Here is a 56,157-nt window from a genome sequence, read left to right on the forward strand (position 1 = left end):
GCGCTGACCGACAGCGTGCCGCTGCTGCAGCGCAACCCTGACAGCCTGAATGTGTTTATTGACAGCGGGCGTATCGTGTCAACGCTCGCCACCTCGCTGTCGTTTGAATATCAGTACCGGCTGAACATGGTGATCACCGACTACACAGGCGATATCGATCTGCTGGTTGTCCCGATGCTGGAATGGTTGCGCGTGAATGAACCCGACATCATGGCGACCAAAGAAAAGCAACAGACCGGCTTCACATTTAAGGCCGATGTTATCAGCGACACGGCCAGCGATATCAGTATTGACCTGCAACTGAGCGAGCGGGTGATCGTTAAGCGCGTGGGTGAAGAACTGCACGTTAAACATGTTGGCGAAAATCCATTAGCTGAGAACGATGCGCGGCCCTTCCAGCTCTATGCTGGCGGTGATCTGGTTAGCGAGTGGCGACAATGAGCGACTTAAAACTGGTTAACGACCGCCTCAATGCGCTGATCGGCAACCTGTCTGCGCAGTCACGCAAAGAAATGGCCCGCAACATCGCGAAGAAGCTGCGCGCCAGTCAGCAGCAGAATATCAAGCGCCAGCAGGCACCAGACGGCACGCCGTTTAAGCCGCGCAAGCCGCAGCCTATACGCAGCAAAAAGGGCCGGGTTAAGCGCGAGATGTTTGCCAAACTCCGCACCGCGAAATACATGAAAGCGCAGGCAACCTCAAATGAAGCGGTAGTTGAGTTTACTGGGCGCGTGCAGCGCATGGTGCGGGTGCATCATTATGGCTTGAGGGACAGGCCATCGCGGAACGGCAAAGAGGTGCAGTACGAATCACGACCGCTGCTGGGCATCGGTGAGAGCGACATGATAGTTATTGAACAAGAGATTATTATAAGACTCTCGAAATAAGAGCCTTGTAATGAAAGATTGTATTAGATTTATGGGAATTGATGTGGTTGCATTATCTGGTCTGCAATTCCCTTGTACCCTGGGAAGATTTTTTCAGAACCATATCCATGAGACTCAAGATATTTGTATGCTTGTAGTGCAGAGTGGCGGGGAAATGTAATGTGTTTTAGTGGGTGAATGCCTTTAAGTAATTTTTCCATTGGAAATTTTTCTTCCATGTACTCATCAAGTGGTCTGCTTTCGTATTTCGCGTTCACAATTCCCATCTCTTTTTCCACTGTGGGGATTAATGTAAAAAGTCCTTTCTGTGCATTTAAGTTAGGATTGTTAAAATAAGGTGGCGTAATAATCCTTAGGGGAAAGTCAGGGTTGTTCATGCTCACAACCCTGACTAAGTTTGTATCTAAACACCAGATGCTTAAATTACCTTCAGCTTGCCATGAGTCCTTCAATGCAAAGTAAAGTGCTATGAATGGGTCATAAGACCAATCTAACAGGCGAGTTGGAATTCCGTAATGTTGTGCCAAACCAGCCAACTCATCAAGAGTTCTGGGAGGCCATTCCTGTTGATTGGCTAGATACTCTAATGCATTTGCTCCAATGAAATCACGGGGTGAGTTTCTTAAAATGTAATCATTGGGGACCTTCAAACCTTGTAGGTCTGCGCGAATGAAAAATTTTTGCAGGTAATTAAATTCATATGCAGCCTGAATAAACTCAGTTTCCTTTATGTCTTCAGGGAAATGCCCGTATAACGTTTTATATAAGGGCCTGTCTCGTTCGCTAATGCGTAATGATGTTGGGGTGAGTTTCCAAGATTCATCGTTATGCCCCCTAAACACGATGCCATTAAAATTGTTTTGCCAACTCAAAAAATAATTAAGTAACTCCTTTGGCTCATTTATTTCAATCTTAGAAACAATCATCTTTGCCTCTGCTTGGTGTTTGTTCGTTCATGACAGGACCATTGTTGATTGTTCCACTTGTCAGGTGAAAGCACAATTCAGATATGAACGAACAACTTACAGAAATTCTGCGCCTGCTGCGCAACTTAATCCGTATTGGCACCGTGTCCGCCGTAAAACTTGACGACGGGTTATGCCGCGTGGATACAGGAAACAACACAACCGGCTGGCTTCACTGGCTGTCTGCGCGTGCGGGTAAAACCCGTTCGTGGAATGCACCGTCAGTAGGTGAGCAGGTGCTCGTTTTATGCCTCGGCGGCGAACTCGATACCGGGTTTGTGCTGCCGGGCATCTTCTCGGATGACAACCCCGCCCCATCCGCATCTGCTGATGCGTTGCACTGGTCATTCCCTGACGGCGCAGTAATTGAGTACGAGCCGGAAACCGGTGCACTCAAAGCAACAGGCATACAGACCGCAACCATTGAGGCGGCGGTAAAAATCCTGCTGAGTACGCCAGAGGTTGAATGTTCTGCGCACCTAAAAGCCAAAACGTTTGAGTTTTCAGAGGGTGGCAAGATGACCGGCAACGTTGAGCACAGCGGCGGGAAATTCGACTCGAACGGCGTTGTTGTAGATGACCACGATCACGGTGGCGTGCAGCGCGGCGGAAGCAGAACGGATGGCCCTGAATGACGGCAGCAAAATATATCGGCATGAACCGGGAGACCGGCGAGGCGCTTAACGACCTCGACCATATCCGCCAGTCAGTGCGCGACATTCTGTTAACGCCGCTCGGCTCCAGGGTGATGCGGCGCAAATATGGATCGCTGCTGTCGGCGCTGATTGACCAGCCGCAAAACGAATCGCTACGCCTGCAGATTATGTCCGCTTGCTATATGGCGATCCTGCAGTGGGAGCCGCGCGTCAAACTCACCGCCATTAACTTTGAATCGGATTACAACGGCGGCATGGTGGTCGAGCTAACCGGCAACCGCACCGACACGACGCAACCTTTTTCCTTAACCGTTCCTGTGAGCTGAGAACATGGCAACAATCGACCTGAGCCAGCTACCTGCGCCCGACGTGGTGGAAACGCTGGACTATGAAATCCTGCTGGCCGAGCGCAAAGCCACGCTGATTTCGCTCTACCCGGAAGAACAGCAGGCCGCTGTCGCCCGCACGTTGGCGCTTGAATCTGAACCCATCGTGAAGCTGCTGCAGGAAAATGCCTATCGCGAAGTGATTCTGCGCCAGCGTATCAATGAAGCGGCTAAGGCCGTGATGGTGGCTTACGCGCTTGACGACGACCTCGACCAGCTCGGTGCGAATAACGGCGTTGAGCGCCTGACCATTTCAGCGGCAGACGAAACGACCATCCCGCCCACGGCGGCGGTGATGGAAAGTAATGATGATTTTCGCGCCCGTATCGCCGCTGCATTCGAAGGCTTAAGCGTTGCCGGGCCGACTGGCGCATATGAGTACCACGCCCGAAGCGCCGACGGCAGAGTGGCGGACGCGTCCGCCATCAGTCCATCGCCTGCCGTTGTTACGGTAACTGTGCTGGCGCGCGAGGGTAATGGCACCGCTGCCGACGACCTGCTGGCGGTGGTGGATGCAGCGCTAAACGATGAGAACGTGCGCCCGGTGGCTGACCGCGTAGGTGTGCAGTCGGCGCAGATCGTTGAATACGCTATCGAAGCTGAGCTTTATCTCTATCCGGGGCCGGAGGCTGAACCTATTCGCGCGGCATCAGAGGCAAAACTCGCGGCCTATGTCACGGCACAGAAACGGCTGGGCCGCGACATTCGCCTGTCTGCACTGTATGCGGCTATCCACGTTGAGGGCGTACAGCGCGTTAACCTGATTCAGCCTGTCGCAGATGTGGTGCTGGACAAGACGCAGGCGGCATATTGCACCGGCTACACGCTGACCGTGGGAGGCTCGGATGAGTGATCGCCTGCTGCCTACTGGCTCGTCGTCACTGGAAGTCGCCGCCGCTGAAGCGCTGGCGACTCTCAGCACGATGAATGTGCCGCTGCGCCAGCTCTGGAACCCGCAAACCTGCCCGGTGCAGTTGCTGCCCTATCTGGCGTGGGCATGGTCGGTTGACCGCTGGGATTCTGGCTGGAGTGAATCAACCAAGCGCGCCGTTGTTACTGCAGCGCGGTATGTGCACCGCCATAAAGGAACCATCGGCGCTATCCGTCGTGTGGTTGAGCCGCTGGGCTATCTGATCCGCGTTATCGAATGGTGGAAGACTAACGAAACGCCAGGCACGTTCCGGCTTGATGTGGGTGTGCTTGATACAGGCATCACCGAGGAAATGTACAACGAGCTGGAACGGTTAATTGCGGATGCTAAGCCGTGCAGCCGCCATCTGATCGGGCTGTCCATCAATCTCGATGCAAACGGCGCAATCCCGGTTGCTGTCGCCAGCTACAGCGGCGACGAGCTGACCGTTTATCCCTACACCCCTGAATTAATCAGCGTCGGCGGGCCGGTCTATTCCGGTGCGGCGGTGCATCTTATCGACCTGACGGAAGTGAGCGCATGACGACAAAATATTTTGCCCTGCTGACCAATCAGGGCGCGGCCTTGCTGGCTAACGCCGCCGCGCTCGGCACAAAAGTTAACATCACATCAATGGCGGTCGGTGACGGCGGCGGCACGTTGCCCACGCCTGATCCAGCGCAGACGAAACTCATCGGAGAGAAGCGCCGCGCGCAGCTTAATTCACTGACTATTGACGACGCCAACAGCAGCCAGATCGTTGCCGAGCAGATTATCCCGGAGGGTGAAGGCGGTTTCTGGATACGTGAAATTGGTCTGTATGACGAAGGCGGCATTTTGATTGCCGTTGCTAACTGTGCCGAGACCTACAAGCCGCTACTGGCTGAAGGCAGCGGGCGAACGCAGACTGTCCGCATGATTATCATCGTCAACAGCACGACAGCAGTGACGCTAAAAATCGATCCAGCCGTTGTGCTGGCGACCCGGCAGTATGTTGATAATGCCGTGATCGAGGTGAAAGCATACTCAGATAATCTCATGGCGCAGCACATTGCTGACGCTGATCCGCACAAGCAATATGCGCCTAAAGCCAGCCCGACACTGACCGGGATACCAAAAGCGCCCACACCGGCAGTAACAAAAAATGATACTCAGATTGCGACAACGGCATTTGTGCAGGCTGCATTCAAGGCGCTCCTGAGCAGCGACACCGACAGCAATAGCGAGGTGCTTGCAGCAACGCCGAAGGCCGTAAGTGATGCCATTGCTTTGATTAAAGGTCTGATGGGAACAGCCGCAGGTCGGGCAGTCGGTACCGGCGCAAATCAAATCCCTGATATGTCATCGTTTGCAGCTACGATGAACGGCTCAAACTTTTACGTTGAGTTTCCAAACGGATTTACCGTGCAGGGGGGAACTCTTTCACTGACGCCGGTAGGGGCTTTCAACCCGCAGGCGCTTGGCGGGCAGACGTATTACACGCATTACTATCGGGTGCCTTTCATTAAGGCATTTAAAACAGCACAGGTGACAACGCTTGCCGCCCTGACGAGTCCATCTTATGACACGCAAGGCTCTATGGCCGGGCGCTCGCTTGCCGTGCACCGCGATCAGGATCCGGGTGTATCTGGCGTCGCAAAAACACGTTTTTCTCTGGCAGTTACGCACCCGGTTACGGGTGAAACGCCGACTGTACATTGGGTGGCTTATGGTTACTGATACCGAAATGAAAGTTTTCAGCCCTGCAACGCTGGGATTTTATGACAACACTGATGAATCCCCGGATGACGCCGTGAAAGTGTCTGAAGAGGTAGAGGCATTTCTGAGAACTGCCATTATATGGGGGGCAAACCATTTTGACGTTAAGGAAAACGCAGCATCGGTCACTTACCCTGACTGGATGAAAGACTATGCGGAAGAGAACAGCGCACCGACGCAATGGCCTAACTGAAACACCTCCGGGCGTTTGCCCGGATTCTGTCTGCCTGTTCATGAGCAAACCGCAATCGCATGCACCGCCCCGCCTGAACTGCCACCCTGAGCACACCTTTAACCAGGAGTGCAACAGATGGCAGATTATCATCACGGTGTCCGCGTCGTCGAAATCAACGACGGCACGCGCACCATCTCCACCGTATCAACCGCAATTGTCGGCATGGTCTGCACCGCGCAGGATGCGGATGCGGCAACGTTTCCGCTTAATACGCCGGTACTGATCACCAACGTGCAGGGCGCAGTTGGCAAGGCTGGCGTGAAAGGCACGCTCTCAGCCTCGCTACAGGCAATCGCTGACCAGTCAAAGCCCGTCACCGTCGTGGTGCGCGTGGCAGAAGGCGCGGACGAAGCTGAAACCATTTCCAATATCATCGGCGGCACTGACCAAAACGGCCAGTACACTGGCATGAAAGCGCTGCTTGCCGCACAGACGCAGCTCGACGTTAAGCCTCGTATTCTCGGCGTGCCGGGACTCGACTCACTGGAAGTCGCCACCGCACTTGCCAGCATCGCACAGCAGCTTCGCGCCTTCGCCTACGTGTCAGCGTGGGAGTGCAAAACCATTTCCGAAGCCCGCCTGTATCGCGACAACTTCAGCCAGCGTGAGCTAATGGTGATCTGGCCGGATTTCCTCGCATGGAACACTACCGCGAATAAGTCAGACGTTGCTTACGCCACCGCCCGCGCGCTGGGCCTGCGCGCCAAAATCGACAACGATACCGGCTGGCATAAAACCCTGTCGAACGTTGGTGTTAACGGCGTGACCGGTATTTCGGCGTCAGTGTTCTGGGATTTGCAGCAAGTAGGAACTGACGCAGACCTGCTCAACGAGGCCGACGTCACCACGCTAATTCGCAAAGATGGTTTCCGCTTCTGGGGCAACCGCACCTGCAGTGACGATCCGCTGTTCCAGTTTGAGAACTACACCCGCACCGCGCAGGTGCTGGCGGACACCATCGCCGAGGCGCACATGTGGGCGGTTGACAAACCGCTAACGCCGATTCTCGTTAAGGAAATTATTGCGGGCATTAATGCCAAGTTCCGTGAGCTGGTAAACGCCGGTTATCTGCTCGGTGCGTCCGCCTGGTATGACGAGAGCGCCAACGACAAAGACACGCTCAAAGCGGGCAAGCTCTTTATCGACTACGACTACACGCCGGTACCGCCGCTGGAAGATCTCACCTTCCGCCAGCGCATTACCGACAGCTATCTGGCGACCTTCGCCGCATCCGTTAACAGCTGAGGAGCCGGATAAATGGCACTGCCACGCAAACTAAAGGCGATGAACCTTTTCAACGATGCAAACAGCTATCAGGGTGTCGTTACCGCCGTCACGCTGCCGAAACTGGCGCGCAAGCTCGATCCGTACCGTGCAGGCGGCATGAGCGGCGCGGCACACATCGACAATGGTCTGGAAGATGACGCGCTCGATGTGGAATGGAGCATTGGCGGCATAGATGAACTGGTGCTGACGCAGTGGGGCGCATCTGCCGTGCCGCTGCGTTTCACCGGTTCTTATCAGCGCGACGATACCGGCGAAGAGATCGCGGTAGAGGTTGAGGTGCGCGGGAAGCACCAGAGCTTTGACTTTGGCGAAGCCAAGCAGGGCGAAGACACCGAAACCAAAATCACCTCGAAGTGCACCTATTACAAACTGATGTGGAACGGCAAAGAGCTGATCGAAATCGACACCATCAACATGGTGGAGAAGGTTAACGGCGTTGACCGCCTCGAACAGCGCCGCAAAAACATCGGCCTGGTGTAAACCCAATACCAGCGCCAGACCGGCGCTGGCTTTCCCTGACTACAGTGAATAGAGATAGCTACTATGAACAACGAAAACACCGTGGTATTTGAAACACCACTCAAACGCGGCGACACCGAGATTAAACAGGTCGAGCTGATTAAACCGACTGCCGGAAGCCTGCGCGGTGTGCGCCTTTCAGACCTTGCAGGTTCGGATGTGGACTCACTAATTATCGTGCTGCCGCGCATCACTGCGCCGTCGCTGACTAAAGCGGAATGCAATAACCTTGATCCGGCTGATTTGATTGCGCTAGCGGGTAAGGTGATCGGTTTTTTATCGTCGAAGTCGGACGAATAGATTGGCCGCCCGGCCTGACGGTTAATGATCTAATGGCCGATGTTGCCACTATATTCCACTGGCCCCCCTCTGAAATGTATGACATGCCGTTGGCTGAATTGATGGGCTGGCGGCACAAAGCCTTTATCCGTAGCGGAGCAACACCGGATGAGCAATAACCTCAAAGTGCAGGTACTGCTGAACGCGGTAGACAAAGCCTCTCGCCCATTTAAAGCCGTTGAGAAAGCGACCAAAGGGCTTGCCTCGGAGATTAGCCAGACGCAAGCCAACATCAAGGAGCTGGATGCGCAGGCGGGTAAGATTGAAGGCTTCCGTAAAGCCAGCGCACAACTGGCCGTCACGCAACAAAGCCTGAAAAATGCCAAAGCTGAAGCGGCTGCTTTGGCCGTGGCTTTTAGAAACACAGAGCGACCAACAGCACAGCAGGCGCGCGCGCTTGAAAAGGCGCGGCAGGCTGCAGCAGAGTTACAAACCAAATCGAACTCTTTGCGCCTGTCAGTACAACAGCAGCGTGAGGCGCTTAAGGCTGCTGGAATTTCAACACGCAACCTTAGCAGTGAGCAGCAGCGGCTGAAATCCGCCTCAGCAATGGCAACGCTTAGCCTTAGTCGTCAGAAGCAGGAACTGCAGCGGTTGAACGCACAGCAGGAGAGGCTAAACCGAACCAGCGAGCGTTATCGGCGCGGGCAGGAACTGTCGGCAAAAGTGCGTAATATCGGGGCTGCTGGAATCGGTGCGGCAACGGTGGGTGCAATGGCAACAAAAACGCTGCTTACACCGGGCTTTGATTTTGCACAGAAAAACTCTGAGCTACAGGCTGTGCTAGGGCTATCCAAAGATTCGGCAGAAATGAAAGCGCTGCGAGCACAGGCAAGGCAGCTCGGCGATACCACGGCGGCTTCCTCTGATGATGCGGCAGGCGCGCAGATTATCATCGCCAAAGGTGGCGGAGATGCTGCAGCAATTAAGGCAGTAACGCCGGTTACTCTCAACATGGCATTGGCAAACAAGCGCACGATGGAAGAAAACGCCGGACTGCTAATGGGGATGAAATCAGCTTTCCAGCTCTCCAATGACAAGGTTGCGCATATTGGCGATGTGCTGTCGATGACCATGAATAAAACAGCCGCGGATTTTGATGGGTTGAGTGATGCGCTCACCTATGCTGCGCCGGTTGCTAAAAATGCCGGTGTCAGTATTGAGCAGGCAGCGGCAATGGTAGGTGCACTTCATGATGCCAAGATTACCGGCTCAATGGCGGGGACAGGAAGCCGCGCGGTATTGAGTCGCCTGCAGGCACCTACCGGACAGGCGTATAAAGCGATATCAGAGTTAGGAATTAAAACCGCCGACAAGAAAGGTAACACCCGCCCAATCTTTACCATCCTGAAAGAGATGCAAGCCAGCTTTGACCGAAACAAGCTGGGAACCGGGCAGCGCGCGGAGTACATGAAAACCATCTTCGGTGAGGAGGCAAGCTCCTCGGCGGCGGTTCTTATGGCTGCGGCATCTTCCGGCAAGCTTGATCAGCTGACAGCCAGCTTTAAGGCTTCAGACGGCAAAACGGCAGAGCTGGTCGAGGTAATGCAGGACAACCTCGGTGGTGATCTTAAACAGCTTCAGTCGGCCTATGAAGCAATCGGTACAGATTTATTCGACCAGCAAGATAGCGGCCTTCGCAAGCTCACACAGGGAACGGCTGAATATCTATTGAAAATTGATAACTGGATTAAAGCTAACCCTGAAGTGGCAAGTGGGTTAGGGAAAGTTGCAGGTGCTGGTCTGATCATTGTCGGCGTGCTGGGTGCAATTGGTCTGGTTGCATGGCCGGTAATAGCGGGCGTTAATTTGTTGATTGCCGGTGCTGGCTTGCTTGGCACAGCATTTAGCATTACGGGCGGTTCGATAGCGGCTGCATTGGGCACTATTACATTGCCTGTTATCGCTGTGGCGGCGGCAATCGCGGCCGGTGCTTTACTGGTGCGAAAATACTGGGAGCCCATCAGCGCATTTATTTCGGGAATGGCTGAGGGATTCACTGCAGCGATGGGGCCGATAGGTGATTCATTCGGTACGCTTACGCCAATTTTTGCAGCCGTGGGTGACAAAATTAAATGGCTATGGGACTGGTTTGGAAAGCTGCTGGAGCCGGTTAAGTCCACCCAATCAGAACTGGCCTCTGCCGGTGAGATGGGCAAAAAGTTCGGCAACATGCTAGCCGAGGCTTTGAAGATTCCGAGCCATGCACTCGATCAGCTCCGTAACGGCATTGATTGGGTGCTGGAAAAACTCGGCATCATCGACACGAAATCCGACGGTCTCAAAGATAAGGTGCCTTCACCTGATCCGATGGCGACCGGCGGCGCTGGCGTTAATACGGGCGGGTTGCAATACAGTTTGGCAACAGGTGGCGCACCTTATCGGCCTGTCTCCGCACCTTCAGCTGCAGGCGGTTACACCGACAGCAGTCAGAACAGTTATCAGTACGATATTCACATGCATCCGGGCATGACCAAAGATGATGCGCTGGCACTTATGGCGCAGCATCAGGCGCGTGAGCAGCGTAATCAGCAGGCTAAAAACCGCAGTAAAATGGGCTGGGAGGATTAAACGATGATGATGATTTACGGCATGATGCCGTTTATGCGCCAGACGTTGCCCTATGGCGAACTGCAGCAGAACATTGATTATCGCTGGCCGACTAACAGCCGCTTTGGTCAGCGCCCGGCAGCTCAATTTATCGGGCCGGGCGATGAAAAAATTACGTTGTCGGGCGAGCTTCGCCCGGAAATTACCGGCGGCGCTGTATCACTGATGACCGTCCGACTACTTGCCGATCAGGGAATGGCATGGCCTTTGATTGGTGGCAGCGGCATGATTTACGGCATGTATGTAATTGAGAGCATTTCCAATACGCACAGCGAATTTTTCCCCAACGGTGCCGCCAGTAAAATCATGTTCACCCTTAGCCTTCTGCGAGTGGATGAATCCCTCACCTCGATGTTTGGTGATCTGAAAAAGCAGGCTGACGGACTTATTAGCGGGGTGGGAAATCTGCCAGGGCAGATTACATCGGCTATCGGTAGCGTCCAGTCAGCGGCCGGCAGTCTGATTTCACAGGCGGGAGGGCTAATCGGATGACGGGTATTAGTGGCTTGCCGGTGCAGATGGGCGCGCAGTTAACCCCAGACTTCATGCTCAAGGTTAATTCGAAGGATGTAACCACGAACATCCGGGATCGCCTGATATCTCTCACGCTTACCGATAACCGAGGTTTTGAAGCTGACCAGCTCGACATCGAACTTGACGACGCAGACGGTCAAGTGGCAATGCCGGTGCGGGGCGCAGTCGTGACGCTGTTCCTTGGCTGGGTAGGGCAGGCGCTAATCGGCAAGGGAAGCTTTACCGTGGATGAGGTGGAGCACCACGGCGCACCGGACACCATGACCATTCGCGCACGCAGCGCAGACTTTCGCGGTTCGCTAAATTCCCGGCGTGAAGCGTCCTATCATGAAACCACCCTAGGCGACATCGTTACGCAGATTGCCGGGCGCAATAACCTGAAACCGATGCTGGCAGATGGTTTCGCAGGAATCGCTGTTGCCCACATTGACCAGACGCAGGAAACCGATGCTAAGTTTCTGACACGCCTCGCCACACTTTATGGCGCGGTGGCAGCAGTTAAGGCCGGGCGGTTGTTATTCATCCGACCGGGTAACGGCGTCACTATCGGTGGCAAGCCCATTCCCCAGATGATCATCACGCGCAAAGATGGCGACCGGCATAGTTTCAGTATTGCTGATCGCGGCGCTTATACCGGTGTTTCTGCTAGTTGGTTGCACACAAAAGACCCCAAACCAAAAAAAGTAAAGTTGCAGCGAAAGCCTAAAGTACAGCACCTGCGCGCGCTCCAGCATCCCGCCGCGAAAAAGGCGAAGGCGAAAGCAGTCAAGACACCAGAGGCAAAAGATGGGGATTACCTAGCCGGGAACGAAGATAATGTATTTACGCTGACGACGGTCTACTCCAGCAAGGCAACTGCGATGCGCGCTGCTAAAGCGAAATGGGAAAAGCTGCAACGCGGTGTCGCTGAATTCTCGCTTACGCTGGCTATGGGGCGTGCTGATCTCTACCCAGAAACGCCGGTAAGAGTAAACGGGTTTAAATCGGTGATCGATGCACAGCCTTGGATTATCAGCAAGGTGACACATAACTTGAGCAATAGCGGGTACACAACACAGCTTGAATTCGAGGTGCTACTTTCCGATGTAGAGTTCGAGGCAGAATCGGATAATGATGATTCACAATAAGTGAATTTTGTTGCTCTTTTTGTGAATGTAGAGTATTAAACCTACGAGCCAACAGGGAGACGATACCGATGATGCATTGCCCGCTATGCCAGACCGCCGCACACGCTAAAAGCAGCAGATACATATCGAAAGAAACTAAAGAACGTTACCACCAGTGCCAAAACATCAATTGCAGTTGTTCGTTTAAAACGCATGAGACACTGGCAATGATTATCGTTAGTCCGGGGCAAGTAAATAGAGTGCCTGTTTTCGCAAGCAACGGCGGACATACAAGCCAACCATCATTGCTTCACTAAATGTGAATTCAAACTTAGAACCCCGTTTACACGGGGTTTTTTATTACCAGTTACTTACCGTTGTAAGTGTGGGTGTTGCCGAGCATCAATGCTGCAGCGGGCTTTTCCATCAAGTTCCCCATTTCTTTACAGACGTTAAGCGGATTTTCGAAAGAGAAACCAATAGTCTTAAATTTATTGGTCACGTTGATTTGCTTAATATCTTTCAGATAGCTCGAAGGCACATCTTTTGTCCAGATTGGTGTACATACTCCGCCGGAAATAATCGCACTGTAAATCTCTGAATTGATATCTGCACTCGGTGTAACCACTGTGATTTGTTCACCGCTGACCGTGATCTCTGAAGGTTGCCAAGGTTTGAGTTTACTTTTCAGAACGGTGGCGTCTGTTTCATTTGCCGTAACAGATGAGGCAAACAGTAAAGCCGTGCTAATCAAAACGACGTTCAAGCATTTCATCTAGAGTCCCTCTAAATCAGTTGCAGCCCGGCCTCGATTGCTGGACTGAGAGTGCTAGCAGTAAATTTCCATCGCCATTTCATCGCCACTTTGAAATGAGGAAACAAAAAAGCCACCGCTAAGGGTGGCTTAAATATATGATTTTAATCACTAAATTTGGTGGCCCCTGCTGGGTTTGAACCAGCGACCAAGCGATTATGAGTCGCCTGCTCTAACCACTGAGCTAAGGGGCCAGCGGAGCGGGGATTATAGAGTATCTTGTTGGGGTGATCCAGAGTTCACCATTTGGATGGTGAAAATTAAAGCAATAGCTGACTCTTTGATCTCAAAAAGAAAAATCTACTATCCCATGCTTTATCGCTTATTAAGCGCCCAATCATCAGCGTTTTTTGAGACCAGGCTCATTCGAAAGTTTGTCGATACTACAAATAGCGCGTTGCAGGCTTGTTGAGCGAGATGAAGGGCAATATGGCGATGCGTGCATCCTCGTAATTCTGCCAAAGCTGCACATCTTCCACGGATGGGATCGTCACTAGCTCGCCGGCATCAAGTCCACGCAGCGCTGCCGAGACTAAATCATCCACTTCCATCAGCATCTCAGCGGGAAGATCGTTAATGGATTTTCCTGCGCGCTCAAAGATCTCAGTGCGCGTTAAGCCTGGCAACACAGCCTGCATACGCACACCGCTTTCGGCTAATTCTCGATGAAGATTACGAGTCAGGGAAAGTACATACGCTTTGCTGGCGTTGTATGCACCATTAGCTGATTCACTCACCAGCGCTAGCACCGAAGCAATATTCACAATTGTGCCATTGCGACGTGCACGAAATGCCTGTGCAGCACTGTGGGCCAGCTGAGTCAGCGCAACGATATTTAACGTCAGCATCGTTTGTATTTTCGCGATATCACCGTCAATGAATTCGCCTTCGACAGTCATACCAGCATTGTTTACCAGCAGCGTAATCGCTTTGTTTTGCTGGATTTCGCGATCAACTCTTAGCAAATCATCGTGGTTGGTGAGGTCGGCAGCCAGCACGCTGACTTCAACGCTATGCGCTTCACGCAGCGATTGCGCCAACAGATTGAGCCTGGCTTCATCGCGTGCCACCAGAATCAGGTTTGTGCCGCGTGCTGCCAGTTGTTTTGCATAGGTCGCGCCAATTCCGCTTGATGCGCCGGTGATTAAAGCCAGTTGTTGTGACATGGTGTGTTCCTCTAAATGATGGTTATCATATTTACGAGATTTAATATGACGATCATAATATTTGTCGTCAAGCTAGAATATGATGGTTGTAATAATTACACTGATTGCCATCAACGATGTCGGAGTCAATGAAGATGGAAAAGCTGAGCCATAAAGCGCGTACACGACAGCGCATTCTGGATGAAGCCTCGGTGGTGATGCGCGAGAACGGCACTGAAAGCATTGGCGTAGCGGCGTTGATGAAGCGCGTCGGTCTAACGCACGGCGGCTTTTATGCCCACTTCGCCTCCCGCGAAGATCTGGTGCAAGCGGTGATTGCTGAGATGTTTGCCGATTCGGCGCGACGCTTTGCGGATATCACCTCAATTAAAGATCCCACTGAACGACTAAATCAGCTGATTGATAGCTATTTATCCGAGCAGCATTGCAACACGCCGGGGGAAGGTTGTCCAATGCCTGCGCTGGTGAGTGAGATGGCGCATTTACCCGTCGAGGCGCGTACGTTGTTTTCACAGCGACGTGAAGCGATGCGGCAGCGTTTGGCGTTGACGCTACGCGAGCTTAATCATCCGCATGCGGATGACGCGGCGACCACCATGTTGGCTGAGATGGTTGGTGCGTTGGCAATAGCTCGCGCTTGTCCCGATGATGAGGAAGCGCGCACCATGCTGGCGAGTAGTCGTCGATCGGTAAAACAACGCGCCGGACTGGAGATTGCATGAGCGAGCACGATATCCGCGACATCATTGCGCCTGATTTACAGGTGCTGTTTTGCGGCATCAATCCGGGCAAGTCGTCGGCGCACACTGGATTTCACTTCGCCCATCCCGGCAATCGTTTCTGGAAGGTGATTTATCAGGCCGGCTTTACGCATGAGTTACTCAAGCCCGAGCAGGAGCAGCGGCTGCTGGAAACTGGCTGTGGCATCACCATGCTGGTGGAGCGTCCAACGGTGCAGGCTAACGAGTTGGACGGCGATGAATTACGCGACGGTGGTTCACGCTTGCAGCAAAAGATTTTGCACTATCAACCGCGTGCGTTGGCGGTGTTGGGCAAAGATGCCTTCCAGAAAGCATTTCGTCAGCGCAAAGTTGAGTGGGGCGAGCAGCCGCAAACGCTGGGTGAAACGCGTTTGTGGGTGCTGCCTAATCCGAGCGGGTTAAATCGTGCGACGCTGGAAGAGATGGCCGCATCCTATCGTCAACTGCATGATTGGCTGCAAAGTAATGCTTGATAGAGTGACTCTTCAGGCAATAAAAAACCCCGGCAAGCCGGGGTTTTTTCGTCTCGACAACGATTAATCGTCAAGGAAGCTACGCAGTACTTCTGAGCGGCTTGGGTGACGCAGTTTACGCAGCGCCTTGGCTTCGATCTGACGAATACGCTCACGTGTTACGTCAAACTGTTTGCCAACCTCTTCCAGCGTGTGGTCGGTGTTCATATCGATACCGAAACGCATACGCAGAACTTTAGCTTCACGCGCGGTTAGGCCAGCCAGCACGTCGTGAGTCGCTGAGCGCAGGCTTTCCGAGGTAGCGGAATCCAGCGGCAGTTCCAGCGTGGTGTCTTCGATAAAATCGCCCAGATGCGAATCTTCATCATCACCAATCGGCGTCTCCATAGAGATTGGCTCTTTAGCGATTTTCAGCACCTTGCGGATCTTATCTTCAGGCATCAGCATACGTTCAGCCAGCTCTTCCGGCGTCGGTTCGCGACCCATTTCCTGCAGCATCTGACGCGAAATACGGTTGAGTTTGTTGATGGTCTCAATCATATGCACCGGAATACGGATGGTGCGCGCCTGGTCAGCGATAGAGCGGGTGATAGCCTGACGAATCCACCATGTGGCGTAAGTTGAGAACTTATAACCACGACGGTATTCAAACTTATCAACGGCTTTCATCAGACCGATGTTGCCTTCCTGAATCAGATCGAGGAACTGCAGACCACGGTTGGTGTATTTCTTGGCGATAGAGATAACAAGACGTAAGTTTGCTTCAACCATCTCTTTCTTCGCACGACGCGCTTTGGCTTCGCCGATAGACATGCGACGGTTGATGTCCTTCACCTGCTCGATGGTCAAGCCGGTTTCTTCTTCGATCTGCTGCAGTTTGTACAGCGAACGATTCACATCATCTTCAACTTCCAGCAGCTTCTCAGACCACGGCTTGTTCATCGCCAGCGCGGCTTTGAACCAGCTTGGGTTGGTTTCGTTGCCGGTAAACAGCGTGATGAAGTTTTTCTTCGGCATTTTGCACAGTTCAATACACAGCTTCATGATCAGGCGCTCTTGCGTACGCACGCGCTCCATCATTTCACGCATATTGTTTACCAGGTAGTCGAACTGCTTCGGTACCAGGCGGAACTGCTTGAACACTTCAGAGAGGTTCTGGATTTCGGCAACGGCGTCAGCATGGCTGCGGCCTTTGGCTTTGATGACGGTACGCGTGGTTTCGTACTGCGTGCGCAGGTCGCCAAACTTCTCGCGAGCCAGTTCTGGATCGATTGAGTTATCGTCATCAGAGCTGTCGTCATCGTCTTCATCTTCTTCTTCGTCGTCATCACGGTCTTCCTGTGATAACTCAGAACCGACGTTGGTGGCGGTCGGCGCGATATCTTCTTCTGCGTTCGGATCGATGAAACCGATGATCAAGTCAGACAGACGAGCATCGCCCGCTTCTACGCGATCGTACTGATCGAGCAGATAGGTGATCGCTTCCGGATATTCGGCTACAGAGCATTGGACCTGGTTGATACCGTCTTCGATGCGCTTAGCGATGTCAATTTCGCCTTCACGCGTCAGCAGTTCAACGGTACCCATTTCGCGCATGTACATGCGCACCGGGTCGGTGGTACGGCCAATTTCAGATTCAACACTGGATAAAACCTGAGCGGCGGCTTCTGCGGCATCTTCGTCAGTATCGGAGCTGTTTTCATTCAGTATCAGATCATCAGCATCAGGCGCTTCTTCAACAACCTGAATACCCATGTCGTTAATCATCTGGATGATGTCTTCGATCTGATCGGAGTCGACGATATCTTCCGGCAGATGGTCATTGACCTCAGCATAGGTCAAATAGCCTTGCTCCTTACCACGGGTGACAAGTAGCTTAAGCTGTGACTGCGGGTTTTGCTCCATAAGACGGTATCCACACTTCTGTTAATTAGATTGGTGTCGGTCGGCGGCGAAAGCCAACAATAACAGTGAAGGCGTTGTGTTTTTGCCGCTGCCTACATCGCGGCCAGGGCCTTTGCCCTTCTATAATCGGCACTTAAGCCGCTTGAATTCTGTTCGGACCTGGCTCACTCGTCATTTTCGTCCCCGGCAGTGCTCGCAATCCTCACGTACTTCAGTACGCTCCGGTTGCTGCGCGCTGGCGGTAACGAAACTGACTTCGACGCCTACGGTCCTTTTTCCGGTTTCGCTTATATACAAGCCTTGTCCGGAGAATGAGTCAGAAAAGGAGCTTAAAGAGCGCTAACTGATCTAACCAAGTAAAAATCTTATTTTTTCGCTAATGCCTGGCTTAGAGCCCAGAACTCGCGGCGTTCGATGGCACTTAAGCCTTCCGTTCGCTCGCGTGCGATAAGCGCTTCAAGGCGCTGTTCGAGAGCGGAATCGTAAATACTTGCCAGTGAATCCTGGAATACTTCTTCCGCCTCTTCATCCACTATCATGTGGTTCCAGGTGGCCAATGTTTCAAGGGGCTGGCTAAAATTTGTTCCGCGATATAACTCTAGTAGCTGTCCGGTGGTCAGGCCAGGATTCTCTGTACAACGACTGACTAACTCCACAAATAGCGGTAAACCCGCCATTTTTGACTGCTCCAGTCCATCCAGTGTAGGCACGATGGAGGCAAATTGCGGATTCTGCACTAATAACGCGATCAATACGCGCATGGTGGTGCGCTTCAACGGTGGGGCAGTTGGCAGCACTCCGCTTTCCGCCAGCTTCGGCATCAGCTTGTCTAACTGGTTATCGTCAAGAATCCCGAGTTTATTACCCAACGTTTGACGCATGTAAATGCGCAGCGTTTCACCGGGAATCTGACTGATCAGCGGTAACGCCAGTGTCGCCAGCTTGGTTTTGCCATCGCGTGTACTCAAATCCACTTGCGGCATCAGGCTGTCAAACAGAAACGTGGAGAGCGGTGTAGCCTGCTCCATCCGCGCTTCAAAGGCTTCTTTGCCCTCTTTGCGTACCAGCGTGTCCGGATCCTCGCCATCGGGCAAAAACATAAAGCGTAGCTGACGGCCATCATTCATGTAAGGCAATGCGGTTTCGAGCGTACGCCATGCCGCTTCACGTCCGGCGCGGTCGCCGTCGTAACAGCAAATCACGGTATCCGTTGAGCGGTAAAGCAGCTGAACGTGTTCAGCAGTGGTCGAGGTGCCCAGCGATGCAACGGCATAATCGATGCCAAATTGCGCCAGCGCCACCACGTCCATATAACCTTCGACAACCAGCAAACGCGTGGGTTGCGGATGATTTTTCTGCGCTTCATAAAGTCCGTATAACTGGCGGCCTTTATGGAAAATCGGCGTTTCAGGCGAGTTCAGATACTTCGGCGTATCGTTGCCCAGCACGCGGCCACCAAAACCAATCACGCGGCCACGCTTATCGCGAATAGGGAACATCACGCGATCGCGGAAGCGATCGTAGGTGCGGCCTGAGTCATTGCTGACCAACATGCCCGCTTCCATCAGTGATTCGCGATCGTCTTTCTGCTGCCCAAAGCGCTTCAGAGCATTATCCCAACCGGCAGGCGCATAGCCGATAGCGAAGTGATCGATCACTTCCTGACTAAGACCACGCGTGGCGAGATAATTCTGTGCAGATTGCGCTTGTGGATTACGCAGGCTCTGTTGATAGAAGCCGTTCAGGCCATCCAGCAACTGATAAAGACTTTGACGTTGATGGCGCTCCATCTGGCTAGGACCATTGCCCGCTTCATACGGCACTTCTAAGCCATGAAGCGTGGCCAGTTCCTCAACGCTCTCAACAAATTCCAGACGATCGTGATTCATCAGGAAGTCGATGGCGTTACCTTTGGCGCCACAGCCGAAGCAGTAATAAAACTGCTTTTCACCGCTTACGGTGAAAGAGGGGGTTTTCTCGTTATGGAAAGGACAGCACGCGTGATAGTTCTTACCCTGCTTTTTCAGCTTAACGCGGGCATCGATAATATCCACGATGTCCGTGCGGGCAAGTAAGTCGTTGATAAATATGCGTGGAATTCGTCCAGCCATAAGCCCCGATTTTTCAGCTCATAAACGACAACAAGCCGCGCTTCCTTTCGGAAAGCACGGCCTTTTACTTGACTCTGTCTGCGTTTATCACGCGGCGGAAGCAAGCTTCCGCAAGAAATTAGTACAGACGAGTGCGGCGTGCGTTTTCGCGAGCCAGTTTCTTGGCATGACGCTTAACTGCAGATGCTTTAGCGCGCTTACGCTCAGTGGTAGGCTTCTCGTAGAACTCACGGCTACGAACTTCTGCCAAAACACCTGCTTTCTCGCATGAACGCTTGAAGCGACGCAGTGCTACGTCGAACGGCTCGTTTTCACGTACTTTAATTACCGGCATGTAACTCTTACCTCGATAAAATTCGGTTTTTGCTGCTGACTGCGGCGCCAGCACATTTCAAAATGGTGCAGCATTTTACTCCAGCCGCGGCCGACTTGTAAAGCACCATGTATAATTTAGAACCAACAGGGGCATATGCCATCGCGGCTGCCGGTTTTTTCAGGCCGTGGAGTATAGCGCACTCTTTGTGCGACAGAAAAACACTTTTTCAGGGGCAAAGTCTCTGGCGTGAGAATTGCCTGTGTTACACTGCGCGCCGCACGAAGAGGGTGATAAAAGCTATGCGAGTTCTGGGTATTGAAACGTCCTGCGATGAAACCGGCATCGCGATTTATGACGATGCGTCCGGTCTGCTGGCAAATCAACTATATAGCCAGGTGAAACTGCATGCCGATTACGGCGGAGTGGTGCCGGAACTGGCATCGCGTGACCACGTCCGTAAAACTGTGCCGCTGATTCAGGCGGCACTGAAAGAAGCAGGCCTTGAACCACAACAGATTGATGGCGTTGCCTACACTGCCGGACCCGGATTGGTGGGCGCGCTGCTGGTTGGCGCCACCATTGGTCGTGCGCTGGCGTTCGCCTGGAATGTGCCGGCGGTGCCGGTGCATCACATGGAAGGGCATCTTCTGGCGCCAATGTTGGAAGAGAATCCGCCGGAATTCCCGTTTGTTGCGCTGCTGGTTTCCGGCGGACATACACAATTGATCAGCGTGACCGGAATTGGTGAATACACCTTACTGGGCGAATCGATTGACGATGCGGCAGGCGAAGCGTTTGATAAAACTGCCAAGCTGCTGGGGCTGGATTATCCCGGCGGACCGATGTTGTCGCGTATGGCGCAGCAGGGCACGCCAAACCGTTTCCGCTTCCCACGCCCAATGACCGATCGTCCGGGGCTGGATTTTAGCTTCTCCGGCCTGAAAACCTTTGCAGCGAACACCATTCGCGAGCATCAGGGCGACGAGCAAGCCCGTGCGGATATCGCTCGCGCGTTTGAAGATGCGGTGGTTGATACCTTAATGATTAAGTGCAAACGCGCGCTTGAGCAAACCGGCTTTAAACGTTTGGTGATTGCGGGTGGCGTCAGCGCGAACCGCACGCTGCGTGAGCGCATGGCTGAGATGATGCAAAAGCGTGGCGGCGAAGTGTTTTATGCACGCCCTGAGTTTTGCACTGATAACGGCGCGATGATTGCTTACGCTGGCATGGTGCGCCTCAAAGGCGGCACCAGTGGTGGACTCGGCGTCAGTGTGCGACCGCGCTGGCCGCTGGCAGAATTACCCGCCATCTAAAACGAAAAAACCGGCCTCGCGCCGGTTTTTTTATTTCTTCTTTTTCCGCTTCCAGATCTTATTTTCCTGACCGCGCCACAGGCGCTGGATGTTGTCGTGGTGCCGTAACAGAATCAGGCACGAGAGCATCGAAACGGGGAAAGTGAATTGCGGTTTGAACCACCACACATAAAACGGTGCAATCAGCGCGCTGACAATCGCGCCGAGCGATGAATAGCCGCTCAGCAGCACCGTCAGCAGCCAGGTGCCGGTCATTAATCCCGTCAAATCCCAGCCAATCGGCGCAATCGCACCAAAGGCCGTCGCCACGCCTTTACCGCCGCGAAAACGAAAGAACACCGGATAGATGTGGCCCAGACAGGCGGCAATCGCCGTGAGGCCAAGATAGAGCGGGGCAACGTGCAGCAGATAAGCGACCCACACCGGCAGCATGCCTTTTGCCACATCGAAAATCAGCACTGCGGCAGCGGCGGCTTTGCCACCAATGCGTAAAACGTTTGTCGCGCCAGGATTACCTGAGCCTTGCGAACGCGGATCGGGTAAACCAGCCAGTTTACAGACCAGTATCGCACTGGAAATCGAGCCGCAAAGATACGCGAAAATAATCATACCAAGCGCGATAGCACTCATAGCGTCGTACCGTTCCTTTTGGGTCGTTTTGTTCTCGATAAGCGTGGATAATACGCATAATCCGCCGGAAGTGGTATCCGGCTTAGCCAAAAACAGAGACTGACATCATGGATATCGTATTTATCGAGCAGCTTACCGTGTTCACGACTATTGGCGTTTACGACTGGGAGCAGGGTATGCAGCAGAAGCTGGTGCTCGATGTCGAAATGGCGTGGGACAACCGTCAGGCCGCGGCCAGCGACGATGTGAATGATTGCCTGAGCTACGCCGATGTCACCGAAGTGATCCTCAATCATCTGCAAGGTCAGCGTTTTGCCCTGGTTGAAAGGGTGGCAGAAGAAATCGCCGATCTGTTGATGAATCGTTTCAAAACCCCCGGAGTACGTATAAAGGTAGGTAAACCGGGCGCTGTAGCCCAGGCGGCCAGCGTTGGCGTGCGTATTGAGCGCGGGACTATTCCGAAATAAAACTTCCGTGATTGCCATCACAATGAAACCAAACCAAATTATGGTGTGTCTCACTTGAGGCCGTTGCGCTAACGAGCAGGAAGTGACCGAATTTCTTAAGGTTTCCTTCAGCGTGACGCAGGCATAATTTCAGGCGGTAGCCCTTTGCGACCGCCTTTTTACTGTTTAAAACGGATAGAGGAAATATTTTGATGGCAGACATTCACCAGCTTTGGGTAGCTGCAATCCTGGGGGTTGTAGAAGGCCTCACGGAATTCCTGCCGGTCTCTTCCACGGGCCACATGATAATTGTTGGTCATCTGTTGGGTTTTGAAGGCCAGACCGCTGAAACCTTCGAAGTTGTGATTCAACTCGGTTCCATCCTCGCTGTGGTCGTGATGTTCTGGCGCCGCCTGTTTGGTTTGATCGGCATTCACTTCGGTGAGGTCAAACATGAAGGTGTTGGTACAGGTCGATTGACGCTGATTCATATTCTGTTGGGCATGGTGCCGGCGGTGGTGATTGGTTTGCTGCTGCACGACCAAATCAAAACGCTGTTTAACCCGATCAACGTGATGTATGCGCTGGTGGTCGGCGGTGTGCTGCTGCTGGTGGCGGAATACTTTAAGCCAAAGCAACCTAAAGCAGTGGGCGTCGACGATATCACTTATCTGCAAGCGTTTATGATTGGCTGCTTCCAGTGTCTGGCGCTGTGGCCGGGCTTCTCGCGCTCAGGTGCGACGATTTCTGGCGGTATGCTGATGGGCGTGAGCCGTTATGCGGCGTCGGAGTTCTCGTTCATTCTGGCGGTGCCGATGATGATTGGTGCAACCGGACTGGATCTCTACAAGAGCCTCGGCTTCCTGACAATGCAGGATTTCCCGATGTTTGCCGTCGGTTTTGTCACCGCCTTCGTTGTGGCGCTGCTGGCAATCAAAGTGTTCCTTGAGCTGATCAAGCGTATTTCGTTTGTCTCTTTCGCTATCTACCGCTTCATTGTGGCGGCCGTGGTTTACGCCATCTTTATGTAAGTCATCCCGCGCGGCCGGTTACACTGGCCGCGCGTTAATCAATTCCGCCTGCAGCACCGCAACACGCCGACGCGTCAACTCTTCCCGCACTTCTGCCCCTTTAAAGCCTGCTGCAACCACATCTTTGGTGGGTACCGCTTGCGCCAGCGTAAACGCCAGACGCAAATAGTCGCCTTGCGGATAAGCCATGCTTTCCAGGCCCGCACGCCCGCGCGCATCCGCTTCGCTGGTCAGCGCCATTTTCTCCACGCGATCAGGCTTACGCCAGGCATCGATACGATCAAAAAGCGCGATTAATGCGTCCGCTGACTGGCGCTCAATGGTGTGCACCACGTCATGGAATTCGGTCACCACTAACGCCAAATCACGCACCTGATTTGGCACGCGCAGGCGCTGGCACAGCGCTTCAACAATAGGCACGCCCGCGAGGCCATGACCATGATGGCTCGGCCATTTTTCCGGTGGCGTCAGCGCTTTACCGACATCGTGGAACAACGTAGCGAAACGCACATCAAGTTGATCCGAGAGCGCGGCGGACATCGCCAGCGTCATCAGCGCATGGATGCCGGTATCAATTTCAGGATGCCATTTGATCGGTGCCGGAATGCCATACAGGTTATCAATTTCCGGGAACAGCACCTGCAGCGCGCCGCAGTCACGCAGCACCTGGAAATAGACCTGTGGATTGTGCGTCAGCAACGCTTTTTCCGTCTCTTTCCACACGCGTTCTGCGGTGAGATGCGCCAGTTCGCCGCTGATAGCCATTTCACGCATCAGCGCCTGGGTTTCATCGGCAATACGGAAATTAAGATGGGCAAAGCGGGCGGCGAAACGCGCCACGCGTAATACACGCAGCGGATCTTCGTTAAAGGCGGCGGATACATGGCGCAGCTGGCGTTTTGCCAAATCGCGCTGACCGCCATAAGGATCAATCAGCTCGCCGCTGTCGCTTTGGGCGATAGCATTGATGGTGAGATCGCGGCGCTGTAGATCTTGCTCGAGCGTGACATCCGGCGCGAACTGCGTCACAAAACCGGTGTAACCGTTGCCGCTTTTGCGTTCCGTACGCGCCAGCGCATACTCTTCACGGCTGCGCGGATGCAAAAAAACCGGAAAATCCCGGCCAACCTGCTGATAACCTTCTGCCAGCATCGAATCTGGCGTCGCGCCAACAACCACCCAATCTCTATCTTTTACCGGCAAACGCAGTAAGGCATCGCGCACTGCGCCACCGACCAGAAACGTCTTCACTCAACCACTCCAGAGACAAATCAGAAATTGCGTGCTGAGCACGCTTGTTACTTTATTGTTGCATACTTTGGCTAAATATCGGGCACGCCAAAAAGGGCATCTTACGATCCCCTTAAATAAAAGAACAAATCTGCGTGGCGCGTTAGTTCATCCAGCGATCGTTTTTCTTGCGACGCGGCACCATGTGCGGCAGCAACAGACCCAACAGCAGACCAACGCCCAGCACGCCGCCACCATACATAAACCACTGCATGATGATGGTGCGCTGCTTGTCATCCAGCTGCACGTTGGCGGCACTCACTTTCTTCTGCGCGACAATCAGCTCATTTTTCAGCTTCTGATTCTCGGCTTTCAGGCCATCAATGGTGCCGTCGCTGTTGGCGACTTTGTTTTGCATCTCGGACGTGCGCTGATTCCAGCTGTTATCGATATTCGCCAGCTTGGCCGTCAGGTCTTTAACCTGCTGCTCCAGCTGCGGCACGCGGGTACGCAGGCTCGGATTGGCGCTCAGCTGCGACAGTGGAATCCAGTTGGTTTTGCCTTCTGCATCACGAATCTGACCATATTGAGAATCGTTATTGGTCTGCAGCAAGGTGACTTCCTCTCCGGCGTTCAGCTTACCGATCAGGCGATATTGATCGCCTGGACCGCTGCGCACCCAAGTGGATAATTCATCGGAGATGTAACGCTTTTCGTCAGCAGCATGAGCAGGCGTGATGGCGCTGAAAGCCAGCAAAGAAAGGGCAGCAAGTGTGATTTTTTTCATTCGATGTCGTTTTTTCTTAATGGCGTAAAATTACCGGCACAGTCTGGAGACGCTTCTCAAAAATCTGAATGAGAACTATCCTGGTCTCAATCCGGTGCGAAAAGGGTCGTAAAAGCACAAGAAAGCGGAGACAGCGGGCTTCCGGTGCATTACTCTTCGCCAGATTAAACTCGTAAGTGCCAGCAGCGTATTGAATAAAAAATTATGACCATCGAAATCGAATTAAAGTTCATTGCTACACCGCAAGCCGCCGAAAAATTGGCTGAAAAGCTTGCCGCGTGGCCACATCAGCACTTCGCCGCGCGCGAGCTGACTAATGTCTATTATGAAACCGACGACAACCAATTGCGTCGTTGGGATATGGGCCTGCGTATTCGTGGCGTTGACCAACGCTATGAAATGACACTGAAAGCTGCCGGTAAAACCGTCGGCGGCTTGCATCAGCGTCCTGAATATAATGTTGATCTCACCGAGCCGCAGCTGGATATCGCGCGCCTGCCGGCCGAGATCTGGCCGCAGGACACCGATATCGCCGCACTGCAATCGCGCCTGCAGCCGTTGTTCAGCACCCATTTCCAGCGCGAAGCCTGGCTGGTGCAATTTGGCGACAGTGAAATTGAAGTGGCATTTGACCGCGGCGAAGTCGCTGCCGGTGAATTCAGTGAACCGCTTTATGAAGTCGAGCTGGAGCTCAAAAGTGGGCAGCGCGATGACATGCTGAAATTCGCTGAAGCGCTGGTTGCGATGGGCGGTTTGCGTCTCGGCAGCCTGAGCAAAGCTGCGCGTGGCTACCAGTTGGCGCAGGGGAATTTACCGCGTCCAATCCGTACGTTGCCGTTGCAGAAAATCGCCGCGAAAGCGTCGGTTGAGCAGGGCATGATTAACGCGATGACGGCGGCACTGAATCATTGGCAATACCATGAAGAAGTGTGGCTGCGTGGTAATAAAGAGGCCAAAGCGGCGGTGATTGATGCGCTGGAAACGCTGCGTCAGGCGTTCTCACTGTTTGGCGCGTTGGTGCCTCGCAAGGCCAGCAGCGATCTGCGCCAGAAGTTAACCCGTCAGGAAGAGTTGCTGGCCGATGAAGAGAATAATGCAGAAACCACGTGTTTCTCGTTGACCTCCGTTGAAGCCCAGTTAGCGCTTACTCACTGGCTGGTGGAGTCGCAGTGGCAAAACTGGCTCGACGACAAGAGCAAAAGCAAGCTGCAGGGATCGTTTAAGCGCTTCAGCGATATTATGCTGAGCCGCATCTCAGCCGATCTCCGTGAAACCTTCGTGGACGTGCAACTGTTCAATGAGTTTCAGGATAAAGCGACGCGCCTGAATCGCCAGCTGCTGGCGGTGAATCTGCTGGCGGGCGCTTATCCGGCGGAAGAGGTGAATGTTTGGCTGGAAGGCTGGCTGGAGTTACAGCATTCCATTCGCGTCAAACAGAATCACGGCTTAATGCAACTGGTGAATCTGGCGATTAAACCAGCGCCGTTCTGGCTCAATAGCGGAATCAAACGCTAACGAAAAATCCAATCAGGGAGAGAAGATGTTGTTACCGTTACCGGCGCTAATGCAGGCGCAGTTGGCTAATGTGGCAGAGCGACTTAATTTGCCACCCTCAGCGTTCACGCCAGAACAGGCGGGCGCGCTGACTTTTAGTGACTTTATCCTCGATAACCTGCAGCAGCATCCCGAATGGTGGCAGCATCTGCAACAGCAAGCGCCTGCGCCAGATGAGTGGCAGCACTATGCCAGCTGGCTGAAGGACGCGCTGCAAGCCGTTGATAACGAAACCTCCCTGATGCGCGAACTGCGTTTGTTCCGTCGTCACATGCTGGTGCGCATCGCCTGGATGCAGGCGCTGCAACACGCCACTACCGAACAAAGTTTGCAGCAACTCAGTACGCTGGCGGAAATTCTCATCGCTGCCGCACGCGACTGGGTTTGGCAGGATTGCAGCCGTGATTTCGGTACGCCATGCAATGAAGCCGGTGAAGCTCAGCCGATGTTGATTCTTGGTATGGGTAAACTCGGCGGCTGTGAACTCAATTTCTCTTCTGATATCGATCTGATTTTTGCCTGGCCGGAAAATGGCGTTACGCAAGGTGGACGGCGCGAGCTCGACAATGCGCAATTCTTCACGCGCATGGGGCAGCGGCTGATCAAAGTGCTCGATCAGCCAACGGTGGATGGGTTTGTCTATCGCGTGGATATGCGTCTGCGCCCGTTCGGTGATAGCGGTCCGCTGGTGCTGAGCTTTGCAGCACTTGAAGACTATTATCAGGAGCAGGGCCGCGACTGGGAACGCTATGCAATGGTCAAAGCCCGCCTGATGGGCGACGATCACGGACACCGGAGCCAGGAATTGCAGCAAATGCTGCGGCCATTCGTCTATCGACGCTATATCGATTTCAGCGTGATTCAATCGCTGCGTAACATGAAGGGCATGATCGCGCGCGAAGTGCGTCGACGCGGCTTGAAAGACAATATCAAGCTCGGTGCCGGCGGCATTCGTGAAACAGAATTCATTGTGCAGGTCTTCCAGCTAATTCGCGGTGGACGTGAGCGCTCACTACAACTGCGTTCCTTGCTCCCTACGCTTGAAGCGATTGGCGAGCTGGCTTTGTTAAGTCAAAAACAGATCGAGCATCTGCGTGAAGCCTATCTGTTCCTGCGTCGGCTGGAAAACCTGCTGCAAAGTATTAATGACGAGCAAACGCAAACGCTGCCAGAGAACGAACTCGACCGCCAGCGCTTAGCCTGGGCGATGGGCGCGGCAGACTGGAGCGCTCTGATGGCGCAGCTGGAGCTGCAAATGGCCGGTGTGCGCGCCATCTTTGATGAGCTGATTGGCGACGATGCGCCGGATGTCGACGACCAGCCGCAGTTGGCCGAATTTGCCGGTTTGTGGCAGGACGCACTGGAAGAGAGCGATCTCGTCCCGGTTGTGCCGCAGCTGGACGATGCGCAGCGTCACGCGCTTTACAACGCGTTGAACAACTTCCGCCAGGATGTGAGCCGCCGCACCATTGGTCCGCGCGGTCGTCTGGCGCTTGATCAGTTGATGCCGCGTCTGCTCAGTGAAGTCTGCCCGCGCGAAGATGCGGATGTGCTGCTGAACCGCTTGACACCGCTGTTGCTGGGCGTGCTGACGCGCAGCACTTATCTGGAATTACTTACCGAATATCATGGCGCGCTGCGTCATCTGATTCGCCTGTGTGCCGCATCACCGATGGTTGCCAGCCAGCTGGCGCGCTATCCGCTGCTGCTGGATGAGCTACTCGATCCCGCAACGCTGTATCAACCTACCGCGACCGACGCTTACCGCGACGAACTGCGCCAATATCTGCTGCGTATTCCTACCGATGACGAAGAGCAGCAGCTGGAAGCATTACGCCAGTTTAAACAGGCGCAGCATCTGCGCATCGCCGCTGCCGATATTGCTGAAACGCTACCCGTGATGAAAGTGAGTGATCACTTAACCTGGCTGGCAGAAGCGATTATCGAATCGGTGGTACAGCAAGCCTGGCAGATGATGGTGCAGCGCTATGGTCGCCCATCGCATCTCACCAGCGACAACGAGCGCGGTTTTGCGGTTGTCGGTTACGGCAAGCTCGGTGGTTGGGAGCTGGGTTATAGCTCTGATCTTGATTTGGTGTTCCTGCATGATTGTCCGGATGATGCTGAAACCGATGGCGAGCGGGTCATTGATGGTCGTCAGTTCTATCTGCGCCTGGCGCAGCGTGTGATGCATCTGTTTAGTACGCGCACGTCGTCCGGCATTTTGTATGAAGTGGATGCGCGTCTGCGTCCTTCTGGCGCGGCGGGCATGCTGGTCAGTACCTTTGCTGCATTTAACGAATACCAGCGCAGCGAGGCGTGGACCTGGGAACATCAGGCGCTGGTGCGTGCGCGCATTGTGTTTGGCGAACCTGCACTATGTGAACGCTTTGATGAGATTCGACGTGGCATTCTTTGCCTGCCGCGTGAATTCGAGACGTTGCAAAAAGAAGTGCGTGAAATGCGTGAAAAAATGCGTGCGCATCTCAGCAATAAACATAAAGGTCGCTGGGAAATTAAGACCGATGAGGGCGGTATCACCGATATTGAATTCATCGCGCAATATCTTGTCTTAGGCTACGCGGCCCATCAGCCAGCGTTGACGCGTTGGTCGGATAACGTCCGCATTTTCGAGTTAATGGCGCGTCACGGCATTATGCCGGATGAAGAGGCGCAGGCTTTAACGCATGCTTACGTCACGTTACGTGATGCGCTGCACCATCTGGCGCTGCAGGAATTGCCGGGCCATGTGGCATCTGAAGCCTTTGTCGCTGAGCGCGCGGTGGTCAACAACAGTTGGCAGCGTTGGTTAAGCGGCACCGAATCTGACAGCGTGGAACAGTGAGCCTGATGGCTTATGTGGTAATATCCCGCGCATTATTTTGACCGTGTTGGAGTCTCTGAATGAAAGTAACACTGCCCACTTTTGGCAAGGCCACTGTGCTGGTCGTCGGCGATGTAATGTTAGATCGCTATTGGTATGGCCCAACCAGCCGTATTTCCCCGGAAGCGCCGGTGCCGGTGGTAAAAGTGGATACCATTGAAGAGCGTCCAGGCGGCGCGGCAAACGTCGCCATGAACATTGCTGCGCTCGGTGCAGCATCACGGCTGATTGGCTTGACGGGCGCCGATGATGCTGCGCGCGTGCTAAGTGAAACCCTGCAGAAGGTTAATGTCGACTGTGATTTTGTGGCAGTGCAAAGTCATCCAACCATCACCAAGCTGCGCGTGCTGTCGCGCAATCAGCAGCTGATTCGCCTCGATTTCGAAGAGGGTTTTGAGCAGATTGATCCGCAGCCGATTCACGATCGTATGCGTCAATCGCTGACGCAAGCGGGGGCGCTGGTGCTGTCTGATTACGCTAAAGGCGCGCTGAACAGCGTACAGACTATGATTCAACTGGCGCGTGAAGCTAATGTGCCGGTGCTGATTGATCCCAAAGGCACTGATTTTGAACGTTATCGCGGTGCGACACTGTTAACGCCGAATTTGTCTGAATTCGAAGCGGTAGTGGGTAAATGCAAAACCGTGGAAGAGATTGTCAGCCGTGGCATGCAGTTAATCGCTGATTATGAGCTCTCCGCTCTGCTGGTCACCCGTTCAGAGAACGGTATGACGCTGCTGCAGCCGGGCAAAGAACCTCTGCATCTGCCTACGCAGGCGCAGGAAGTGTATGACGTGACCGGTGCGGGCGATACCGTGATTGGCGTGCTGGCCGCGGTGCTGGCGGCGGGTGACAGCCTGGAAGAAGCCTGTTTCCTTGCCAATGCTGCTGCCGGCGTCGTCGTTGGTAAGCTGGGTACTTCTACTGTCAGCACGGTTGAGCTGGAAAATGCCATTCACGCCCGTCCGGAAACGGGATTTGGTGTGATGACCGAAGCGGAACTGAAAGCCGCTGTTGCGCTGGCGCGTCAGCGCGGTGAGAAAGTGGTGATGACCAACGGTGTGTTTGACATCCTGCACGCTGGCCATGTTTCTTATCTGGCGAATGCGCGCAAGCTGGGCGATCGCCTGATTGTGGCCGTTAACAGTGATGCCTCGACTAAACGTCTGAAAGGCGAAACGCGTCCGGTCAATCCGCAAGAAAATCGCATGATTGTGCTGGGTGCGCTGGAAGCGGTGGATTGGGTTGTACTGTTTGAAGAAGACACGCCACAGCGTCTGATTGCTGGCGTACTGCCGGATCTGCTGGTAAAAGGCGGCGACTACAAGCCAGAAGATATCGCGGGAAGCAAAGAAGTGTGGGCAAACGGCGGTGACGTGCGTGTGCTTAACTTCGAAGATGGCATCTCAACCAGCAACATCATCAAAACGATTCGCAGTCATTAAGTGTAAATCGGCGGGAGTCATACTCCCGCCGATGAGCTTACTGCGGAGTATCGATTTTTCCAGCAGGATCTGGCGTGATGATTGCCGGCGCGGGTGCTGCTGGACTTTCACTTTCTAACTTCGCCAAACGCTGTTCCAGCGCAGCTAATTTCTCGCGCGTGCGCAGCAGAACCTGCGTCTGCACATCAAACTCTTCACGGTTAACCAGGTCCATGCGCGTCAACTGCGCCTGCAATACCTGACGGATTTTCTTTTCGACATCATCGCCAAAATCGCGAATCCCTTTCGGCATAGCTTCATGTACCTGGCGAGCCAGTTGTTCAATTTTTTTCGTGTCGATCATGATTATTTCCTGGTTACGGTGGCCGATAGCTGCGCGTGTTCGGACTCAATAGCTATTAAGTGTAATGCCTGAAACGAAAAGGTTAAACCTGAAATCCGCAACGCAGGAAATGCAAAAGCATTTGCACTTTTGTCGATTGCCCGTCCAGATGATTGGCGTTATAGTTTGTTCGCTTATTCTCAGGGCGGGGCGAAATTCCCCACCGGCGGTAAATCAGCTATAGCTGAAAGCCCGCGAGCGCTTTGACAGCAATGTGAAAGGTCAGCAGATCCGGTGTAATTCCGGAGCCGACGGTTAGAGTCCGGATGGGAGAGGGTAACGACATCAGCCGGGCTTTGCCCGCGTCACGTTTTTGCCATGTGTTTTGTACGCACTCCTAAGCACGCCCTGGTTCTGGTAACTCATATTTTATAAGGTTTTTTACCATGAATCAGACGCTTCTTTCTGAATTTGGCACGCCTGAACAGCGTGTAGAGCGCGCCATTGATGCGCTGCGCAACGGCCGCGGTGTAATGGTGCTCGACGATGAAAATCGTGAAAACGAAGGTGACATGATCTTCCCGGCAGAAACCATGACCGTTGAGCAGATGGCATTAACCATCCGTCACGGCAGCGGTATTGTGTGCCTCTGCATCACCGAAGAACGCCGTCAGCAGCTTGAGCTGCCAATGATGGTGGAAACCAACACCAGCGCATACGGCACCGGTTTTACGGTGACGATTGAAGCCGCAAGCGGTGTCACCACCGGCGTTTCTGCTGCCGATCGTATCACCACCATTCGTGCTGCAGTCGCTGATGGCGCTAAGCCGTCAGACCTTAACCGTCCGGGCCATGTCTTCCCGCTGCGCGCGCGTGAAGGCGGAGTTCTGTCTCGCGGTGGACATACCGAAGCGACTATCGATCTGGTGACGCTGGCAGGATTTAAACCTGCGGGTGTACTGTGCGAGTTGACCAATGATGATGGCAGCATGGCGCATGCGCCTGAAGCGATCGTGTTTGCTAAGCAACACGATATGCCGGTCGTCACCATTGAAGATTTGGTGGCGTATCGCCGTCAGCGTGAAACGCGTCACGCCAGCTAACTGAATTGATATAGAAAAAGAGGCCGGATAGTGATCTATTCGGCCCCTTTTTTTGTTTTAGCGATTGGCATAAAACACATGATTACCAATCACCACGGTGCGTTCAAAAGCATGGCGCCAGGCCGGTTTAACGTGGTGCGCATGGAAGAACGTTGCGCCTTTGGTTACGTCCTGTAATTCCCCTTCAACAATCTTTTTTGCCAACTCTCTGGCGCGCTGCCAGCTTTTATCTTCCTTGGGTGGATAACGATAAGGATTCTTTTTGAGAGACGTCCAGGAGAACTGCTTAGGTGCGTACACCACAGGACAGATCTCTTTGACATCCCAATTGGCCCGATTCATGGTCACCGTGCCAACCGCTATTTGTCCTTTAATCGGTTCGCCACGCGCTTCATGGTAGATATTCATCGCCAGGCACAATATTGCTCCCTGAATTAACATACATTCCACTGCTCATATTTCCAAAACCGAGTGGAGTGTAAGAAGCCGATTCATTGTATGTAACAAGACCAGTCTCGCTCGGTCTTATGTGCGGGCTATATCACTGATATGTAAAAGGAGTGCACAAAATATTGAGACTCATCTTATCTCGAATTTTCTTGCAAAATATCATTCAAATTTCCTGATTGAGATCATCATGGTTATCAGCGTTAATCCCTCTGCAAAAGCGCGTATCGTAGCCGTTAATAAAGCGACACTTCGTCAGAGGATGAAACATGAGCACTACACGCATGCCTGCGCTATTCCTTGGCCACGGCAGCCCGATGAACGTACTGGAAGATAATCGTTATACCCAAACCTGGCAGCATTTGGGCGCAACGCTGCCACGTCCACGCGCGATTCTCGCGGTTTCGGCGCACTGGTACACACGCGGCACGGCAGTGACGGCGATGAGTAATCCGCGCACCATCCATGACTTCGGCGGCTTCCCTCAGGCGCTGTTTGATGTGCGTTATCCCGCGCCGGGATCGCCAGAGCTGGCCCAGCAAGTGATTGATCTGCTCGCGCCAGTCGCCGTTCATGCCGATCAGGAGTGGGGTTTTGATCATGGTTCGTGGGGCGTGCTGGCAAAAATGTATCCCGAGGCCGACATTCCGGTTGTGCAATTGAGTATAGACGGTACTAAACCTGCCGAATGGCACTATGCATTGGGGCAAAAGCTGGCGTCATTGCGAGATGAAGGTGTGATGATCGTGGCTAGCGGTAACGTGGTGCACAATCTGCGTATGCTGCGCTGGCAGGGGGCGGAAACCGCGTATCCGTGGGCGGAAAGCTTCAATCAGTTTGTACGTGAGAATCTGGGTTTCCAGGGCGAGGCCGCGGATCACCCCTTGGTGAACTTTATGCAGCATCCGGATGCACAGCTTGCAAACCCAACGCCTGAACATTATCTACCGCTGCTTTATATTCTTGGGGCGCGTGCTGCCGATGAAGCGATCAGCATTCCCGTGGAAGGTATGGAGATGGGCGCGATCAGCATGATGTCGGTGCAGATTGGTTAATGCGCGTGGCCGCCCGAAGATTGCGGGCGGCACAGCGTTTACTCAATAAAGGTATGCGGATAGAAGCGCGACAGATCCTGAGTGATCAATGCACGATCTTCACGTATGCCGATACCGGCAGGTTGATCGTCAATCAGCCAGCTACCGATCAAGGTGTAGCTATCACCAAATTTCGGTAGCTGATAGAACTGCTGAATAATCATGCCTTCTTCGCCATACGGACCATCCGCACGCGCGATCTCCTGGCCGTTCTCAATGATGCGAATATTGGCACCTTCACGTGAAAACAGCGGTTTCACTACGTATTTATCCATCTGCGGCGCGTTTTTATCATCGGCAAAATAGGCGGGCAGCAAATTGGGATGATCGGGGAACATTTCCCACAGCAGCGGTAACAGCGCTTTATTAGAGATGATGCTTTTCCATGCCGGTTCCAGCCAGCGCACGCCCGCATCTGCCAGCTTGGTGGAGAACACTTCGCGCAGCATGAATTCCCACGGATAGAGCTTGAACAGATTGCTGATGACCTGATCGTTTACATCAGTAAACTGGCCTCTTTCACCCAATCCAATCTCATCTATATAGAGAAACTCGCTCGGCAATCCGGCTTCGGTGGCGCAGTCCTGCAGATATTGCACCGTGGCGCGATCTTCTTCGGTATCACGACAGCAGGAGAAGTGCAGCCAGTTGAAACCGAACTGATGATGCAGCGTGGCGAAGCGCTCGATCAGCTTCTCTTGCAGGCTGTTGAACTGGTCACTGCCCTGCGGCAGGTTACCCGCTGTGACCTGGTCTTCCAGCCAAATCCACTGAAAGAAGGCAGCTTCATACAGCGAGGTTGGCGTGTCGGCGTTGTTTTCCAGCAGCTTAGCGTCACCTTTGCCATCCCATGCCAGATCAAGGCGCGAATAGAGCGACGGCTGGCGCAACTTCCAGGAGTCGCGCACAAAATCCCAGGTGTGCTTAGGAATGCAGAATCGGGTGAGCAGCTCGTCACTGTTCACCACTTTCTCCACCGCTTGCAAACACATCTGGTGTAGCTCGGCGGTGGTATCTTCCAGCTGTTCAACCTGCGCTAGCGTGAATTGGTAGTACGCATCTTCACACCAGTAAGGTTCGCCATACATGGTGTGAAACTGGAAACCATACTCCGCTGCTTTTTCACGCCAGTCTGGACGTTCAGGGATTGCAATACGTTGCATGCTACGGCTTAGCCTCCCAGCGAGCGGCTGCCGGTGCCAGAGGCACTGCTGCGCTGCATGGTGTTTTGTTTTGCCACGCTGTCACCAAAGCCGCCACGCGTGATGGTGGAAGTGGTGGCAGGTTTCGGCGCCATGGCTGTTTTCGGCACGTTGATGGTACGACCTGATGTCGCATTGCCGTAATTTTTACCCGACGCGTCGACAAATTTACCGTTTGCCGGGCTGTTCGGATTTTTTGGTGAGAACAACGGCTGCTGGGCAAAGCCTGCGCCGCCGCTCATCATACGTCCCATCATGTAACCGGCCATCAATGGCATCCAGAAGCTGCCGCTTTGCTGTGCTTCGGCATTATTAGCGGTCGTTCCCACGCCCGCTTGTGCAGGCGTTTGCTGGCACTGATTCTCACCAAACTCAGCCACACAATCTTCGCGCGTGGCGTATTTTGGCGCGGTACGTTCAGCTTCTTTCTGTGCGTTGTTATACGCAGTGGTACATTGCGCGCTCTGGCCTGGATTGGCTTTGGCGCAATCATCGGCGTTTTGATAGAGCGACACCGTCTCATCACTCTGCTCGCAGCCTGCCAGCATAAACACTGCGCTAACGGCAAAGGCGACTGGCGTTAAGTGGCGTGCCTGCCAGCTTTTACGAAAAGCGGCATGGCGAATATTTTTCGTCCGTTTCATTATTTTCATCCTGTGCCCAAAGGTGCGGTAAAGGATAGGGGATGAGCGGTGGAAAATGAAGCGCGAAGCCAGATGGGGAAAGCATCTTTACGTAGCTATACGATTGAATGCGAAAGGGGCCGCATGCGGCCCCTTGGGGAATTAATTACCGAATGGATTTCCGCTGCTGCGTGCGGCAGCTGGACGGGCTTGTGCGGCGACTGAAGGCGATGACGCTTTCGGACCGTTATCCACACGCGCGGCCTGCTGGTTATTTTCCGGCGCCACCACTTCTGGTGTCGTGGTGATCTCTTTGCCCAGCGTGCTGTTCAGCTGCTGCAAATCCTGCTCGTTCAGCGTACCCAGCGCATATTTGATATTCAGCTGGTTAATCAGATAGCTATAACGCGCATCAGAAAGCTGCTGTTTAGCATTGAACAGCGTGGTGGTTGCATCCAGCACATCAACGATGGTACGCGTACCAACTTGATAACCCGCTTCCATCGCATCCAGTGAGCTTTGTGCAGAGACCACAGCCTGCTTGTAAGCATCGATGCTGCTGATAGAGGCATTCACGTTATTGAATGATGAACGCACCGTCTGAACCGCGCTACGATGTGCGCCTTCCAGCTGCTCGCTGGCCGCGACATAGTTGTACTGCGCCTGTTTAACCTGTGAAGTCACCGAACCGCCGCTGTACAGTGGCATGGTGAAGCTCAGACCAACCTGGTTAGAACCGGTGATAGAGTCGGTGCTGCCGGCGCTCTGATTGGCGCGGCTGCCGCCATATTTGCTGTTCGACATACCGGTTGACGCAGTCAAGTCCAGCGTTGGCATGTGGCCGGTTTCAGCTGAACGAATCTGCTCACGTGCCAGATCCTGGCTCAGACGCGCAGACAGCAAGGTCAGGTTGCGACTCTCAGCTTCTTTCAGCAGGCTGGCAACGGCATCTGGACGCGCGGTTTTGAAACGATCGATATTCAGAGAAGCCAGTGACAGATAATCCATGCCGGTAATCTGACGCAGCGATTCCACCGCATTATCGAGGTTGTTACGTGCGGTCACTTCGTTGGCCAGCACGGTGTCATACTGTGCGCGGGCGTTCTGCACGTCAGTGATCGCGACCAAACCTACGTTGAAGCGCTGAGTGGTTTGATCCAATTCGCGGTAGATCGACTGTTTCTGTGCTTCGGTGTAAGAAAGCGTATCGATCGCCTTCAACACGTTGAAATAGGCAGTTGCACTATTCAGAATCAGATCTTGCTGAGCAACCTGATAAGTGACGTCCTGAATACCGGCTTGTTTTTCCTGCAGCGACAGCGCACGCCATTTCGACATATCGAAAATAGTTTGAGTTAATTGCAGAGAGGCGCTGGTCGTGTTGGAATGAAGTCCGCTGCTGTCACGGTAGCCATTGTTATAAGTGTAATCTGCGCCCAAGCCTAACTGCGGCAATAAAGGACTACGCGCTTCATTGATTTTCTCAAATGCTGCGTCGCGGTTAGCGGCAGAGGAGCGCAGATCGGGGTTGCTAAGGCGCGCCTGCTGATAGACCTGCAACAGGTTTTCTGCCTGGCTGGCAAGGCTGAATCCGCCCAGGCTCAGTCCAATAAAAAGTGGGAGCAGTTTTTTCATTTGCATTCCTTTTGTTGCAGCAAAATGCACTGGTAGTGCTGCAGGTAAGCCAAAAAAATAATCGCCGATTCTACAGAGGCGGCGTCAGAGATAAGTTGGCTGAACGTGCCTTCTTCCCCTAATTTACGTAAATAATTCAAAAAGAACCACTCGGACGGAGCGGTAGACTTGGCTTTTCTTTGCTCCATCCCAATCTGCATAAGGAATCAGACGATGGCGAGTGCAAAAAAATCCCCTGTGACTTTCACAAAAAACGATGTAGAAATTATTGCACGCGAAACGCGTTACGATGGTTTTTTTTCCATCGTCAGCTACCGTTTCCGTCACCGTCGTTTTAATGGCGAAATGAGTGGTGAAGTGGTGCGCGAAGTTTTTGAGCGCGGACACGCCGCCGTGCTGCTACCCTATGATCCCTTACGCGATGAAGTGGTGCTGATCGAACAGATCCGCATTCCCGCTTTTGATTCCAGCCCAACGCCCTGGCTGCTGGAAATGGTGGCTGGCATCATCGAACCTGGCGAAACACCAGAAGATGTCGCACGACGTGAGGCGGTAGAAGAGGCTGGCCTCAAGGTTGGTCGCGTCAAACCGATAGTGAATTACTTAGCCAGCCCCGGCGGAACGTCTGAACGTTTGTCGGTGCTGGTGGGCGAAGTGGATGCCAGCCTGGCAGAGGGAAATCACGGGCTGGAGGAAGAGAATGAGGATATTCTTGTCCATGTGGTGAGCCGCGAACAGGCTTATCGCTGGGTGGAAGAGGGGATTATTGATAACGCGGCATCTGTCATCGCCTTGCAATGGCTGGCGTTGCACCATGAAAAACTACGAGAAGAGTGGAAGCTAAAATGAAACAGCGCTACACCCCTGACTTTCCCGAAATGATGCGCCTGTGCGAAACCAATTTTGCCCAGCTGCGTCGCCTGCTGCCACGCAATGATGAGGCAGGCGCATCGGTGATTTATCAGGTGAATGGCGCCAGCTATCAGCTCACCATCGAAGAATCGACCCGTTACACCACGCTGGTGGAAGTGCGTCAGGTGGCGCCTGCGGTGAGTTACTGGAGCCTGCCTTCTATGTCGGTGCGGCTCTACCATGATGCGATGGTCGCTGAAGTGTGTTCCACTAAACAGATCTACCGATTTAAAGCGCGCTATGATTATCCCAATAAAAAATTGCATCAGCGCGATGAAAAACATCAGATTAACCAGTTCCTTGCGGATTGGTTGCGTTACTGCTTAGCGCATGGCGCTGTGGCAGTACCGGTTTGCTGATAGCGTAAAAAACGCAACGATGGCGTGGAGATTAAGGAAACGCTTTGGATAGCCTGCTAACTCTTCCTGCGCGAGATGGGTCTGATATCAGGATTTTACAAATCACGGATACCCATCTTTTTGCTGGAAAACATCAATCGCTGCTTGGGGTGAATACCTGGTCGAGTTTTGATGCGGTGCTGGATGCCATTGAGGCACAACAGCAGCATTATGATCTGATTATCGCCACCGGCGATCTCGCTCAGGATCACACCGTCGAAGCTTACCAACATTTTGTCGCGGGCATTAACCGTCTGCCGAAACCTTGCGTCTGGCTGCCGGGAAATCACGATTTTCAGCCGGCGATGGTGGATACACTGGCCGATGCGGGTATTAAGTCAGACAAGCATGTTCTGTTAGGCGATCACTGGCAGCTGGTGCTGCTCGATAGCCAGGTATTTGGTGTACCGCACGGCATGTTGAGCGAATACCAGCTTGAGTGGCTGCACACCGCGCTCAGCAAGTATCCGGAACGTCACACCTTAGTGCTGCTGCATCATCATCCGCTGGCTTCCGGTTGTACCTGGTTAGATCAGCACAGCTTGCGTAATCCACATCAGCTGGAAGCAGTACTGCAACACTTCCCGCGTGCGCGCAATCTGGTGTGCGGCCATATTCATCAGGAACTCGATCTCGACTGGCATGGTCGCCGCGTAATGGCTTCGCCATCGACCTGCGTCCAGTTCAAACCGCATTGCACCAACTTCACCATAGATACGCTGTCGCCGGGCTGGCGCTGGTTCACTTTGCAGCCAGACGGCGTGCTGCAAACCGAAGTGAACCGCCTGCAAAGCGACATGTTCCGCCCCGATCTTGATTCCGAGGGCTATTAAGCAATGGCGGCGCTGATCTATCTGCACGGCTTCAACAGTTCCCCGCAATCGGCGAAAGCCACCCAGCTGCAGCAATGGCTCAACGAGCAGCATCCACACATCAATGTGATGGTGCCGCAACTGCCGACGTTTCCGGCCGAAGCCGCCAGCATGCTGGAAGAGCTGGTGATGCAGTATTCCGGTGAACCGCTGGGATTGGTGGGATCGTCGCTGGGCGGCTATTTTGCTACCTGGCTGTCGCAGTGTTTTATGTTGCCAGCGGTGGTGGTCAATCCCGCCGTGCGGCCGTTTGAGCTGCTGGTGGATTACCTCGGCGAAAACCGTAATCCCTACACCGGCCAGCAATATGTGTTAGAGTCTCGCCACATTTACGATCTGAAAGTAATGCAGATTGACCCTCTTGAAGCGCCCGATTTACTCTGGCTGCTGCAACAAACCGGCGATGAAATACTCGATTATCGCCAGGCGCTGGAGTATTACAGCGCATGCCGCCAGACGGTTGAAGAGGGCGGCAATCATGCCTATATCGGATTCGAACGCCATTTCGCACAGATAGTTGATTTTCTGGGATTAAACGCCTAGTAACTTAGCGAGGTGGGGCCATTTTCCTATTGCTAATCAGACATTTACGATGAGCCAATCTAGCTATAATGCCGATGCCATTGAGGTCCTGACCGGCCTTGAACCGGTGCGTCGTCGTCCGGGGATGTACACCGATACCACGCGTCCAAACCATCTGGGCCAGGAAGTGATCGATAACAGCGTCGATGAGGCGCTGGCCGGTCACGCCAAACGTGTGGAAGTGATTCTTCATGCCGATCAGTCATTGGAAGTTATTGATGACGGTCGTGGCATGCCGGTGGATATCCATCCGGAAGAAGGCGTACCTGCGGTTGAGCTGATTCTTTGTCGCCTGCACGCGGGCGGCAAATTCTCCAATAAAAACTATCAGTTCTCAGGCGGCTTGCACGGCGTCGGGATCTCGGTGGTTAACGCCTTATCAAAGCGCGTCGAAGTTACCGTGCGTCGTAACGGCGAAATCTACCAGATTGCCTTCGAAAATGGCGACAAGGTGCAGGATCTTACGGTTACCGGCACCGTCGGTAAACGCAACACTGGTACCAGCGTGCATTTCTGGCCAGATGAAAGCTTCTTTGATAGCCCGCGTTTCTCAGTTTCCCGCTTATCGCATCTGTTAAAAGCCAAAGCCGTGCTCTGTCCGGGCGTTGAAATTGTCTTTAAAGACAAGGTCAACGACACCGAACAAACCTGGATGTATCAGGATGGCCTGACCGATTACCTGTGTGAAGCGATTGACGGCTTACCAACGTTGCCGGAAAAACCTTTTGTTGGCAGTTTTGCCGGCGATGTGGAAGCGGTGGATTGGGCGCTGCTGTGGCTGCCGGAAGGCGGTGAGCTGCTGACGGAAAGCTACGTCAACCTGATCCCAACCATGCAAGGCGGCACGCACGTCAACGGCTTGCGTCAGGGATTGCTGGATGCCATGCGCGAGTTCTGCGAATACCGCAATATTTTGCCGCGCGGCGTGAAGCTCTCGGCGGAAGATATCTGGGATCGCTGTGCGTACGTGCTGTCGGTGAAAATGCAGGATCCACAGTTTGCCGGTCAGACTAAAGAGCGCCTGTCTTCGCGTCAGTGTGCGGCGTTTGTTTCGGCGGTGGTGAAAGATGCCTTCAGCCTGTGGCTGAACCAGAACGTGCAGGCGGCTGAAATGCTGGCCGAGCTGGCGATCTCCAGCGCACAGCGCCGTATGCGTGCCGCGAAGAAAGTGGTACGTAAAAAACTTACCAGCGGACCGGCGCTGCCGGGCAAACTGGCTGACTGCACCGCACAAGATTTGAATCGAACCGAACTGTTCCTCGTCGAAGGGGATTCTGCGGGCGGATCCGCCAAGCAGGCGCGCGATCGAGATTATCAGGCGATCATGCCGCTGAAAGGCAAGATCCTCAACACATGGGAAGTCTCTTCAGACGAAGTGCTGGCCTCGCAGGAAGTGCATGATATTTCGGTGGCGATCGGTATCGATCCCGACAGCGAAGATCTGAGCCAACTGCGTTACGGCAAGATCTGTATCCTCGCGGATGCGGACTCCGATGGCCTGCACATTGCCACGCTGCTGTGCGCGCTGTTTGTGAAGCATTTCCGCTCGCTGGTGCAGCACGGCCATGTGTATGTGGCGATGCCGCCGCTGTATCGCATCGATCTCGGCAAAGAAGTCTATTACGCCTTAGATGAAGATGAGAAAGAGGGCGTACTGGACCAGCTGAAGCGTAAGAAAGGTAAGCCGAATGTGCAGCGCTTTAAGGGCTTGGGTGAAATGAACCCGCTGCAGCTGCGCGAAACCACGCTCGATCCGAACACGCGTCGACTGGTTCAGTTGACGATCAGCGATGAGGATGTCGATCAAACGCTACGCGTGATGGATATGCTGCTGGCGAAGAAACGCTCGGAAGATCGCCGAAACTGGCTGCAAGAGAAAGGCGATTTAGCCGACCTCGAAGTGTAAAAATTGGGACGCCACGGCGTCCCTTATTATTGCTGCTGTAGCGCCTGCTTAATTCGCGCAACCACCGTGCTCCACTCTTCATCCTGCCCGCGCGCAAATAATCTCATCTGCGGATACCACGGCGTATCTTCGCGATTTTCTAACCAGCGCCAGTCTCGCGCCCAGGCAGGCAACATTACCCAGCAAGGTTTCCCCAGCGCACCGGCCAAATGGATTACCGACGTATCCACACCAATCACTAAATCCAGTTGTGAAATAACGGCGGCGGTATCCTGATAATCAGTGAATTGGGCGCCCAATGGCTGAAGGTGAGGAAAATGATTTACTTCTTCCTCTCCAGCTCCTTTTTGCAAACTAACCCAATGCGTGTCTGGTACAGAAAATAGAGTTGCCAGTTCAGACAGATGTGACAGCGAACGCTGGCTGTCATTTTTGTGTGCGCTGGAACCTTTCCACACAATGCCAATTTTTTTACCTGTGCCAGCTATCGGCCATTTCGCCTGATGCTCAGGTGCGCTAGATAAATAAGGAACATCGGCATTAAATGGCTGCGGCGAGTTGAGAAAATGTTGCGGCAGATCCAGCAGTGAACACCAATAATCGGCCTGCGGCAGCGCCTGATGTTTATCTTCCCTGATTAAATAACTGTCGACATCTTTCAAGCTTGCCATTAAAGGTTTCAAGGCAGCGTTGCCGATCATGATTACCTTACCGGCATGCTTTTCCGATTTTACCCGTGAGAGAAAACGGCAAAACTGAATCTCATCACCCAGTCCTTGTTCCGTTCGCACCAGCAGCGTCATACCAACTAAGTCTTCACCTTGCCAGTAACGAATAGGTAGCTCAGGTAAGGTAAAAAAGCGCTCAGGATTATCTGTTGCGTAACGTGCCTGATAATTGCGCCAGCCAGCAGCAAAGTTACCTTGCTGTAACTGGACCATGCCGAGCGCATTCTGGCAGCGACGGTCGCCATTACGCTCATGCATCACGCGTTGCATCTGGCTTTCTGCTTCTTGCAGTTGCCCCATGTGAGCCAGCAAGGTGCTCATACCATAACGCGCTTCGGTATAATCTGGCTGAATACGCATCGCCTGGCGGTACTGATGCAATGCTGCAGAATAACGATGCTGTTTGTGCAGCAAAATAGCGTAGTTGTTGTGGCAAGCTGCATAGCGGTCATGCGCTTGCAGAGCGGCTCGATAATGCTGCTCTGCCTCAGCAAAGCGGCCCGCATCATAATGGGTTAAACCAAGGCCATTGAGCAGCCCGGCATCTTGTGGTGAAAGCGTTAAAGCACGCTGATAGTAGCGCTGCGCCGTATCGATATCACCAGCACGCCTTGCCAACCGCGCGGCTTCATGCAGGAACCAGCCATCATTGGGAGCCAGTGTGAGATGAGAACGAATCTTACGCCAGGCTTCATCTTGCTTTCCTCGTTGGAGCAGCTGGGTTACAGCTTGCTGCTGACGTAAGTCGTTACCCATCCGAGGTTTATGACGCATTATGATATCCTGCCGCTGATTGAGGTGGCGTAATTTACAACAGATATTGCGGCAACAACGCCAGGACAGGTCTTGAACCGTTCTCTGAGGATGAGAATTTTGAAAATTACACTGGAAGAATTGCGTGCCTGGGTGACGGTTGTGGATACCGGTTCAATCACTGCTGCGGCAGAACAGTTGGAACAAACCAGCTCCGGTATTAGTCGTGCGTTGAGTCGCTTAGAAAGCAAGTTGCAAACCACGTTAATGCACCGCACAACTCGTCGTCTGGCGTTGACCGAAGAAGGGCTTATTTTTCTCGATCACGCGCGGCAGATTCTCGCTTCAGTCGAGCAAGCGGAAGAACATATTGCTCAGCGCAGAGACACTCCTTCAGGGCGGCTACGCGTTAATGCCAACACACCCTTTACTTTGCACGTTATTGTGCCGCTTGTTGCAGAGTTCAGTCAGCGCTATCCGCACATTCAACTTGAACTGAACACTGACGACATCGTCATCGACCTGCTGGAGCAGCAAACAGACATTGCCATCCGTATCGGTGAGTTGCGGGACTCCACGCTGCGCGCGCGCGTCCTTGGCAGCAGCGTGATACGTCTGTTGGCCAGTCCGGCGTATCTGGAGAAATATGGCGTTCCAGAAAGCGTGGATGCGCTGGTGAACCATCAACTGCTGGGGTTTAGTCAACTTGATGCGCATAACATTTGGCCGGTTTGGCAGCGAGAAGGAGAGTTCCTGCGCATCAAACCTACGTTATCTGCTTCGAGTGGTGAAACGCTTCGTCAACTGGCATTGGCCGGGCAAGGCATTGTGCGTTTATCTGATTTTGTCAGCCGTGAAGATCGCATCAATGGACGTCTGGTGCAGGTTCTGGAAACTGAAACGCGCGAGCAGCGCCTACCTATCCACGCGGTTTACTATCGCAACCAATCTCTTACCTCCCGCATCACCTGTTTTCTGGATTTTTTGCGCGAAAAAATTCAGGAAAATCATCTGTTATAGTCCTGTTATGGTTTAATTATTTCCCTTCTCTGGTCGTTTTGTTTCCCATAAAGGTTTGTTAATTCAGGTAGTTAATTAACTAACTGGCTTTTTGACAATGTTGGGAAATTTTTTCTTTCCTAACGGGACGTTTCTTATGTCTCGGAAATCTCTCTTTCCTGATTATGTCGCTCACTTTGAGCCCACGGAGGTGGGTTGAGCCAGGGAGATTGCTGCGCTTGTACGCAATCGCGCAATCAAAATCTAAATGACGGAAGGGATTAATCATGAACGTTTCGCCCGTGAGTGTTGCGGTTATTGATAAAAAAACAATAACGAAAGCGGAAGCATTGCGTGTAGGCAAAGAGGGTAAAGCTGCGAAAATTCAGGCTATTACCAACGGAAAATACTTGCTGACCCAAGGTAACGATGGCGTTGCGCCTGAAAATATTACTGTTAAGCGTGTAGGCAAAAATCTGCTGGTGATGCTGGAAGGTTCAGATGCCAGCGATCCTGATCTGATTATCGAAGACTTTTTTGCCAAATCGGGTTCTTTAGTCGGTAAAGCAGAAGATGGCGCGATGCACGAATACGTCGCCACTGATGGTAACTCCGATCACGATGCTGCCGCTTTAGCTGATGGTGAAACCAGTGCTTTAGCCTTGGGCGAAAGCACCGTTGAGAGTGACGGTGGCTTCGCGCTGGCTTCGGGTTTTGAGTGGTCGCCAGCGTTGATCGCTTTGGGCGGTTTGGCAGCTATCGCAGCAGCCGCGGGCCTGGGTTTCCTGGCAGCTAAACAGCAGTATCAGGACAGCAACAGCGGCAGTAACAACAACGGAAACGGTGGCAGTGGCGGCGACGGTGGCGACGGCGGTAAAGGTGGGGACGGCGGCAAAGGTGGTGGTGATAACGGTGGCGGCGACGTAAACATTCCGGTCGTAAGTGGTCTTTATGATGACGTGGGAAGTGTAACGGGTTTGATCGCCAAAGGTGGTCGCACTGATGATACAACTCCAACTCTGAATGGTACCGGCACCAAAGGTAACGTTATCGAGATTTGGGATGGCGAGAAGAAGATTGGTGAAACTACCGTTGGAGAAAACGGTAGCTGGTCATTTACGCCTGGCACTGCTCTGTCAGCCGGCGATCACAGCATTACTACACGTGAGCGTAATGAGAGCGGTGTGGTCGGTGAGTCAAGCGAAGCATGGAACTTCACCGTTGACTTGACCGCACCAGCCAAAGGTTCAATTGATGGCATGATCGATGATTCGGTTAATCCTGCAAAAGAGATTGTAAACGGTGGTTTGACAAAAGACAGCACGCCGGTTTTGTCGGGTAAAGCTGAGCAGGGTTCAACCGTTGAAATCTGGAAAAATGGCCAACTGATCGGTACGGCGCAAACGGATAATGAGGGGAACTGGAAATTTATTAGTCCAGTATTGGAAGATGGTAAGCACGATTTCAGCGTAGTGGTGGTTGATCAGGTGGGTAATAAATCCCTGCCTTCAACGCCATGGATTATTGATGTTGATACTATCGCGCCAGAAAACCAGGGTATCGGTCAAATTTCTGATGATGATGGCGCACCAATCGTTTCTGGCGAGGAAACAGAAGACAGCACGCCTACCTTTGAAGGCAAAGGTGAGAAGGGCGACATTATCAAAATTATCGATAACGGTAAGATAATTGGTAGCACAGTTGTTGATGATAAAGGTGAATGGACCTTTACACCGAAACAACCAATTGATAATGGCGAGCATGAATTCCAGATTATTGTTACCGATCCTGCTGGAAATGAATCTGCACCTTCTGACAAAGTTATTATTACAATCGACGATCCTAATTTCGATCCAGGCAAAGAAGTTGAGCCAAATCCGGAAGTACCGGTAACAGGAACTATCGATGGCGTCTTCAAAGATAATAATGACGCTGGTATTAAACAACCGGTTGGAAACGGCGGCATTGACTCTAACGATCCAACAATAATTATTGAAGGTTCAGGTCAGGCAGGTAATATTGTTTATCTGTGGATTACGGGTACTAATGGGCATACATATCACTCTGTAACGGTTAACACTGAAGGTAAATGGAGTTTTACCACTCCAGAACTCGCAGAAGATGTTTATAAGATTGAAGCAGCCTTCAAAGATGCTGATGGTGTAGTAACGGCCAAAACCGATGTTTATCAGGTTGTGGTGGATATCACGCCTCCTGGCCCGCCGGATCTTGGTGGTCTCTCTATTAATGGACTGGATTTGTCAGAGCTATTGTCAGAACAAAGCCAATCATTATTAAACGAGCCATTAGAAGATAATGCCGTCATTCACGATATTAAAAATAGTTTGCTGAATGATATTGATTTCATTAATGATGCCAATAGTATTACCGCTACAGGTGTATTAACGTCGAATGATTCAAATATTAATTCCGCATATGAGATGAAAGACTTTATCGATTATTCATCACAAAACTAATATTTAAAAGTAACAGGTGTCTCAAGACACCTGTTTTCTGGAGTGATTATGAAAAATAAAACTATCATGATGCTGGCTGCATTCGCCTCATTGTCAGCCATCACTGTATTTAATGCTCAAGCACAAAATAATTTTGGGCAAGCCTGGCGTTCAATGCCTGCAGCTGCTGCGGACCAGGTGCGTATTGTTTATTATCGTCCCGCGGACGCTATCGGTAATTCACCGGCACATATCTATGTTGATGGCGAATTTCAAACCGCTCTGCTTGCTGGCGGCTACAGCACATTCTGTGTAAATCCAGGCGTGCATTCGCTGGCGAGTTTCACAAATGACGCGCCATCCTATCAGGGCAAGCAACAACAGCCGTGGCGCGACAATTTGGCCGCAGGGAAAACCTATTACATCCGTGCCAGCCTTGATGGTTCCGGCCGTCCATTGGTGACCAGCGAAACAGAAGCTCAGCAGCAGTTGGTGGGTACTCGCCAGCAAACCCATCTGTTATCACGCGTCTCCTCTGTAGTGGCTTGCCAGGCGGGAACCACCCAATCTTATGATAACTATGAGTTTTCATCAGATCTGCTCTTTAAGTTTGCCAGCGCCAATAGCAGCGATATTTCCAATGAAGGCCGTAATGCTATTCAGCAGTTTGCCGCCATGATTAAGCGCCAGTCGAATAATCAGCCGCATATTGTGGTTACCGGATTCACCGATCCAATAGGCGACGAGAATAGCAACATGAAATTAGGTCAGCTTCGTGCGGATACGATTAAGAAACTTTTAGTTAATAATGGGATCTCGAGTGCCAATATTTCTTCTCAAAGTATGGGAGAAAGTCAGGTAACTATGCAATGTCAGGGATCGCAGAAAGAGCAAGTAGCCTGCTATGCCAATGAGCGTCGGGTTATTATTAGCGTTGAGAATAAATAATAGCGTTAATTATTTCTAAATATTTACAGGTGGCTTTTCTATAAATATAAGATGGCCACTTTTTCCCTCTTTTTATCTTTGTTAGCTAATCAAAGATATATAGGGTTTTAAGACGTGTCCTGTGTAACGCGTTTCACTAACTAACCGAAAATGATTTCGCTCCGGAGGGATTTCCGGACACCAAGAATCCATGTTTAAAAGGAATATGCTCATGGCGAATAACAGCATTAATGAAATTTCAAATGTAAACTATATTTATACTAAAGACACTGATTTCAAATGGACAGATAGAAAAGCTCTAGATGCGAAAGGTGGAGTAGCCGAAATTATTATTGACGGTGTGACTTATACCACCCCAATAAGTGCTGAAGGATTGTGGTCTTTCACTCCTCCTGGTGGTTGGGCTGAAGGTTTGCATACCTTACAAGTTATCATTATTGATAAGGCAACTAACCGTGGTGAAATTGGCACCTATATTGTTAGCGTTGATAAATCAGCCCCAGCACAGCCTGAAATCTGGCGTGCGGTTGATAACACCGGTAGCGACAAAGGCAACCTGACGCCAGGTGACAGCAGCGATGAACGCAAGCCAGTACTTTCAGGCGTTGCTGAGCCTAATTCCATTGTCTATCTGTATGATAATACTGGTACAACGCCAATCGCTTCCGTTAAAACGAACAGCATGGGAGCGTGGACGATCACCCCAGAGCTCAGCAATGGTGAGCATAGCCTGACGGTCACTGCTAAAGATGCCAATGGCAACGAAAGTGTGAAATCACCGGCGTTTAAACTGAGCATTGCCAGCGGTAATGTAGTATTTGCTGATTCGGATGCTGTAGAAGCTTCGCATGCAGTTGTTGCACCGGTTGACATTGGTACTTTCGCGCAAAATGATGGAGCGGTAGCACCAACATATGTCCCGAGAAATATCATTAATCCATATGGCGAAAACGCTGAACCAAACGTTATGGTTCAGGTGATTCTGAATAATGTCATTTACACTACCATGACTACATCGGATGGTAAGTGGACACTGCCTTCCATCGAAATTGCGGATGGCACCTATTTTTATCAGATCCGTTATGTTGATCGTGCAGGCAACTGGGGCACAGCAAAACAGCAGATCCTTGTCGTCGATGGTACTGCACCAGAAGCGCCGCAAATTATGCGCGTCGTTGATAATGAAGGAACGCTGGATTACCTGTCATCAAACCAATATACCAATGACACTACACCGACGTTGAGCGGTGTCGCTCAGCCAGGTTCAATGGTTTATATCTACGGTAATGGCGCCGATCCTATCGGAACAGTTAAGGCTGGCGATGATGGCCGCTGGACCTTTGAGCCAACGCTGACTGCTGATGGTACATATGTGTTTAGTGCCCAATATATGGATCGTTTTAAAAATCCAAGCGCGAAATCAGATAATTTCATCATCAATCTTGATAGTTCAGTACCAAGAAATCCGTCTCTGGGAGAGGTCTATGACGATGAAGGTCGTTATCAGGGCCCACTGAAATCGGGTGATACCACCGATGATAAAACGCCTAAGCTTTCCGGTATTGCCGATTCAGGTTCACTGGTGCGTATCTGGGATGGCAACGAAATCATCGCAAGCGTTGTTGCTGGCCCGCGTGGCGAGTGGTCAATCGAGTTGGATTTAGCCGACGGTGAACACAGCCTGCGCGTTGATGCACAATCTAAAGGCGGTAACACCTCAGGTAAAACAGAAGAATTCAAACTGATCGTTGATCCAAACATCTTGCCGCCAGGTAAAATTGACGAAATCGTTGCTAACAATGGCGACACTGAAATTCCTCTGATTGACGGTGATTCCACCAATGACACCACCCCGTTGCTGCGTGGCGCAGGCAATGAAGGTGACATCATTCACATCATTGATAATGGTGTAGAAGTGGGTACCGCGGTTGTTGACGACAAAGGTAAATGGGAATTTGAACTTCCTGCCAGTGCAGATGGAGATGGCGAGCACTCGTTAGTGGTTGAAGTTGAATCAGGTGGCAAGCGCTCTCCTGGTTCTGATCCTATCAAGATCATTGTTGACACCATGCCGCCAACCAAGCCGACTACACCGGAAATTATCGATAATGTGGGCGATAATCCTGGCCCAGTGCTTCCGGGTGAAGCAATTGATGATCCACGTCCTGAATTCAATGGCGGTGATGCTGACAAAGGCGATACGGTAGAAGTCATTGTTAGGGATGAAAATGGTAATGAAACGGTAATTGGTACCGCCATTGTTGGTGAAGGCGGTAAATGGATTGTTAAACCGACGGATCCAATTCCTGATGGCGAGTATGAAGTCATCGTGGTAATCACCGATCCGGCGGGTAACTCCTCTGAGGAATCCGATCCGATTAAAGTGATCATCGATACCAAGGTGCCGGACGCACTGGAGGCGTTTGAGCTGCACGATGACGTCGGCCCAGTTAAAGATCTGATCAAAGATGGTGATATGACTGACGATACTAAACCGACTCTGAAAGGTAAGGGTGTCGATGGTACTACAGTCATCATTTATGACAACGGTGATGAAATTGGCCGTGTGAAAGTTGCAAACGGTGAATGGGAATTTGAGACGCCTGCGCTTCCAGAAGGTTCGCACAAAATTACTGCTCAGCCTGAAAGCGTCTCAGGTGTGAAAGGTCCAGTCAGTGGCGGCATCAGCTTTACTGTTGATACCACAGCACCAACCACCGGTACCTTCGATGGTGTTTATAAAGATAATACCAATCGTGAAGAGCTGGTGGGTGAAGATGCAAGCATCAACGATAACACCTTGATCATGAAAGGTACGGGCACCAATGGTGACATCGCTGTGCTGTATGGTACCTACCATATAAAAGATGGAAACGATAAAATTATTGATACCATCACTTTGGAACTTGGAAAGGCTACTATCGCAAATGGTGCCTGGAAAATTGAAACCGAAGAACTAGCGGATCAAAAATATACGTTCAGCGTGGGGATTCGTGACGTAGCGGGCAACGAAGCTAAGCTTGCCAATGAATTCAATATCGAAGTTGATACCACGCCTCCAGGTCCACCAGATATTGGTGGTCTGTTCAGCATCGCGGGCTTGAACGAAGGTCTGATGAACATGTCACTGAATGACATCATGTCTCAGGGCAATGATTCACTGTTCATCGACAACGGTAAAACCCAGATGATTGTGTCGGAAAAAGCCGGTGAAGATCTGAAGCTGGAAGACATCTTGCCGAAAGGTGAAGAAGTGAGCAACTGGAGCCAGGCAAATGGCACCGTAACCGTGGCAGGCGTTGAATACAACGTTTACCAGAACAACGGTGGCGATGCTGAAGTGATGGTTCCACAGCATCTGATGCAGGAACAACAGCACTAAACCCTGATTAGCTGCTAAACAAAAGCCCCGGTCGCAAGATCGGGGCTTTTTTTATGCATGATACTGAACGACAAAGAAAATCGACTTATTTAGCCGCTTCCAGCACCAGAATCTTTACATCAACCACTTCATCTTTAATCAGCGCGCGATGCGCATCCATATGCGGCATCTGCTGATGCTGCTCCAGATGGCGCAGCGATTCCCACAGTTCCAGCATGAAAATGGAATCGGGTGAATTCTGTTTCCACGGCACTTGTGCCTGATGATCCACTAATGCGTCATATTGATGACAGCCATCTTCTTCCAGCACGGTAGGAATCAGCTGATTAATCGCATCCAGCACCACCTGACGGCGGCTTGGTTTGACACAAATTTCTGCAACGACGGTTAACATAGCGCTTCCTTTTTTCCCCTGGGTGCTTACAGTTAAGCAAAGATCTGGCTGAGATGAGTCCGATAACGTTCGATATCGCGCGGCACGTCAGGCATTTTAATCACATCGTTACAGATAAAGGTCGGCAAACCTTCCATACCGAGGAACTGGTTGGCTTTATGGAAGTGCAGATACAAACCATCTACGCCTACGCCTTCAAAGAACTGCTCAGGATCGTTAAAGGCTTCCAGTGGCGCGTTCCAGGTCAGTGACAGCATGTATTTCTTACCCTGAATCAGGCCGCCAGAACCGTACTTTTTACCGGCATCGCTACGCGTGCGGCCATCGCTGGCATACAGTGAACCGTGACCTTCTGTGAAGACATCATCGATGTATTTTTTCACCGTCCACGGCTCGCCCATCCACCAACCCGGCATCTGATAAATCACCACATCGCTGTCGAGATACTTCTGCACTTCTTCTGCCACGTTGTAATCGCTATCGGCGATAGTCACCTGTACTTGATGGCCAAGGTCTCGCAGCTGGCTGGCAGCCACGTCAGTTAAGGTATGGTTCAGTTCGCCTTTCGAATGGGCGAAGGTTTTGCCGCCATCGATAATTAAAAAATTCATTTAATCCGCTCCGTTTCTGGTTGATGCCGCACACTCTACGCGCGCGCAGGAGCGAGAAAAATGCGTGATTGATCACAACACTTTTGCTAATAAAGCAATAATGCGGACGATTATGAAACAATCCGCATGCAAACCAACATCAACCCTAAAAAGAAGAAACCATGAAAACCGCGATACTGAGTGCATTACTTATGGTGACTGGCGCTGCTCAGGCGCAATCCCACCTTGATGACATCCGCGCAAGCAAGACCTTAAAAGTTTGTACCACCGGCGATTACAAGCCATATAGCTATTTGCGCAGCGATGGCCAATACGAAGGATTGGATATCAGCATGGCGCAATCGCTGGCGGCGAGCCTCGGCGCGAAAGTCGAATGGGTACCAACCACATGGAAAACCCTGAGCGATGATTTTGTGGCGAAGCAGTGTGATATCGCGCTGGGCGGCGTATCGGTCACGCTCAAGCGTCAGCAGATCGCCTGGTTCGCGCAGCCGCTCGGCGTCGATGGCAAAATCCCGCTGGTACGCTGCGATGACAAAGCGAAATACCAAACGGTTGAGCAGATCAATAAAGCCAGCGTACGGGTGATTGAACCGGCGGGCGGCACCAACGAAGCCTTCGTGCACAGCCATTTACCGCAGGCAACGCTGCAGCTGGCCAATAACGTCGGGATTTTTCAACAGTTGGTGGATAACAAAGCGGATGTGATGATCACCGATGCGTCTGAAGCACTGTTCCAGCAGCAGCATTATCCAACGCTGTGCGCCATCAATCCGGACAAACCGATGCAGTACGGCGAGAAGGCCTACATGATCCCGCGCGATGATATGAGCTGGAAACTGTATGTCGATCAGTGGTTGCATCTCAGCACCGCTACTGGCGAATATGCCCAGATCATTAAAAAATGGTTAGGCGTGAAGTAGGGTCGCCATTCATGGCGACCTGTGTTTCTGGTGCGCAATCATGCGCACCTTACAGCAGAACTCAACGATACAAACTCGCCTTACCCAACCCACCAAACAGATTCATCTTGTAGCGAATCACTGACTTTGCCGCAGTAATCGCATCCGGATAAATCACATTCGGATCCCACCAGGTTTCGCGCGCCAGAATCTCACGCAGCTTATCGAAATAGGCGAACTTCATATCGCTGGAAATATTGATTTTCCCTACGCCTAACGTTACCGCTTCCGCAATCTCGGCATCCGGATTAGCTGAACCGCCGTGCAGCACCAACGGAATAGTGGTGCGCTGTGAAATGTCTCTGAGGATATGCATCTGCAGCTCAGGCTTCATATTTTTCGGGTAGATGCCGTGCGCGGTGCCAATCGCCACCGCCAGCGTATCCACGCCGGTGTGCTGCACGAAATCCTCAGCCTGCGCCGGTTCGGTGTAGATCACTTTACTCACCCCACCTTCAACTGAAGTGCCGGTATCGCCGATGGTACCAAGTTCACCTTCCACCGAAACGCCCACCGCGTGCGCCAGCTTCACCACTTCTTTGGTCAGTGCCACGTTCTCTTCATAAGGCAGCAGAGAGCCATCGATCATCACCGAAGTAAAGCCGCACTGAATGGCGCGCAGCACCTGAGCGATAGACGCGCCGTGATCGAGGTGGATGGTAAACGGCACTTTGCTTTTCAGAGTGCGTTCGCGCACGTAGCCAAAGAATTCATCGGTGACAAATTCCAGTTCGCTCGGGTGGATGGAGATGATCGCCGGCGTATTGGTGGCCTCGGCTTCTTCAACTACCGCGCGGATAAAGCAGCTGTCCGCCACGTTAAATGCGCCAATCGCGTAACGGTGTTCACGAGTCGGTGCCAACATCTCTTTCATTGAAATCAACATGTTAATATTTCCTCAGCGTGAGTTTTACTGGAGCCGACGCACGCGCCGACCCGATAGTGGATATGAATGTGAAATTGACAATGCTTTGTAGGGGCGCCATTCATGGCGACCACCAATTAACGCCGCACTTAAACCTTGCCCGCCGATCCCGACCAGCCCAGATACTCCGCCACCACTTCACGGCAGGCAGATTCCATTAGCCCAAGCAAGTCGGCCAGTTCAGCATGCGGATGCTGCTTCAGGGCCTGCTCCATCGCCATTTCCCCGGCATCAAACACCGCCGCACCGACGTTGATCTTGGCGACACCAAACTCACTGACGCGACGGATATCCTCAGCCGGCGTGCCCGATCCGCCATGCAGCGCCAACGGTCGCGTGGACACCGCATGCAGCTCCTGAAGTCGTTGAAAATCAATCTTCGGCTTCACGCCAGCCGGATAGAGCCCGTGCGCGGTCCCGACCGAGATCGCCAGCAGATCGATATTGGTCTGCTCGATAAACGGCAGCACATCGGCCACCTGCGTCATCTTCACTGAAGCATCAGCCAGCTCGTAGGTCGGTGCATCGGCGATATGTCCCAGCTCGCCTTCAACACAAACGCCGGCGGTATGCGCCATCTTCACCACGGCAGCGGTCTGGCGAATGTTCTCGGCGAGCGGCTCAGACGAAGCGTCGATCATTAAGCCGGTAAAACCGGCGCGAAACGCCTGACCAATCAGCGGAAAGGCTTTGCCGTGATCGAGTGCCAGCGCCACCGGCACGCTGGCGGCATCAGCCAGCGTTCGCACTAACGGCACCGCGACAGCAGGGGGAAAGTGCGCGCTGTGTCCCTGATACACATTGAGGATTAGCGGGGCGCGCTGCTGTTCGGCTGCCTGAATGGCGGCGCGCGCGGTTTCCAGGTTGAAGCAGTTGATTGCCAGCACCGCATAACGCTGTTGGGCGGCGGCCTGAATCAGGTCGTTCATCATGGCAAACATGGTGGCTCCTTATTCCAGAGTGAATTTGATCTCTTCATCGCGAACGCCGGGGGCTTCCACGTCATCGAACTCTTCATCCGCCTGCGTAACCGGCTTTTTCAGTACCGATAGCATCACGCCGCACACCGTGGTGCCGATGCCGAGTGCTAGACAGAACAGCCAGGGTTTGGTGAACAGCGGCACCACAAACATGCCGCCGTGCGGCACCGGTGCGCCAACGCCCCACACCATAATCAGTCCACCGGCGATGGCGGAGGCCACCACGCAGCTGCCGACCACGCGGAACAGGTCGCGCGCCGCAATCGGAATCACCCCTTCGGTAATCATGCAGATGCCCATCGGGAAGGCGGCTTTCAGCGCCTCTTTTTCCGCTTTGGTGTATTTGTTGCGGCTCAGCAGATAAGAGAGCGTGATGCCGAACGGCGGAATCATCGAGCCGACAAACTTCACCGCTTCCGGCCCGTAAATGCCGTCAACCAGCATGCCGTCGGCGAACAGCGACATGGTTTTATTCACCGGACCGCCGAAATCGAAGGTGGCCATCGCGCCCAGAATCGCGCCCATCACAAACTTTGAGCCGCCCTGCATCGATTCCAGCAGGGCAATCAGCGCCTTCTGCAGCCAGACAATCGGCTGGCCGATAAAGGTCATCATTAGTAGCCCAGCGATGATGGTGCTCAGCACCGGCAGCACCATAATCGGCATCAAACCCTGCATCGATTTCGGTAACTTAATGGTGCGGCGCAGCAGCAGCACCGTGTAACCGACCAGAAAGCCACCGAAGATACCGCCGATAAAGCCGGTACCGATCTGCCCGCAGATAAAACCGACGATCAGGCCAGGCGCGAAGCCGGGACGATCGGCAATTGAGTAGGCGATCGCCGCGCTGATCAGCGGCACAATC

The 56,157-nt window shown here is 52.6% G+C and carries 58 protein-coding genes, 1 tRNA gene and 1 riboswitch (3 of these 60 running past the window's edge); of the genes, 37 read left to right on the forward strand and 22 right to left on the reverse strand.

Features of this window, described 5'->3' with window-relative positions:
* On the forward strand, positions 1–41 hold the end of the coding sequence (gene lysC, locus BM323_RS24560) for an Rz1-like lysis system protein LysC (RefSeq protein WP_254773231.1). Its footprint begins 232 nt before the window's first position; only the last 41 of its 273 coding nucleotides appear in the window; its start codon lies off the left edge, out of view; the stop codon is at positions 39–41.
* Positions 1–441: the 3' portion of a phage tail protein gene (locus tag BM323_RS07305; RefSeq protein ID WP_091003439.1), read on the forward strand. Its footprint begins 27 nt before the window's first position; the window shows 441 of its 468 coding nt (coding positions 28–468); its start codon lies beyond the left edge, outside the window; the stop codon is at positions 439–441. Before lysC ends, BM323_RS07305 begins: the two co-directional genes overlap by 68 nt.
* A complete protein-coding gene (locus tag BM323_RS07310) occupies positions 438–887 on the forward strand; it encodes a phage virion morphogenesis protein (protein WP_091003442.1) in 450 nt (149 codons plus the stop codon). The genes BM323_RS07305 and BM323_RS07310 overlap by 4 nt, the downstream gene beginning before the upstream one ends.
* A gap of 29 nt (positions 888–916) precedes the next feature.
* Here BM323_RS07310 and BM323_RS07315 read toward each other — a convergent pair whose 3' ends face one another.
* Entirely contained in the window at positions 917–1,813 is an 897-nt protein-coding gene (locus BM323_RS07315) for an FRG domain-containing protein (RefSeq protein ID WP_091003447.1), read from the reverse strand.
* 83 nt (positions 1,814–1,896) lie between these two features.
* On the opposite strand from BM323_RS07315, the gene BM323_RS07320 reads away from it, so the two are divergent.
* The 14 genes from BM323_RS07320 (at position 1,897) to BM323_RS07385 (ending at position 12,509) form a co-directional block, all read left to right on the forward strand.
* Positions 1,897–2,487, forward strand: coding sequence for a phage baseplate assembly protein V (locus BM323_RS07320; RefSeq protein ID WP_091003450.1), 591 nt, complete (start codon positions 1,897–1,899; stop codon positions 2,485–2,487).
* Entirely contained in the window at positions 2,484–2,834 is a 351-nt protein-coding gene (locus tag BM323_RS07325) for a GPW/gp25 family protein (RefSeq protein WP_091003453.1), read from the forward strand. The genes BM323_RS07320 and BM323_RS07325 overlap by 4 nt, the downstream gene beginning before the upstream one ends.
* A 4-nt stretch (positions 2,835–2,838) precedes the next feature.
* Positions 2,839–3,747 carry a baseplate assembly protein gene (locus tag BM323_RS07330; protein ID WP_091003456.1) on the forward strand — a complete coding sequence of 303 codons (909 nt, stop codon included), beginning with the start codon at positions 2,839–2,841 and terminating at the stop codon, positions 3,745–3,747.
* A complete protein-coding gene (locus BM323_RS07335; protein ID WP_091003458.1) occupies positions 3,740–4,348 on the forward strand; it encodes a phage tail protein I in 609 nt (202 codons plus the stop codon). The genes BM323_RS07330 and BM323_RS07335 overlap by 8 nt, the downstream gene beginning before the upstream one ends.
* On the forward strand, positions 4,345–5,523 hold the full coding sequence (locus BM323_RS07340) for a phage tail protein (RefSeq protein ID WP_091003461.1): 1,179 nt from the start codon (positions 4,345–4,347) through the stop codon (positions 5,521–5,523). Before BM323_RS07335 ends, BM323_RS07340 begins: the two co-directional genes overlap by 4 nt.
* 7 nt (positions 5,524–5,530) lie before the next feature.
* Positions 5,531–5,755, forward strand: coding sequence for a hypothetical protein (locus tag BM323_RS07345; protein ID WP_091003671.1), 225 nt, complete (start codon positions 5,531–5,533; stop codon positions 5,753–5,755).
* A gap of 117 nt (positions 5,756–5,872) precedes the next feature.
* Positions 5,873–7,042, forward strand: a complete 1,170-nt coding sequence (locus BM323_RS07350) for a phage tail sheath protein (RefSeq protein ID WP_091003465.1) — start codon at positions 5,873–5,875, stop codon at positions 7,040–7,042.
* 12 nt (positions 7,043–7,054) lie between these two features.
* The gene (locus tag BM323_RS07355; protein ID WP_091003468.1) at positions 7,055–7,564 is read left to right on the forward strand and encodes a phage major tail tube protein; all 510 of its coding nucleotides are present in this window, start codon (positions 7,055–7,057) and stop codon (positions 7,562–7,564) included.
* 63 nt (positions 7,565–7,627) lie between these two features.
* The gene (locus BM323_RS07360) at positions 7,628–7,903 is read left to right on the forward strand and encodes a phage tail assembly protein (protein ID WP_091003471.1); all 276 of its coding nucleotides are present in this window, start codon (positions 7,628–7,630) and stop codon (positions 7,901–7,903) included.
* 32 nt (positions 7,904–7,935) lie between these two features.
* A complete protein-coding gene (locus BM323_RS07365; RefSeq protein WP_091003473.1) occupies positions 7,936–8,061 on the forward strand; it encodes a GpE family phage tail protein in 126 nt (41 codons plus the stop codon).
* Complete coding sequence (locus tag BM323_RS07370) at positions 8,051–10,513, forward strand: phage tail tape measure protein (RefSeq protein ID WP_091003475.1); 2,463 nt, start codon at positions 8,051–8,053, stop codon at positions 10,511–10,513. Before BM323_RS07365 ends, BM323_RS07370 begins: the two co-directional genes overlap by 11 nt.
* Positions 10,514–10,516: 3 nt before the next feature.
* A complete protein-coding gene (locus BM323_RS07375; RefSeq protein WP_091003477.1) occupies positions 10,517–11,044 on the forward strand; it encodes a phage tail protein in 528 nt (175 codons plus the stop codon).
* A complete protein-coding gene (locus BM323_RS07380) occupies positions 11,041–12,213 on the forward strand; it encodes a phage late control D family protein (protein WP_091003480.1) in 1,173 nt (390 codons plus the stop codon). The genes BM323_RS07375 and BM323_RS07380 overlap by 4 nt, the downstream gene beginning before the upstream one ends.
* Positions 12,214–12,281: 68 nt before the next feature.
* Positions 12,282–12,509 carry an ogr/Delta-like zinc finger family protein gene (locus tag BM323_RS07385; protein ID WP_091003483.1) on the forward strand — a complete coding sequence of 76 codons (228 nt, stop codon included), beginning with the start codon at positions 12,282–12,284 and terminating at the stop codon, positions 12,507–12,509.
* A gap of 50 nt (positions 12,510–12,559) precedes the next feature.
* Here the strand turns inward: BM323_RS07385 and BM323_RS07390 are convergent, their stop codons facing one another.
* From BM323_RS07390 to BM323_RS07400, 3 genes are all read right to left on the reverse strand, one after another.
* Positions 12,560–12,967: a hypothetical protein gene (locus BM323_RS07390; RefSeq protein WP_091003485.1), complete on the reverse strand. Its 408-nt coding sequence runs from the start codon at positions 12,965–12,967 to the stop codon at positions 12,560–12,562.
* Positions 12,968–13,124: 157 nt separating this feature from the next.
* Positions 13,125–13,200 (reverse strand) — tRNA-Ile (locus tag BM323_RS07395).
* A gap of 189 nt (positions 13,201–13,389) precedes the next feature.
* A complete protein-coding gene (locus BM323_RS07400) occupies positions 13,390–14,172 on the reverse strand; it encodes an SDR family NAD(P)-dependent oxidoreductase (protein ID WP_008103445.1) in 783 nt (260 codons plus the stop codon).
* A 134-nt stretch (positions 14,173–14,306) separates the two neighbouring features.
* On the opposite strand from BM323_RS07400, the gene BM323_RS07405 reads away from it, so the two are divergent.
* Entirely contained in the window at positions 14,307–14,894 is a 588-nt protein-coding gene (locus BM323_RS07405) for a TetR/AcrR family transcriptional regulator (protein WP_008103444.1), read from the forward strand.
* Positions 14,891–15,406 (forward strand): G/U mismatch-specific DNA glycosylase, encoded by a 516-nt coding sequence (gene mug / locus BM323_RS07410; protein ID WP_008103442.1) that lies wholly within the window; start codon positions 14,891–14,893, stop codon positions 15,404–15,406. The genes BM323_RS07405 and mug overlap by 4 nt, the downstream gene beginning before the upstream one ends.
* Positions 15,407–15,469: 63 nt before the next feature.
* On the opposite strand, the gene rpoD is transcribed toward mug, so the two are convergent.
* From rpoD to rpsU, 3 genes are all read right to left on the reverse strand, one after another.
* Positions 15,470–17,311 carry an RNA polymerase sigma factor RpoD gene (gene rpoD / locus BM323_RS07415; RefSeq protein ID WP_008103440.1) on the reverse strand — a complete coding sequence of 614 codons (1,842 nt, stop codon included), beginning with the start codon at positions 17,309–17,311 and terminating at the stop codon, positions 15,470–15,472.
* 365 nt (positions 17,312–17,676) lie between these two features.
* The gene (dnaG, locus tag BM323_RS07420) at positions 17,677–19,422 is read right to left on the reverse strand and encodes a DNA primase (protein WP_008103438.1); all 1,746 of its coding nucleotides are present in this window, start codon (positions 19,420–19,422) and stop codon (positions 17,677–17,679) included.
* Between the two features lie 118 nt (positions 19,423–19,540).
* The gene (gene rpsU / locus BM323_RS07425; protein WP_008103436.1) at positions 19,541–19,756 is read right to left on the reverse strand and encodes a 30S ribosomal protein S21; all 216 of its coding nucleotides are present in this window, start codon (positions 19,754–19,756) and stop codon (positions 19,541–19,543) included.
* A gap of 281 nt (positions 19,757–20,037) precedes the next feature.
* Here rpsU and tsaD point away from each other — a divergent pair, with 281 nt between their 5' ends.
* Positions 20,038–21,051 (forward strand): tRNA (adenosine(37)-N6)-threonylcarbamoyltransferase complex transferase subunit TsaD, encoded by a 1,014-nt coding sequence (gene tsaD, locus BM323_RS07430; protein ID WP_008103434.1) that lies wholly within the window; start codon positions 20,038–20,040, stop codon positions 21,049–21,051.
* A gap of 30 nt (positions 21,052–21,081) precedes the next feature.
* Here tsaD and plsY read toward each other — a convergent pair whose 3' ends face one another.
* Positions 21,082–21,681: a glycerol-3-phosphate 1-O-acyltransferase PlsY gene (gene plsY, locus BM323_RS07435; protein WP_008103433.1), complete on the reverse strand. Its 600-nt coding sequence runs from the start codon at positions 21,679–21,681 to the stop codon at positions 21,082–21,084.
* Between the two features lie 107 nt (positions 21,682–21,788).
* Here plsY and folB point away from each other — a divergent pair, with 107 nt between their 5' ends.
* The gene (gene folB / locus BM323_RS07440; RefSeq protein ID WP_008103431.1) at positions 21,789–22,148 is read left to right on the forward strand and encodes a bifunctional dihydroneopterin aldolase/7,8-dihydroneopterin epimerase; all 360 of its coding nucleotides are present in this window, start codon (positions 21,789–21,791) and stop codon (positions 22,146–22,148) included.
* Between the two features lie 191 nt (positions 22,149–22,339).
* Positions 22,340–23,158 (forward strand): undecaprenyl-diphosphate phosphatase, encoded by an 819-nt coding sequence (bacA, locus tag BM323_RS07445; protein ID WP_008103429.1) that lies wholly within the window; start codon positions 22,340–22,342, stop codon positions 23,156–23,158.
* A gap of 18 nt (positions 23,159–23,176) precedes the next feature.
* On the opposite strand, the gene BM323_RS07450 is transcribed toward bacA, so the two are convergent.
* Both BM323_RS07450 and BM323_RS07455 read right to left on the reverse strand, forming a co-directional pair.
* Positions 23,177–24,409: a multifunctional CCA addition/repair protein gene (locus tag BM323_RS07450; protein ID WP_008103427.1), complete on the reverse strand. Its 1,233-nt coding sequence runs from the start codon at positions 24,407–24,409 to the stop codon at positions 23,177–23,179.
* Positions 24,410–24,551: 142 nt separating this feature from the next.
* On the reverse strand, positions 24,552–25,175 hold the full coding sequence (locus BM323_RS07455; protein WP_008103426.1) for a TIGR04211 family SH3 domain-containing protein: 624 nt from the start codon (positions 25,173–25,175) through the stop codon (positions 24,552–24,554).
* A 204-nt stretch (positions 25,176–25,379) separates the two neighbouring features.
* Between BM323_RS07455 and BM323_RS07460 the strand changes: the two genes are divergently transcribed.
* The 3 genes from BM323_RS07460 to hldE are packed head-to-tail and all read left to right on the forward strand — an operon-like array spanning position 25,380 to position 31,058.
* Positions 25,380–26,690, forward strand: coding sequence for a CYTH domain-containing protein (locus tag BM323_RS07460; protein WP_008103424.1), 1,311 nt, complete (start codon positions 25,380–25,382; stop codon positions 26,688–26,690).
* A 25-nt stretch (positions 26,691–26,715) separates the two neighbouring features.
* Positions 26,716–29,574: a bifunctional [glutamate--ammonia ligase]-adenylyl-L-tyrosine phosphorylase/[glutamate--ammonia-ligase] adenylyltransferase gene (gene glnE / locus BM323_RS07465; protein ID WP_008103422.1), complete on the forward strand. Its 2,859-nt coding sequence runs from the start codon at positions 26,716–26,718 to the stop codon at positions 29,572–29,574.
* A gap of 59 nt (positions 29,575–29,633) precedes the next feature.
* The gene (gene hldE, locus BM323_RS07470) at positions 29,634–31,058 is read left to right on the forward strand and encodes a bifunctional D-glycero-beta-D-manno-heptose-7-phosphate kinase/D-glycero-beta-D-manno-heptose 1-phosphate adenylyltransferase HldE (protein WP_008103420.1); all 1,425 of its coding nucleotides are present in this window, start codon (positions 29,634–29,636) and stop codon (positions 31,056–31,058) included.
* A gap of 37 nt (positions 31,059–31,095) precedes the next feature.
* On the opposite strand, the gene BM323_RS07475 is transcribed toward hldE, so the two are convergent.
* Positions 31,096–31,401 (reverse strand): ubiquinone biosynthesis accessory factor UbiK, encoded by a 306-nt coding sequence (locus BM323_RS07475; RefSeq protein ID WP_008103418.1) that lies wholly within the window; start codon positions 31,399–31,401, stop codon positions 31,096–31,098.
* Between the two features lie 171 nt (positions 31,402–31,572).
* Positions 31,573–31,722: riboswitch (FMN riboswitch) on the forward strand.
* A 104-nt stretch (positions 31,723–31,826) separates the two neighbouring features.
* On the opposite strand from BM323_RS07475, the gene ribB reads away from it, so the two are divergent.
* Positions 31,827–32,483 (forward strand): 3,4-dihydroxy-2-butanone-4-phosphate synthase, encoded by a 657-nt coding sequence (ribB, locus tag BM323_RS07480; protein ID WP_008103416.1) that lies wholly within the window; start codon positions 31,827–31,829, stop codon positions 32,481–32,483.
* 57 nt (positions 32,484–32,540) lie between these two features.
* Here the strand turns inward: ribB and BM323_RS07485 are convergent, their stop codons facing one another.
* Positions 32,541–32,924: a cell wall hydrolase gene (locus BM323_RS07485; RefSeq protein ID WP_008103414.1), complete on the reverse strand. Its 384-nt coding sequence runs from the start codon at positions 32,922–32,924 to the stop codon at positions 32,541–32,543.
* Between the two features lie 275 nt (positions 32,925–33,199).
* Here BM323_RS07485 and ygiD point away from each other — a divergent pair, with 275 nt between their 5' ends.
* Positions 33,200–33,985 carry a 4,5-DOPA-extradiol-dioxygenase gene (gene ygiD, locus BM323_RS07490; RefSeq protein ID WP_008103412.1) on the forward strand — a complete coding sequence of 262 codons (786 nt, stop codon included), beginning with the start codon at positions 33,200–33,202 and terminating at the stop codon, positions 33,983–33,985.
* 38 nt (positions 33,986–34,023) lie between these two features.
* Here ygiD and BM323_RS07495 read toward each other — a convergent pair whose 3' ends face one another.
* From BM323_RS07495 to BM323_RS07510, 4 genes are all read right to left on the reverse strand, one after another.
* Entirely contained in the window at positions 34,024–35,187 is a 1,164-nt protein-coding gene (locus BM323_RS07495; protein WP_091003488.1) for a glutathionylspermidine synthase family protein, read from the reverse strand.
* A gap of 8 nt (positions 35,188–35,195) precedes the next feature.
* Positions 35,196–35,870 (reverse strand): DUF1190 family protein, encoded by a 675-nt coding sequence (locus BM323_RS07500; protein ID WP_008103408.1) that lies wholly within the window; start codon positions 35,868–35,870, stop codon positions 35,196–35,198.
* Between the two features lie 141 nt (positions 35,871–36,011).
* Positions 36,012–37,484: an outer membrane channel protein TolC gene (tolC, locus tag BM323_RS07505; protein WP_008103406.1), complete on the reverse strand. Its 1,473-nt coding sequence runs from the start codon at positions 37,482–37,484 to the stop codon at positions 36,012–36,014.
* Positions 37,481–37,684, reverse strand: a complete 204-nt coding sequence (locus tag BM323_RS07510) for a hypothetical protein (protein ID WP_008103404.1) — start codon at positions 37,682–37,684, stop codon at positions 37,481–37,483. The genes tolC and BM323_RS07510 overlap by 4 nt, the downstream gene beginning before the upstream one ends.
* Before the next feature lie 13 nt (positions 37,685–37,697).
* Between BM323_RS07510 and nudF the strand changes: the two genes are divergently transcribed.
* From nudF to parE, 5 genes are read left to right on the forward strand one after another with little or no spacing between them, the layout of a single operon-like run.
* On the forward strand, positions 37,698–38,333 hold the full coding sequence (gene nudF / locus BM323_RS07515) for an ADP-ribose diphosphatase (RefSeq protein ID WP_008103402.1): 636 nt from the start codon (positions 37,698–37,700) through the stop codon (positions 38,331–38,333).
* Positions 38,330–38,755: a DUF1249 family protein gene (locus tag BM323_RS07520; RefSeq protein WP_008103400.1), complete on the forward strand. Its 426-nt coding sequence runs from the start codon at positions 38,330–38,332 to the stop codon at positions 38,753–38,755. Before nudF ends, BM323_RS07520 begins: the two co-directional genes overlap by 4 nt.
* 44 nt (positions 38,756–38,799) lie before the next feature.
* Positions 38,800–39,627 (forward strand): 3',5'-cyclic-AMP phosphodiesterase, encoded by an 828-nt coding sequence (cpdA, locus tag BM323_RS07525; protein ID WP_008103398.1) that lies wholly within the window; start codon positions 38,800–38,802, stop codon positions 39,625–39,627.
* A gap of 3 nt (positions 39,628–39,630) precedes the next feature.
* Positions 39,631–40,209, forward strand: coding sequence for an esterase YqiA (gene yqiA, locus BM323_RS07530; RefSeq protein WP_008103395.1), 579 nt, complete (start codon positions 39,631–39,633; stop codon positions 40,207–40,209).
* A gap of 49 nt (positions 40,210–40,258) precedes the next feature.
* Positions 40,259–42,154 carry a DNA topoisomerase IV subunit B gene (gene parE / locus BM323_RS07535; protein ID WP_061720471.1) on the forward strand — a complete coding sequence of 632 codons (1,896 nt, stop codon included), beginning with the start codon at positions 40,259–40,261 and terminating at the stop codon, positions 42,152–42,154.
* 26 nt (positions 42,155–42,180) lie between these two features.
* Here the strand turns inward: parE and BM323_RS07540 are convergent, their stop codons facing one another.
* On the reverse strand, positions 42,181–43,656 hold the full coding sequence (locus BM323_RS07540; RefSeq protein ID WP_008103392.1) for a tetratricopeptide repeat protein: 1,476 nt from the start codon (positions 43,654–43,656) through the stop codon (positions 42,181–42,183).
* A 99-nt stretch (positions 43,657–43,755) separates the two neighbouring features.
* Between BM323_RS07540 and BM323_RS07545 the strand changes: the two genes are divergently transcribed.
* The 4 genes from BM323_RS07545 to BM323_RS07560 all read left to right on the forward strand — a co-directional run bounded on the left by BM323_RS07545 (position 43,756) and on the right by BM323_RS07560 (position 51,420).
* On the forward strand, positions 43,756–44,655 hold the full coding sequence (locus tag BM323_RS07545; protein WP_091003491.1) for a LysR substrate-binding domain-containing protein: 900 nt from the start codon (positions 43,756–43,758) through the stop codon (positions 44,653–44,655).
* 266 nt (positions 44,656–44,921) lie between these two features.
* On the forward strand, positions 44,922–47,111 hold the full coding sequence (locus BM323_RS07550) for an Ig-like domain-containing protein (RefSeq protein ID WP_008103388.1): 2,190 nt from the start codon (positions 44,922–44,924) through the stop codon (positions 47,109–47,111).
* Positions 47,112–47,159: 48 nt separating this feature from the next.
* Positions 47,160–48,038 carry an OmpA family protein gene (locus BM323_RS07555; RefSeq protein WP_008103387.1) on the forward strand — a complete coding sequence of 293 codons (879 nt, stop codon included), beginning with the start codon at positions 47,160–47,162 and terminating at the stop codon, positions 48,036–48,038.
* A gap of 211 nt (positions 48,039–48,249) precedes the next feature.
* Positions 48,250–51,420, forward strand: coding sequence for an Ig-like domain-containing protein (locus BM323_RS07560; protein WP_008103385.1), 3,171 nt, complete (start codon positions 48,250–48,252; stop codon positions 51,418–51,420).
* 85 nt (positions 51,421–51,505) lie between these two features.
* Here BM323_RS07560 and BM323_RS07565 read toward each other — a convergent pair whose 3' ends face one another.
* Both BM323_RS07565 and BM323_RS07570 read right to left on the reverse strand, forming a co-directional pair.
* Positions 51,506–51,814, reverse strand: coding sequence for a putative quinol monooxygenase (locus BM323_RS07565; RefSeq protein WP_091003495.1), 309 nt, complete (start codon positions 51,812–51,814; stop codon positions 51,506–51,508).
* A 32-nt stretch (positions 51,815–51,846) separates the two neighbouring features.
* On the reverse strand, positions 51,847–52,425 hold the full coding sequence (locus tag BM323_RS07570; RefSeq protein ID WP_008103382.1) for an NAD(P)H-dependent oxidoreductase: 579 nt from the start codon (positions 52,423–52,425) through the stop codon (positions 51,847–51,849).
* A gap of 161 nt (positions 52,426–52,586) precedes the next feature.
* Between BM323_RS07570 and BM323_RS07575 the strand changes: the two genes are divergently transcribed.
* Entirely contained in the window at positions 52,587–53,348 is a 762-nt protein-coding gene (locus tag BM323_RS07575; protein ID WP_036648129.1) for a transporter substrate-binding domain-containing protein, read from the forward strand.
* Positions 53,349–53,409: 61 nt separating this feature from the next.
* Here the strand turns inward: BM323_RS07575 and BM323_RS07580 are convergent, their stop codons facing one another.
* From BM323_RS07580 to BM323_RS07590, 3 genes are all read right to left on the reverse strand, one after another.
* On the reverse strand, positions 53,410–54,273 hold the full coding sequence (locus BM323_RS07580) for a ketose-bisphosphate aldolase (RefSeq protein ID WP_008103378.1): 864 nt from the start codon (positions 54,271–54,273) through the stop codon (positions 53,410–53,412).
* Positions 54,274–54,401: 128 nt separating this feature from the next.
* Positions 54,402–55,253, reverse strand: coding sequence for a class II fructose-bisphosphate aldolase (locus BM323_RS07585; RefSeq protein WP_091003497.1), 852 nt, complete (start codon positions 55,251–55,253; stop codon positions 54,402–54,404).
* 9 nt (positions 55,254–55,262) lie between these two features.
* A protein-coding gene (locus BM323_RS07590) for a PTS fructose transporter subunit IIC (RefSeq protein WP_008103374.1) crosses the window boundary here: on the reverse strand, positions 55,263–56,157 show its 3' portion. It continues 197 nt past the right edge of the window; 895 of the gene's 1,092 nt are visible here — the last part of the coding sequence; its start codon lies beyond the right edge, outside the window; its stop codon occupies positions 55,263–55,265.

This window comes from Pantoea sp. YR525 (assembly GCF_900116775.1).
Taxonomy (GTDB): Bacteria; Pseudomonadota; Gammaproteobacteria; order Enterobacterales; family Enterobacteriaceae; genus Pantoea; species Pantoea symbiotica.

Excerpts from the sequence above, each read along its gene's own strand:
- BM323_RS07360 (WP_091003471.1), top strand. The coding sequence starts at position 7,628 with ATGAACAACGAAAACACCGTGGTATTTGAAACACCACTCAAACGCGGC.
- BM323_RS07380 (WP_091003480.1), top strand. The coding sequence starts at position 11,041 with ATGACGGGTATTAGTGGCTTGCCGGTGCAGATGGGCGCGCAGTTAACC.
- BM323_RS07330 (WP_091003456.1), top strand. The coding sequence starts at position 2,839 with ATGGCAACAATCGACCTGAGCCAGCTACCTGCGCCCGACGTGGTGGAA.
- ribB (WP_008103416.1), top strand. The coding sequence starts at position 31,827 with ATGAATCAGACGCTTCTTTCTGAATTTGGCACGCCTGAACAGCGTGTA.
- BM323_RS07510 (WP_008103404.1), bottom strand. The coding sequence starts at position 37,684 with ATGCAGATTGGGATGGAGCAAAGAAAAGCCAAGTCTACCGCTCCGTCC.
- mug (WP_008103442.1), top strand. The coding sequence starts at position 14,891 with ATGAGCGAGCACGATATCCGCGACATCATTGCGCCTGATTTACAGGTG.
- BM323_RS07400 (WP_008103445.1), bottom strand. The coding sequence starts at position 14,172 with ATGTCACAACAACTGGCTTTAATCACCGGCGCATCAAGCGGAATTGGC.
- tolC (WP_008103406.1), bottom strand. The coding sequence starts at position 37,484 with ATGAAAAAACTGCTCCCACTTTTTATTGGACTGAGCCTGGGCGGATTC.
- hldE (WP_008103420.1), top strand. The coding sequence starts at position 29,634 with ATGAAAGTAACACTGCCCACTTTTGGCAAGGCCACTGTGCTGGTCGTC.
- dnaG (WP_008103438.1), bottom strand. The coding sequence starts at position 19,422 with ATGGCTGGACGAATTCCACGCATATTTATCAACGACTTACTTGCCCGC.
- folB (WP_008103431.1), top strand. The coding sequence starts at position 21,789 with ATGGATATCGTATTTATCGAGCAGCTTACCGTGTTCACGACTATTGGC.
- glnE (WP_008103422.1), top strand. The coding sequence starts at position 26,716 with ATGTTGTTACCGTTACCGGCGCTAATGCAGGCGCAGTTGGCTAATGTG.
- BM323_RS07365 (WP_091003473.1), top strand. The coding sequence starts at position 7,936 with ATGGCCGATGTTGCCACTATATTCCACTGGCCCCCCTCTGAAATGTAT.
- BM323_RS07580 (WP_008103378.1), bottom strand. The coding sequence starts at position 54,273 with ATGTTGATTTCAATGAAAGAGATGTTGGCACCGACTCGTGAACACCGT.
- BM323_RS07500 (WP_008103408.1), bottom strand. The coding sequence starts at position 35,870 with ATGAAACGGACGAAAAATATTCGCCATGCCGCTTTTCGTAAAAGCTGG.
- BM323_RS07495 (WP_091003488.1), bottom strand. The coding sequence starts at position 35,187 with ATGCAACGTATTGCAATCCCTGAACGTCCAGACTGGCGTGAAAAAGCA.
- ygiD (WP_008103412.1), top strand. The coding sequence starts at position 33,200 with ATGAGCACTACACGCATGCCTGCGCTATTCCTTGGCCACGGCAGCCCG.
- BM323_RS07555 (WP_008103387.1), top strand. The coding sequence starts at position 47,160 with ATGAAAAATAAAACTATCATGATGCTGGCTGCATTCGCCTCATTGTCA.
- BM323_RS07375 (WP_091003477.1), top strand. The coding sequence starts at position 10,517 with ATGATGATGATTTACGGCATGATGCCGTTTATGCGCCAGACGTTGCCC.
- BM323_RS07405 (WP_008103444.1), top strand. The coding sequence starts at position 14,307 with ATGGAAAAGCTGAGCCATAAAGCGCGTACACGACAGCGCATTCTGGAT.
- BM323_RS07540 (WP_008103392.1), bottom strand. The coding sequence starts at position 43,656 with ATGCGTCATAAACCTCGGATGGGTAACGACTTACGTCAGCAGCAAGCT.
- BM323_RS07310 (WP_091003442.1), top strand. The coding sequence starts at position 438 with ATGAGCGACTTAAAACTGGTTAACGACCGCCTCAATGCGCTGATCGGC.
- BM323_RS07355 (WP_091003468.1), top strand. The coding sequence starts at position 7,055 with ATGGCACTGCCACGCAAACTAAAGGCGATGAACCTTTTCAACGATGCA.
- yqiA (WP_008103395.1), top strand. The coding sequence starts at position 39,631 with ATGGCGGCGCTGATCTATCTGCACGGCTTCAACAGTTCCCCGCAATCG.
- BM323_RS07460 (WP_008103424.1), top strand. The coding sequence starts at position 25,380 with ATGACCATCGAAATCGAATTAAAGTTCATTGCTACACCGCAAGCCGCC.
- BM323_RS07340 (WP_091003461.1), top strand. The coding sequence starts at position 4,345 with ATGACGACAAAATATTTTGCCCTGCTGACCAATCAGGGCGCGGCCTTG.
- parE (WP_061720471.1), top strand. The coding sequence starts at position 40,259 with ATGAGCCAATCTAGCTATAATGCCGATGCCATTGAGGTCCTGACCGGC.
- nudF (WP_008103402.1), top strand. The coding sequence starts at position 37,698 with ATGGCGAGTGCAAAAAAATCCCCTGTGACTTTCACAAAAAACGATGTA.
- bacA (WP_008103429.1), top strand. The coding sequence starts at position 22,340 with ATGGCAGACATTCACCAGCTTTGGGTAGCTGCAATCCTGGGGGTTGTA.
- BM323_RS07520 (WP_008103400.1), top strand. The coding sequence starts at position 38,330 with ATGAAACAGCGCTACACCCCTGACTTTCCCGAAATGATGCGCCTGTGC.
- BM323_RS07325 (WP_091003453.1), top strand. The coding sequence starts at position 2,484 with ATGACGGCAGCAAAATATATCGGCATGAACCGGGAGACCGGCGAGGCG.
- BM323_RS07370 (WP_091003475.1), top strand. The coding sequence starts at position 8,051 with ATGAGCAATAACCTCAAAGTGCAGGTACTGCTGAACGCGGTAGACAAA.
- rpoD (WP_008103440.1), bottom strand. The coding sequence starts at position 17,311 with ATGGAGCAAAACCCGCAGTCACAGCTTAAGCTACTTGTCACCCGTGGT.
- BM323_RS07570 (WP_008103382.1), bottom strand. The coding sequence starts at position 52,425 with ATGAATTTTTTAATTATCGATGGCGGCAAAACCTTCGCCCATTCGAAA.
- BM323_RS07315 (WP_091003447.1), bottom strand. The coding sequence starts at position 1,813 with ATGATTGTTTCTAAGATTGAAATAAATGAGCCAAAGGAGTTACTTAAT.
- BM323_RS07550 (WP_008103388.1), top strand. The coding sequence starts at position 44,922 with ATGAACGTTTCGCCCGTGAGTGTTGCGGTTATTGATAAAAAAACAATA.
- plsY (WP_008103433.1), bottom strand. The coding sequence starts at position 21,681 with ATGAGTGCTATCGCGCTTGGTATGATTATTTTCGCGTATCTTTGCGGC.
- BM323_RS07560 (WP_008103385.1), top strand. The coding sequence starts at position 48,250 with ATGGCGAATAACAGCATTAATGAAATTTCAAATGTAAACTATATTTAT.
- BM323_RS07350 (WP_091003465.1), top strand. The coding sequence starts at position 5,873 with ATGGCAGATTATCATCACGGTGTCCGCGTCGTCGAAATCAACGACGGC.
- BM323_RS07585 (WP_091003497.1), bottom strand. The coding sequence starts at position 55,253 with ATGTTTGCCATGATGAACGACCTGATTCAGGCCGCCGCCCAACAGCGT.
- BM323_RS07335 (WP_091003458.1), top strand. The coding sequence starts at position 3,740 with ATGAGTGATCGCCTGCTGCCTACTGGCTCGTCGTCACTGGAAGTCGCC.
- BM323_RS07385 (WP_091003483.1), top strand. The coding sequence starts at position 12,282 with ATGATGCATTGCCCGCTATGCCAGACCGCCGCACACGCTAAAAGCAGC.
- BM323_RS07455 (WP_008103426.1), bottom strand. The coding sequence starts at position 25,175 with ATGAAAAAAATCACACTTGCTGCCCTTTCTTTGCTGGCTTTCAGCGCC.
- tsaD (WP_008103434.1), top strand. The coding sequence starts at position 20,038 with ATGCGAGTTCTGGGTATTGAAACGTCCTGCGATGAAACCGGCATCGCG.
- BM323_RS07320 (WP_091003450.1), top strand. The coding sequence starts at position 1,897 with ATGAACGAACAACTTACAGAAATTCTGCGCCTGCTGCGCAACTTAATC.
- BM323_RS07565 (WP_091003495.1), bottom strand. The coding sequence starts at position 51,814 with ATGTTAACCGTCGTTGCAGAAATTTGTGTCAAACCAAGCCGCCGTCAG.
- BM323_RS07475 (WP_008103418.1), bottom strand. The coding sequence starts at position 31,401 with ATGATCGACACGAAAAAAATTGAACAACTGGCTCGCCAGGTACATGAA.
- rpsU (WP_008103436.1), bottom strand. The coding sequence starts at position 19,756 with ATGCCGGTAATTAAAGTACGTGAAAACGAGCCGTTCGACGTAGCACTG.
- BM323_RS07575 (WP_036648129.1), top strand. The coding sequence starts at position 52,587 with ATGAAAACCGCGATACTGAGTGCATTACTTATGGTGACTGGCGCTGCT.
- BM323_RS07345 (WP_091003671.1), top strand. The coding sequence starts at position 5,531 with ATGAAAGTTTTCAGCCCTGCAACGCTGGGATTTTATGACAACACTGAT.
- BM323_RS07390 (WP_091003485.1), bottom strand. The coding sequence starts at position 12,967 with ATGAAATGCTTGAACGTCGTTTTGATTAGCACGGCTTTACTGTTTGCC.
- BM323_RS07485 (WP_008103414.1), bottom strand. The coding sequence starts at position 32,924 with ATGTTAATTCAGGGAGCAATATTGTGCCTGGCGATGAATATCTACCAT.